This is a genomic window from Pelagibacterium flavum (genome assembly GCF_025854335.1).
GTDB lineage: Bacteria > Pseudomonadota > Alphaproteobacteria > Rhizobiales > Devosiaceae > Pelagibacterium > Pelagibacterium flavum.
Genome location: NZ_CP107716.1, coordinates 57,672 through 112,450 on the forward strand (window position 1 = coordinate 57,672; position 54,779 = coordinate 112,450).

Below are 54,779 nucleotides of genomic sequence, written 5' to 3' on the forward strand. Positions count from 1 at the left end.
AAAGGTGTCCGCATCTATCTCAAGACTCCCCGCTTGCGCGGAATGCTGGCCCTGGGGCTCGCGCCCGCTGCGGCAGGATCGATGGTCCTGGTCAACACCGTCGTGCTGGTTCAGTCCAGCTTCGGGCTGGGACAAAAGGAAACGGCCCTGGCGCTGGCCGCCTACGGCGGCGGCTCAATGATCGCGGCACTGACCCTGCCGCGCCTGCTTGATCGTTTGCCGGACCGAACAGTGATGATCGCGGGAACAGCCATTCTCACCATCGCCTGCGGACTTGGCAGCCTGTTGTCCACGTATCAGGCGCTGCTGGCCCTCTGGCTGCTCATCGGCATCGGCTTTGCCATGACCATCACCCCCGCGGGACGACTGATCCGCAGATCCTCCAATGCGGGCGACCGCACCGCGCTTTTTGCTGCCCAGTTCGCCCTGTCTCACGCCACCTGGCTGATCTGCTACCCGCTGGCGGGCTGGCTCGGGGCCGGGCTGGGCATTAGCACTACTTTCCTGATTGTAGGGCTAATCGCCGGCTTTGGGCTTGTGCTTGGCTCCAGGCTGTGGCGTACGCCGGACACCGACGCGGTCGAACATACCCACGCGGACCTGCCAAGGGACCACCCGCATCTGGCCAACGCCACACCGGCAGCGGGCGGCTACCGGCACAAGCACACCTTCGTGATTGACGCCGACCATCTCTCTTGGCCGACACGTTAGCCCACCACCACCGCCTCCGCCGTGCGTGGGGCGGTCTGGGTCCAGCTCGCCAACTCGGCCACGCTCATGCCCAAAGAGCGTGTTCCGTCGTGTTTGTAGGCGGCGTAATAGGCCACATGGCTTTCGATTTTTAGGTCCGAAACAGTCAGCACCCTGACCGTTTCGCTCGCGATGTCGGTCTCGGCCGCAGGGCGAAGAACAAAGCCGACCCCAAGACCTTCCTTGACGATGCTCAATATCGCCTCCGACGAATCGCTGCTGCTGAGCTGGTAGTTTCGAATCCCGTTCAGCCGCAGGGCATTTTCGATTTCGACAAAGGCAAATGACTTTTTTGAGTATGTAATGACCGGATGAGCGGACAATTCCGCGATCGTTGTCCTGGCGGTCAGGGGCGAGGCGCTGTGAGCTATCCACACCTGCTCATACCGGCACAATGGCAGGCAGCGCACTCCTGGATCCACCACCGGTCCGATCAGCAGCGCCATGTCGATGGCTCCGTCATTGAGCATATCCCGCAGGATGGGGGATCTGTCGATTCTGAATTCGATAGCCATTTCCGGCCACTCGGCTCGCAGAAGGCTCACCATTTTGGGCGCCCAATCCCGCGCTATGGCGCTCGGAAGGCCAATGCTGACCCGCCGCACGGCCGATTTTCCCTGATCCCCGGCGATTGCTGCCATCTCACTGGCCATATCTACCATCCTTTCGGCGTAGTCGAGCACCCTGTAGCCATGACCGGTGAGCCGGACTGGACGGACAGCCCGATCAAACAGCGCAACGCCAAGCTCGGTCTCGAGGTAACGGATGCGCGCCGAAATCGCTGGCTGCGTGATACGCAGCCGGTTCGCCGCCGCATTGAAACTTCCCAACGAGGCCACCGCGAGAAAAGCTTCCAGCTGCTTGATTTCCATTCTCAATAACTATCCTTTATAGTATTCGATCCACATTATAAATTTGACAGAATACAAGGCCGCTCGCTAGCCTGTTTTCAACCTTAGGAAGCGATCCGCGTGCCCAGAATATTTCGTATACACTCCATATCAGAATATCTTCCCGAGCCGCGAGGCGGTTGGGTGGCCCGGTTGCCATGAGTGCGGCCATTTCTGTACCGGTATGGCGCGGGGTCAGCTACTCCGCTGGCATGGTCGCACTCTCGACATTGGGGGCAGCCTACTTTGTGGGCCTGTTCAACCCGTTTGTTTCCGAGGCATTTGGCATCAACCAGGCTACACTTGGACTGATTTTTTCGGTCTCCACCATCGCCGCCGTTATTCCCATGTTCCTGATTGGGCGGCTGATCGATGCTGTAAGCCTTCGCCGATATACGATAGGGCTGCTGCTTGCTTTTGCCGCCGCGTGTCTGGCCATCGCATGGTCGCCCAATCTCGCCGTTTTCGTCGTCGGCGTCTTTTTCATCCGGCTGGTGGGAGACTGGTTGTTCGCCCATGCCGGGCTGACGGCGTCCGCCCGCTTCTTTGGCACCACCCGAATGCGTCTATCGGGCCTTACCGCCATCGGCTATGCCGTCGGGCCCATGGTGTTCCCCGGCGCCGCCCTCGCGCTGACCGCGACCTATGGCTGGCGCACTGCCTGGTTCGCCATTGCCGCGTTCATTGTCATCTTTGCCGTGCCCGCCTGCGCGCGGCTTCTGCCCTCGGCCATCTTCGCCCCTTCCACAGCGCATTTACCCCCCAAAGCCTCCATCCGGGTACTTGACCGCCGGATTCTCGTATTCCTTCCCGCACTGATGAGCGCACCTCTGGTGTTTTCCGGTCTGCTTTTTCATCAGTCGGTCTGGAGCCAGCCACGCGGTGGAGCCGAATGGCTGTCACTCGGTCTTATGGCCTATGCGGCAGCGCAAATGAGCGCAATGTTCCTGGCGGGCTACCTGGCTGAGCGGTTTTCGGTCTATCGCATTGTGGCGTTCCACGCCCTGCCTGCGGCGATCGGCCTCGCGATCTGCACTGTCTGGAGCGCCCCCTGGACGCTGGTTGTCTATCTGGCGGGGGCCGGTGTCGCGACCGGTTTCACCCTGACGCTAACACCACTCCTCTTGATCGGACTTTATGGCGACACCAATCTGGGCGCCGGACGTGCGATGATCCAAAGCGTTACACTCGTTTGCGCCGCGGTCTCCACCACCGCGATGGGTCTGTGGGTCGACGATGATCTGGGCATGAACCTGGTGTTTGGCGCCAGCATCGCCTATTTCGCGCTCGCCTCGCTTTTGGCCCGCCTCGGCACCCGCGAACAGCGCCGCGATTGTCAGACGATACGTGATCGCGTTTAGATGACGCGGGTCCGGATCACTGGGCGGCAAAAGACTTAAACGGATTGGCAAAGCACGTATTGTCATGATCAAACTCAGCCATTTCGAAGCCTTCAACGCGGTGATGCTTTCGGGCTCGATGACCGCGGCAGCCACGATGATGCACACTTCACAACCCAATATCAGCCGCTCGATTTCCAAGCTCGAAAGCGGCACGGGCCTGAAACTTTTCGAGCGTGTTCCGGGAAGGCTAATCCCCACCTCGGACGGGCTCGCGCTCTATGAGGAAGTCCAGCGCAGTTTTGTCGGCCTCAGCCGGCTCACCGAAGCGGCCCAGCGCATTCATCGCACCGGCAGTGGCATCTTGCGTATCGGCGCCATTCAGACGCTGTCGTTATCTCTTGTACCGAGAGCCATCAAGCGGTTCACCGACGTCTTCCCGCAGGTCAAACTATCGATTCAAACGGCCCATTCCGACGTTTTGTCGCGTTGGGTACGCGAGCACACATGCGATTTCGCCATCGTTTCCACGCCCGACGGCGAGGATGGTGTCGAAAGGGAATTACTCTATACCGCTGAGGGGGTCTGCATCATGCACGCTGACCATCCACTGGCCGCAAGGCCCACGATAACCCCCCGCGACTTGGCCGGAGAGCGCTTCATCACCTTTCCTCAAGGGGACCCGCCACGGCTCCTCATGGACCGGATTTTCCTTGATGCCAATGTCGAGGTCTCACGGGTTATCGAAACTTCTTACAGTTCGATTACCTGCTCGCTGGTCTCTCAAGGTGTCGGTGTTGCAATCGTCAATCCTTATGTCGCGCGCGAATATCTCAATAGCGGTTTGGTCGCCCGTCCCTTTGTTCCCGCCCCACGCCACAATGCAATAATGATCTTCCCCAGCGGCAAGCCACTTGGACGGCCGGTGGAAAATTTCATCGAAATTTTGCGCAAGCTGGTGAAGGAGGAGGAGGATTCGATAGGCCGGTGAGCTACCCCCCAATCGCTGGACAGATTTCGGCGTAAATTAAGCTACTCGTTGCACCTGCTGGTCGGGTTGGTTTTGCTCAATGCGCTGCCAATAGATCACGGCAGGCGGTTTACCGCCAAGGGCGGAATGAGGGCGTCGATGATTGTAGAATTCCATCCAGTCGCGGACGCCAGCACGAGCCTGTGATCCAGTTTCCCAAGCGTGCAGATAGACGCATTCGTATTTGAGGGTGCGCCAGAGCCGCTCGACAAAGATATTGTCGAGGAACCGCCCCTTGCCATCCATGGAGATGCGCACTCCCATTCGTCGCAACCGATCGGTCCAGGCAAAGGACGTGAACTGGCTGCCTTGATCGGTGTTCATGACCTCGGGTGGGCCGAACTTGTGGACCGCCTCGTTCAATGCTTCGATGCAGAAGTCTGCCTCCAGCGTGTTCGAGATGCGCCAGGCCAAGACTTTGCGGGTGTGCCAGTCCATGATGGCCACCAGGTAGAGAAAGCCCCGGCGCATCGGAAGATACGTGATGTCCGCAGCCCAGGCCTGGTTCGGACGTTCCACCCTCAATCCCTTTAGAAGATACGGCCAAACCTTGTGTCCCTTGGCCGGTCTCGAGGTATTGGGCTTCTGGTAGATTGGCATCAGCCCCATGAGCCGCATCAGCCGCCGCACGCGCTTCTCGTTCACCAGGTGCCCTTCATTGCGCAGGTGCCAGGTCATCTGCCGGACTCCGAAGAAGGGTGTCTCCAGGAATTGCTCATCGATCCTGCGCATTAGCGCGAGGTTGATCTCGGTCTCGCCTTTCGGCGTGTAGTAGAACGAGGAACGCGAGAGCGACAGCAGCGTGCACTGCTTGCCAATCGAGAGAACGGGGTGATCAGGTTCTATCATCCCCCGTCTCACTTCCCGCCCCAGGGCTTGAGCTTTCGTGACAAAAAATCGTTGGCGACGGCCAGCTCTCCGATCTTGGCGTGCAGATCCTTGACCTGTTCATCGTCAATCTCTGGCTTTTTGCGCCCGCCACGCTCGAACACACCCGATGCCCCTTCGAGTAACGCCCGCTTCCATTGGTGGATCATCGTGGGGTGGATACCGAACCGGCTCGCCAATTCCGATACCGTCTCTTCGCCCTTCAATGCTTCCAGGGCGACCTTCGCCTTGAACTCGGGCGAATGCTGCTTTCGTTTCGACATCTCTGATCTCCATCGTCGAAGACCAGCAGACAACAATTCGTAGCTTACGTCAGCGTCCCATTTTCGGGGAGTAGCTCATGCTGGGGGTGTCCCCGCCTCGTTGAACACCCCCAGCAAAAAAGGATCATGGAAGCGACATGGGGGCAACGTCATTTGGAGAAAGCGGAGGTGTTGATCTAGGAACTAGGGAGCCGAGAACGGACTTGGGCGCGTTGGGCTATGCAAATAACGCTCAGGCATCAGCGGGTCGCCTGTGAAGAATCCGGTTTTGTCAGGCAGGGCGTGAGCGGGCCGTGCTGTTCGGGAACAGGATGAGCGCCAGGATCAGCCACAAAAGCTTCCTGAACCATGCCAGGAGGAGCCGGAGGTTGTGACCGATGGCGCAGAGCATGACGTTGATGACGTCTCCTTCGATGCCCTTGAGGGGATTTCGTTCCAGATGGCCGTCCTGCTTCATGTGACCGATGACCGGCTCGATTCCGTTTCGCCGTCGCAGTTCTCGCCTGATGGTGGGTGAGGTGATGCCGCGCGTGTGAGAGACATGGACCTCCAGCCCGTCGCGGTTGAGCCCATGTCCGCGATAGCCGCGGTCGACATAGGCACGGGCGGGGTTCTGTCCGGTGATGCGGGCGACCTGATCGAGCTGAGCACCGAGCGTGTGGCCGTCATACGGGTTGCCGGGCAAGGACAGGGCGCCGAGCACGAACTGGCCGCCCTTGCAGCGCTCGTTGGTGGTGGCAAAGGAGGCTTTTGCGCCGAACTCATATCGGGTGCGAGCTTTGCCCTTGCCGATGCATTCGACCTCCGGCGCGTGGAAGGCGTAGAGCTTCTGTGTGTCGCCGGGCTTCTGGCCATGGATGATCCGGGCCCGTTCCAGGACGGTTGCGAGAGCCTCCATGCGAGTCGGGTCGCCATCGATCCTGCGCTCGATGTCGCGGATCAGTCGGCCCAACCGCGTGCGCATGAAGCGCAGATGCGCCTTCGCCTGCTTGTGGCCACGGCCATGCATGAGGCGGGCCGCCTCCTTGCGGGCACGGCGTGCCACGCGAAGATAGGACTGGCGCAGCCGCACGCCATTGGCCCTTGCCGCCCGGTTCAGCCATTCGATCGCCCGCAGCATCAGATGGCTGTCGGTGGGATGGGCCACTGCCTTGGTCTGGACGGTGGTGTCGACCGTGACACGTTCGAGCTGGCGCTCGCTGACGGCACCGCTTGCCATGGCAATCGAGATCGTCTCGGCCAGCAGCGCTTCGAGCTTGTCGGCGTCCATGCGCTTGCGCCAGTTGGTCATCGAGGAGCGGTCCGCCGGCAGCCTGTGCTGGAAATGGGTCTCGCCGCAAAACGCCTGGTGATAGGGATTCTCAACCCAGGCCGCGCACACGGCCTCATCCGAAAGTCCCTTGATGTGCTTCAACAGGTGCAGTCCCACCATCAGTCGGGTCGGCAGGCCGGGGCGGCCGACCTGCTCCACGAAGGTGGCGCCATAGAGCGCGTCGAGCCGGTCCCAGTCGATGCGTGCCGCAAGCCGCAGGAGCTCGTGCCGGGGATCAAGGATCGCCTCCAGGCTCTCTCGAAACATGTCGGATTGCGGCGTCGGGTCGGGCTTCCTGGGGCGCATCGGCGGGGCTCCATCTTCGGTCCTCGCACTGAATCAGGCCGCGATCGAAATGCCCAGACCCTTCATGCGCGCGCATGCGAAAACGCAAGCAAATGCCGCCAAATCCTCACAACCTTGCGAAACAGGATACTTCCAAGGCCGCCGAAAACCGCGCAATTCCAGCTCGTTGCCAATTGTTCACGGGCGACCAGCGGACCATCCCCAGCTAGGTCCTGTTGACAAAGTCTTTTAGCCACCTGCGGATGGCTGCAAGGTTGAGGAAGCTTGCGAATGACAGAGCCGTTTTCTCATACCGGGTGCCGATGCGACGCATGTGCTTGAGATACCCGAACATGCGCTCGATGCGGTTGCGGTCTCTGTAACGGGAGAAGTCGCAGGGAATATGAACCTTGCGATTGGCCTTTGGCGGGATGACTGGCAAGATGCCCTGTAGCAGCAGGGCTTCTCGAACAGCATCGCCGTCGTAGCCCTTATCGGCCAGAAGTGCCTTTGGCTTGTTGACCGGCAGGGCCATGAGTTCGCCGACCGCGCCATAGTCCGAGGCTTGCCCGCCTGTCAGGACAAAGCCAAGAGGGCGTCCCTGATTGTCACAGCGGGCGTGGATTTTGCACGTAAAGCCGCCGCGTGATCGACCAAAAGCCTCCTTGTGAGTCCCCCTTTTGCGCCGGCTGCCGATACATGGCCCCGAACTGTGGTGCTGTCGATCATATGCTGCCAGTCATCGGTCAGCCCCATCTGGACCAGCGTTTCAAGGATGGCATCCCAGACGCCCTGTTCGGCCCAGCGCCGGAACCGGACATAGACAGAGTTCCACTTGCCGTAGCGCTCATGCATGTCGCGCCAGGGGCAGCCAACCCGCAGCACATGCAGCATGCCGTTGAGAAAACGCCGATTATCATGAGCAGGGCGGGATTTCCGTCCGCGCTCTGTGGGCAAGAACCCTTCGATTACTGCCCACTCTTCATCGGTCAGATCGCCGCGTGCCATCATCGCTCCCCATAAAGAGGAGTGTTGAATCAGACTTCACCTGATTTGGGAATCCACTTTGTCAACACGACCTAGTTAGCGGGAACAACGCCCTCTTAGTCAGGCGCCGTGAACGGATGCCAATCCAGCACCCGGCGCTTTAAGGTGGAGGGCCAGTGGTAGCTGTTGACTCATTCCAGGGGCGGAGCGAGCATTTTTCGGAAATAGATTCGTTATGGTCTGGAGTACGAAGTGCAAACACCCGAAGAAGAAGATTTCAACCACGTCCTTTATTGTGACAATGAGTTCAACCTACGCAAAGATTTGCTTGTTGAGCTGTCGGATGCAGGCTGGACCGATGAGGTCATCATTCGCCATTGCGTCGATTTTGACACCTACGGAATTCCCGAAGCCCATATCCGCGTGTTCCGGTATCCTTCGCTCGACATGTCTATCCATGTTTATGGTCCGCTTCTCGTTTTCGGCAGGGATCGCGAAAATAATGAAGACCTCATGTTCAAAGGGAAGAACGCGGTCGCCGATGCCGTGGCATTCATCCAAGACGCTGCTGCGCAAACTATCGTCGATCGTGCGTCGGAAAGCTCAAGCGCGCTTAAGCGAAAGCAACGGGATCAGATGTTCGTTTGAAAAGGCAGATTTCGGCGACGGCTTACTGGCCGGCAGCTTCAGGGCCTACTCTGTCTAGACCAGAGCGGGCTCGCGCCGCTCTAAAACGACTGCAATGATGGATAGGTGTTCAACTCGTGCGGGCGGCCCGACGGACCATCACACAGCATGTTGTGTCTACAATTGTCCGATATGGTTTACGGCCGATTGGGGGTGGTTTTCAGACAGTCAGCTTCTGGACCAGCCGATCTGAAAGCTGACATGCTCTAGCTGGCGAGCGCAATGGCGGGTCAATAGGATCGCAACTGTTGGACGTAGCGCCATCTCTCATCAGGACGTGCCCCCACTGGCCTCAAGGCTCCAATGTCTTGAGGTAAGCAACGATAGCTGCAGCCTGGTCAGGGTCAAACTCGAACTGCGGCATTTCGGGATGGGCTGTAACGATCCCTTCGACAAGCGCTTCGCTCAGGAACTCCACGTCGTAGCGCAGATGAAGGTCACGAAACCGTGGCGCGATATTCAGGGGGCTTTCGCCATTGGTTCCGATCGCATGACAATCGGCACAGTACATCGTCACCAACGCCCGGCCGTCTTCAACTCGATCGAATGCCTGTGCGACGACGCAACCGGCAAAGAACAGCCAAAGCGGGACAAAAACACGCAGTGCGGTGTCGGTAGTCGCACGTCCTCTATCGGTCATGCCGCGCTCCAGCCCATATCCACCGGCAGCACCGCGCCATTGAGGTGACGGGCCTCGTCGGAGGCGAGAAACAGAACGGCATTGGCGATGTCGGCCGGTTCAAGCATACCCGGATTGCTGGCCTGATAAGCACCCAATCGCCCGAGCCCAGCCTGGTCGAGCGCGTGCCCCTCGACGCTATCCATGATGTTGGTGCTGACGCCGCCCACTGCCAGCGCATTGCAGCGCAGTCCAAGCTTAGCATATTGAAACGCTGTACTCTTGGTCAGGCCGATAAGCGCGTGCTTGGAGGCGGTATAGGCCGCGCCCGCTGCGCCGCCACCTGTAGCGGCCACGGATGCGATATTGACGATTGAGCCGCCTCCCAGTTCCAGCATCAGCGGAACCGCTCGTCGCATGGCATACATAGGCCCGTCGACATTGACCGCCATGCAGCGGCGCCATGTCGCGTTGTCGACGTCGGCAACGGACTGGAACAGGTCCATCACGCCGGCATTGTTGACCAGAATGTCGACGCGCCCAAATTCGGCTGCTGCACGATCGATCATCGCAACGCAGTCTGCCTCCTTGGACACATCACCCGTCATGCCAATGATGGCGCCTCCGATGTCGCTCACTGCCGCCGCGATGGCGTCGGCATGCCAGTCTAGGGCAACAACCTTTGCCCCTTCCGCCACGAACCGGCGGGCAATGGCCAAACCGATGCCTGAGCCAGCTCCCGTGACGACCGCAACCTTGTCCTGTATACGCATGACCACCTCCGTTTAGGCCTCAGTCTACGCCTGTTCAACCGTCACGCGTTGATCGAGATCAACTGACCTCCGCGCTATCCGGCGCTAACCCCGAAGATCCGACACATGCTGTGGACTTCAGGATGCGAAAAGCGGCTCATCACTATCCTCCTAGGACGCGGTAGCAATATCTGGCGTGGGAAGCGCATGTGGTTTGATCCGCAACGCTCGCAGGGCATTGAGAATGACGGCGACGTCTATGGCCTCCTGCAGCAGCGCCCCCTGGACTGGCGTCAGGTAGCCAAGCGCGGCAGCGATCATGCCTGCGACCGACAGGCCGATGCCGACAGCAACGCTCTGCAGCGCAATCCGCCGCGCGCCTTGCGCTATTTCGATCCCGGGCAGCAGGCGATCGAGGTGATCGACCAGCAGGACGACATCGGCTGCCTCTGCAGAGGCGGCAGCGCCACGCGCGCCCATCGCCACCCCGACATCCGCCGCGGCCAGCGCCGGCGCATCATTGACGCCGTCACCCACCATCATCACAGGAGCATGGCCTTCCCTTTCGGTCAGGATCAGCTGCACTTTCTGGTCAGGCGTCATCTGGGCGTGGACTGCATCGAGGTTCAATCCAGCCGTGATGGCGTCGGCCACAGCGCGCCGATCGCCGGTCGCCAGCATGATCCGGGATATGCCCAAGCGCCGTAGGCCTGCCAGCAGCCCTTGCGTTCCCGAGCGCAATGCATCGGCCATAGTGATGTGTCCGGCGAGCTTTCCGTCAATTGCCACTGCGACAAGAGCGGCGCCAGCATCGAGAATGCGGCTTTCGGGTACGGCGCTGCCAATGCGATGCGCGACAAAGCTTGCGCCGCCAACCACAACCTTGCGGCCATCAACCGTACCCTCAAGGCCTTCTCCCGGGACCTCCACAACCTCCCCGGGAATGCGCAGGACGCTTCCGCGCTCGCGCGCCGATGTCACGATGGCTTGCGCCATCGGATGTTTGGACGCCTGTTCAAGCGAAGCGGCCAGGAACAGCAGTTCTTCCTCGCGCACGCTCTCAATCGTATCGATCGAAACGATCTGGGGGCGTCCATCCGTCAGGGTGCCGGTCTTGTCCAATACCAGCGTCCGGATGCTGGCGAGCGCTTCAAGCGGCCTGGCGCCCTTGATCAGCACGCCAAACTGCGCTGCCCGCGACAGCCCTGCCACAAGCGCCACCGGAACAGCCAAGATCAACGGGCAAGGTGTTGCGACCACAAGGACCGCCACGGCGCGTATGGGGTCGCCGGTGAACCACCACGCCAGCGTTGCAAGGATCACGGTGATGAGCAGGAACAGCAGGGAATAGCGGTCGGCGAGTCTAGCCATCGGCGCCTTTGATGCCTGGGCCGCCTCGACCAGCCGCACGATCCCGGCATAAGTGCTTTCCGAGGCGCGTCGCGTAACCCGAAGATCGAACGCCTCGCCTGCATTGGTCGAGCCGCTCATCACATTCTGGCCACGGCCAAGCCGCACCGGCATCGACTCGCCTGTCAGTGCTGACTGATCCAACATCGCCGTGCTGCTTTCAACAGCACCATCCACGGCCGCCACGTCGCCCTGTCGGATCAGGAGCAGATCGCTCGGCTCGATAGCGTCGAGCGGCACCTCTTCGAGCTTGCCGTCTCGGTGCCGGGTGGCGGTCCGTGGCACGCGGGACAGCAGCTGGCTCATTTCGCGACGGGCTCTGCCTTCCGCAAAGCTCTCGAGGAACGTGCCGCCTGAATACATCAGGGCAACGACGGCCGCCGCCAGCGTCTCACCAAAAAACAAGGCGGCCGACATTGAAAGTGCGGCCACGATATCCAAGCCCACTTCGCCCTTGGCAAGACTGCGGACGATTTCGACAAGAAGGGCTGCGAGGACAGGAACGACGCCAACGAACCACGCAATCCTGGCAAGCTCGTTGTTGCTGGCCCACATCAGACCCAAGCCTGAAACCAGCCCTGACAGGGCTACGACCAGCAGGGCAACATTCAGGCGGCTTCGCAGTGACGGGGGCATCAGGCGTGTCATTCCGGGTTCGAGTCAGGTCAGGCTTTGCAACCACTATTCCTATCACGTTCACGCAGCGCCAGCTCGGGAAAGCAGTATCGGTGATATGAGGCACTCAGCCGCGCAAGAGGCTCGCACTGCCCCCAATGACCGCCGCCAAACGACGAAGTGTGCCTCAACTGAATGTCAGCTCTCGGGCGTACATCAGTCATCGTTGATGACCGATATGGGGTCGTCAGGTGCCCGGCGACCCTGGGTGGGGTGCGGACTGGCTAGTTTCGGGCAGATAAGGCACAAAACCTGCCGTTTACGTGACCATTGAGTTTCGTCGGCAGCGCGCCCCATCTCCTTCGCACAGCGGAGGCGGTTCGCAGTGCAAAAGCGGACACTTTGGCGAACGGATGTGGCGGCAAGTTTGCCTCACAAACATTCGTTGTACATCGAGTGAACGATCGGACGTCGGGCCGACGTCAGTTTTACCGAACTGGCTGCCGCACAATTGCGCTATTGGTGCGCCATAATGCACTTAGAAAAACACAAGAGGGCGCCTACCTGGCGCCCCCTTTTGTCAATCACACCGATGGCTACGTCTAGAATTCGTTCCAGTCTTTGGCAACAGCAGCATTGCCATGGCTGATGTAGGCCTTGGCAGCGTGCTTGACCTTGTCCTGCAAGCCCTTGATGCCGATGCGCTGGGCCGGGACGGCCGCCGGCGCCGCCTTCGCCGGTCGGGCACTGTCATCGAGCACGAAGATATCAACGATCCGGTCGAGCTCGCTGGCCTGACCCTCCGTCTGCTCGATTGCCGCATTGGTTTGTTCCACCAAAGCAGCATTGTGCTGGGTCATCTCGTCCATCTGCCGCACGGCGACATTGACCTCCTCAATCGAGGAAGCCTGTTCCTTGCTGTCGCGTGCAATGCCTTCCATCACCAGGCTGTTCTCGCGGATCCCCGCCAGAATGGCTTCCAGCTTACTGGCCGCTTCGGCCACCAGCTTGGAGCCGTCGGCCACTTCGGTCGCACTCTGTTCGATCAGGACCTTGACGTCGGCCGAGGCGCTGGCTGCCGACTGGGCCAAACGCCGAACCTCGACGGCGACCACGGCAAAACCCTTGCCAGCGTCACCGGCGCGCGCCGCTTCTACCGACGCATTCAGCGCCAGTAGATTGGTCTGGAAGGCGATATCGTCAATCAGACCAATGATATTGGAAATCTTGGACGAGGAACTCGTAATCCGCTCCATCGCCCCGGTCGCCTGGGTCATCACCACACCGCCTTCTTCGGCGGCGCGCGATACTTCCTGTGACTTCACGCTGGCGTTCTGGGCCTGCTTGGCGCTCTGCAGCACCGTGGTTGCCAATTGCTCCATTGTCGCCGAGGTCTCTTCGATCGTGGCGGCCTGCTTGGTCGTGCGCTCGCTCAGGTCATTGGCCCCTGCCAGGATCTCCCCGGTCGCTGCTCGCACGCCGCGCGAGGTCTTGCGCAACTGACCCACGATATCGGTCAGCTTGTCAGCCACCGCATTGGTATCGTCTCGCAACTTGGCAAAGGCGCCACTATGCTGGCCTTTAACGCGTTGCGTCAGATTGGTTTCGGCGAGGCTGGACAGCACCCGCCCGGTTTCCCCCAGACTCTCGCCCATGGTGGTGATCAGCCCATTGATCGATGTGGCCAGATTGGCCAGTTCAGGATCGCTGTAGCTGGTTTCGATGCGGGCCGAGAAGTCGCCACTGCTGGCCGCATCCACCACGCGGTTAAAGTCGCTGGACAGCTGCTGCATCGTCGACTGGCGTTCCTGACGGCTGGTGGCCGTGGTGCGCTGTACTTCATCGGCAAGCAGTTCGGCTTCCTGGGCGCTGGACTGGGCCTGTTGTGAACGCTCGTCGGCTATCTGAAGCAGGTGGTGGGTATTGACGGTCATCCAGACGAGGCCGATCGCTTCGATGATCAGAATCACGGCGTGCAACAGCACGCGGCCAAAGCCGCCACCGCCGTAAAAGATGAGATCATCCAGCGTCATGCCCAGCACCAGATGGTGCACCGCGACCAGGGCCGCACCCAGCAAGATGGCTTTGGTATCGTAAAGCAGGGCGCAGACAGCCAGCCCGGCAAAGAACGCCATGTGAATATCGTTTTGCTCTGGCTGGCCGCGGGTGGCGATCAACATGGCCATCACCTGCGCCATCATCACGGCCACTGCCATATAGCGGAAGGCGGCTGACTGGCGGTTGGCCAGATAGGTGATCACCAGCCCCGCCAGCCCGATACCGGCGAGCATGCTGCCCAGGCCCAATGTGCCCTGAAACATCAATTCACAGATGAGCGCGATGGCGGCCATGGTCGCCGCCAAAGCGGCGACGAAGATCGAGGCACGGCTGCGGATAGTATCGAGTGTCATGTTGTTTCACGATTAGTTTGTGGAGCACAGAGCCCGGAAGCCTTGAGGAAAAACAGCGCGCCCAGGCTTCGGGCCCGCTGCTGGAAATCTGAGTCATCAGCATAGGCCACGACGATATTGGGGATTCTGGTCGGCCCCACGGCATAGCCGCCGGCAGCGCGCACTATCGACCAGGCGGTTTCTTCGCTGGTAAAGGGTGAAAAGGCCACCGCCATTTCACCCTTGCTCTGCGGCGCCAACATGAAGGCGGCAACCAGCAGGACCGAAACGGCCGAGTAAATAAGTGCTGGGGCCAGTTGGCGCATTATAGCGAGCCCCACTAGGACATTCGGACCACGTTTATGGACATGATATTAGGCTTGAAGGGTTACCAATTTGATTAAATTCCACCGCTCCACAAAGCTATCGTAGCGTTCAGACTAGCGCAGCTTGGGCCGTTTTTTGTACTCCACCTGAAGTGCGCGAAGTCCGCTTTTAGGTTGACCCAAGGGCGGCTCGAACGACCGGGATGGGGTCGGCAGCTGAACGGCGGCTTTCTTCGGTTATTTGCCAGAACCGGTCAGTCTGGAATCGGCCCCGATTCAGCCGGTAGACGAGCGCGCTGGGAACGACCGCTTTCGGGAAGCTATTCGCGATCTTGGAACGTCGGGGATGGCGTCGACACCTGCCGCAAACCGTCATGGATTGATTCTAAAATCCCTGCCACGTTCCGGACGGCCCGCGCACCAGCACGTTGTGTCTACAATTGTCCGACATGGTTTACGGCCGATTGGGGGTGGATACCGGACAAGCAGGATTGGGCGGATAAACCGCAAAAGCAGCCCTTCCGGCCGCGCCCCACCTCCGGACACAGCGCCGATCGGCAACTATCTCGAGACGGATGAGATGCTCTCCAGAACCTCAAGGAACGCAACCTCGACTGCATGGCACTCATCCGGGACACTGATGATCGCTGGCCGATCAACCAAGCCGTTTCCGTTGTTGCAAACCTCTGCATTCCACCGATGGTGCATGGCGAAGACTACGAAGGCAGCGCGATGTCAGACTTTTGAGGACTTGGGTTTCGTTCTAGGAAACGACAGCTCTACGTTCTAGACCGCCCCGAGTTCTGCGCGATGCTCCTCAAGCTTCTTGCGTTGTGCGCCTCGAGCGTCGAAGTTATCGTCCGACAACCAGCGCTCGTAAGCTGGCCGAAGCTTCGCCCAATCCTTGTTGAGCATCGCGAACCATGCAGTGTCGCGGTTTCGCCCCTTGACGATCAGGTGCTGGTGGAACACCCCTTCGTGACGGAAGCCGAAGCGAAGTGCGGCTCGTTTGGACGGTAAATTCTCGTTGTTGCACTTCCATTCGAACCGGCGGTAGCCCAAGTCATCAAAGATATGGCGAGCGAACAGGAATAATGCTTCTGTCGCTGCAGGCCTGCGCGAGACCAGTGGTCCCCAATATATATTGCCGATTTCTGCCACTCCGTGAGCCGTATCCATCCGCATAAAGGACTGGCGACCCGCAACCTTCCCCGAGGCTTTGTCGATCACGGCAAAGAAGAGCGGGTCCTCGCTCGCTGCGGATTTTTCCATCCATGTTCGAAAGCTAGCGCGATCGGTGGGCGGCGCATCGGGCAACCAGCGGAAACGTTCCTCGCCGTCTGACTGGGCCGAAGCGTCGAACAGGTCATCAGCGTGTTTGGCTGGGTTGAGCTTCTCCAGCCGGACGAAGCGGCCGTCCATCGGCTGAGTAGAGGGTTTTGGGCGCGGAGTCCAATGTGATAGGTCTTCGGTCACTTCAGGGTACTTTCTGATCATATTCGGTCTTACTGAACACCTTCGTTTGTATTCCCCATCCTGCTCAGTCGGCCACACTGGTCAACGTCATCAGATCGGCGTTCGCGTTCTGTCTCTATGCACGTTTTTGCCACTACTACCATTAGTCGCATCACACAGAACGCTGCGCTAACGCCCTCGCTCAGGATGTACCCGCCTAAGCGCAGTTCCACGCCTGCGGGTATCCCTCCAGCCTGATCACCAATCACTCGGCCCTCACTTGCGGGTCTGACATCGACCACTTGAGGCCGACATCGCGTGGTGAACAACGCAGAGTAGCAGGTAGTCTCGACATTGAACCCGGACCGAAAAGTTTCTTGTCTATGCCCGGGACAATTCCCATTGGCCGGACCAGCGAGCAAAATTTAGTCCAAGCTCAGGGCTGCGGTGACGATGATTTCGACAAGGATATCGGGCGCTGCCATTTCGCATTGAGCCGTCGCCCGGGTTGGGGCAGCGCCGGGAGCGGTCCAGGCATTCCACACGGCGTTCATTCCAGAAAAATCGCGCTTGATATCCTTGAGCCATATTTGTGCAGTCAAAAGGTGCGTCTTATCGATGCCTGCTTGCTCAAGATAGTGGTCGATCTTGGCTAGGACTTGGGCGGTTTGACCTGAGATGTCCTGGGTGCGGTCACCAGCCGTCATGCCGCCTGTTCCCCGTCAGCGCCTATGGCACAGATTTGAGGTTGTGATTTAAGGAGGATTTGGGTCTCATCGTAGTGACGAAGGAACGAAGATGAGACCCAAATCCTCCAATGCAAAATCGCGGACCAAGGCCCCTGCGGAAGCCGTGGTAAAGGACATCCGCCGGGCCACCCGGCGGCATTTTTCGGCGGAAGACAAGATCAGGATCGTCCTGGAAGGCTTGCGCGGCGATGACAGCATCGCCGAGTTGTGCCGCAAGGAAGGCATCGCCCAGAGCCTGTATTACACCTGGTCGAAGGAATTCATGGAAGCGGGAAAGCGTCGGCTTTCTGGCGATACAGCCCGGGCCGCCACCAGCGACGAGGTCAAGGATCTGCGCCGTGAGGCCGGAGCGCTCAAGGAATGTGTTGCCGATCTGACGCTGGAAAACCGTCTGCTTAAAAAAAGCATGATCGCGGATGGGGACGACGACGCATGAGGTATCCATCATCCGAGAAGCTCGAGATCATCAGGCTGGTCGAGCAATCCCATCTGCCAGCAACACGAACGCTCGATAAACTGGGAATCCCACGCCGGACCTTCTACCGCTGGTATGACCGCTACCTCGAAGGCGGCCCAGAGGCGCTGAAAGATCGGCCATCGGCACCAAGCCGGGTGTGGAACCGTATCCCGCCTGACATCCGCGACCAGATCATCGAGCTGGCGCTGGAACAGTCCGAGCTGAGCCCGAGAGAACTGGCCGTGCGCTTCACCGATGAGAAGCGCTACTTCGTGTCGGAGGCCACGGTTTACCGCCTGCTGAAGGCCCAGGACCTGATCACCAGCCCGGCCTATGTGGTGATCAAGGCCGCCGATCGCTTCCATACCCAGACCACGCGGCCCAACGAGATGTGGCAGACCGATTTTACCTACTTCAAGATCATCGGCTGGGGTTGGATGTATCTGTCGACTGTGCTCGACGATTACTCGCGCTACATCATCAGCTGGAAGCTGTGCAGCACGATGCGCGCCGAGGACGTCACCGACACGCTGGATCTGGCGCTCGCGGCCTCGGGCTGCGATCAGGCCCATGTGTGCCACAAACCCCGGCTGCTCAGCGACAACGTCCTATGTCGGGAATTTTTTGCAGCGTAGGTCAACAGGTCATGGGGCACCCGGCGTTCCGGGTGCCCTTATAAAGTTGCCCAGACGGGCTCTGCCGTCAAGAAATGATCTCTTCCATAGCAAACACAGGGTACGCGCTGTGGCGGCCCTCACCGTCCTTAATACGAGATCCCAAATCCCAAGCAGAAGGCCCGAACATTATCTACGAGGTCAGCGAACTGCCTCACTGCCTCCACGGCTCCGACAGATGGAGGTCCTTCCGCCTGGGCTCGCCCCCTCAAAAAAGGGGCGATAGGGTTCGCCACGCTTAAGCACGGCGTGAACGGTGCGCGCCATCTTGGCTGCAATGGCAGTATAGGCCTTGCGGCGCAGATGGGCGTTGTGCCGATCCTTGGAGATGTATCGCTCGAATTTATCCCGGAAGCTATTGGTCCGTTTGAGAACTGCGGTTTGGCCAGCCATCCAGAGCGTTCGCCGCAATCGGGCATTACCGTATTTTGAGATGCGGCTGCTTCCACGAAACATGCCCGACTGAACTGTGGCGAGGTCCATGCCGCAGAACTTAAGAAACTGACGGTGGTGACGAAAACGACGCAGATCGCCGGCTTCGGCGAGGATGGTCATTGCGTTGATTGGCCCGATCCCGGGAATGGTCGTCAGCAACTGATAGTCAGGGTTATCCGATAGTAGCGCGACAGCACGGGCTTCAATCTCATCGCGTTGCCGGATCAGGCTACGACCTTCTGCAAGCACGAGCCGGAACATGCGGACAGCATCAGATTCTGGATGGACAGGCAGACCCACCGATCCGGTCGCCGTGGCGTAAATATCGGAAAGCAGGCGTTCTTTGGAGACCTTGCGGCCAACGACCTCCCAGGCATCCGCGATGAATGCATCGCGGTCCATGGCCGTGATCATGGATGGTGAGGGATACTTCTCCAGAAATGCAAGGAACCAATCTGTCCGTGAGCTTCGGTGGAATCGTTCGGCTTCGGGGAAATACAGCGGCAGGTAGTGGGTCAGAATACGGTGCCAGAGCTCAGTCTTGGAGCGGGAAACGATCTCGTGGGTCTTCGACAGTTCCTGGATATCGGCGGTCCCGGACACCAGCGGATCATGGAAGAACTGAACGGCCCCGATCTCGAGCATGTGCAGGATGACCTGGGCATCCTTCGGATCGTTCTTGTCCCAGCTATTGTGCAGCGCCTCACGTGTTCGCGCCAATCCGACAGATGACACAAGCTTGAGCTCGAAACCGGCCCGTCCAAGATGATGGGCCAGGGTCCGATGATAATTACCAGTCGCCTCGAACCCGATTCGCACCGGGAGATCATAAGCCGCAAGAACACCAGTCAGGCGTTCAAAATCTTCGAGCGTATTGGTGACTGTCAAACGACGACGGCGCTTTTTGCAAGGTATCCCGATCAGGACCTCATGGCGATGCTTGGAAATATCGATAGCGACCAACAAGGTGGACGCAATAGGATAGGTAGCGGTCATAGCCGTCTCCTCAGCGGTGTGGTTCAGCAAAACCACTGTTGAGACCTGAGACCGGTTATGGCCACCCGCTGCGCTATGTGGAGGCTACGCGCGTGGCCATAACCTAGCTGCAGCGCTTATTCCTGACGTGCTACGGCCCCAGCTACATCGCCGGCGACCTGGCCGAATATATTGAGGCCCAAGCCATGAGCCATGTGCGCGGCGCTCCAATGCATCCCCAGACCCAGGGCAAGATCGAGCGTTGGCATCAGACGCTGAAGAACCGCATCCTGCTGGAAAACTACTTCCTGCCGGGCGATCTCGAGGCCCAGATCGAGGCGTTCGTCGAGCACTATAACCACCGGCGCTATCACGAGAGCCTGCGCAATGTGACCCCCGCCGACGCCTACTTCGGCAGAGCCGCCGCCATCATCGAACAGCGAGAAAGGATCAAACGCAAGACAATCGAACATCGGCGCTTGCAGCACCGCAAGCTCGCCGCTTAATATTAACCCCCAGATGAGGCCAATGCTCCGCTAATCTACACCGCGAGTTGCGCCAAATGTTCTGACGACGGACACCCGGCCGCCAAAAGCCTCGACAGCTTCGAGTTTGCCGCCATCCCCAAGCTCAACAAGATGCTGGTGCTGGAACTGGCGCGCTGCGAATGGATCGAAAGGCGCGAGAATGTTATCGCGCTCGGACCCAGTGGCACGGGCAAGACCCATGTTGCGATCGGTCTTGGCCTGGCAGCCTGCCAGAGGGGATTGTCCGTCGGCTTTACCACCGCAGCCGCCCTGGTCAGCGAGATGATGGAGGCGCGCGACGAACGTCGCCTTCTGCGCTTCCAGAAGCAGATGGCTGGCTACAAGCTGCTCATCATCGACGAACTGGGCTTCGTGCCGCTGTCCAAGACCGGGGCCGAGTTGCTGTTCGAGTTGATCTCGCAGCGTTACGAGCGCGGCTCCACCCTGATCACCAGCAATCTGCCTTTCGACGAATGGACCGAGACCTTCGGGTCCGAGCGCCTCACCGGCGCGCTCCTCGACCGCCTGACCCATCACGTCAGCATCCTCGAGATGAATGGTGACAGCTATCGCCTCGCCCAAAGCCGGGCACGCAAAGCCAGCCGCACGTCCTGAAAAACGCAATGTTGGGGGTATCGAACACCGCTCGGGCTACGCCCTCCCGGCGCTCGATACCCCCAACATCAAGTGGCCTGGTTTTGCGCCGCCCAATGGCCGACTTTTACCCCGCCGTTGACACGTCATGCGTATATGACTGCATGACCTCACGCTGTTGTAAACATCCAATCAGGAAATTGTGCCCACCGGCGGCGGCCACTTCGAGTGCGCGGCGCGCGACCTCCTGGCCACGAATATCGGCAAGGTCGGGGCCGGTGGAATTGGGCAGGGCGCGAACCGGCTGGGGACGGGCCGCCATCTGCCGACCGGCCAGATGATTGACCAGCGCAAAAAGCGTATCGATGGCGACGATGTCGATATTTTCGCCGGCCCAGGCCGCTTCCGCGCCGCAGGCGGCCGGGCAGATGATGCCAAGATCGCGCGCATTGGCGGCAATGGCGGCGGGCAGGATGCCGGTGACGGGCGAGACGCGCCCATCGAGCGCCAATTCGCCCAGTACCATGAAGCGCTCGAGCATATCGCCGGGGATGGCGCCCATGGCGGCCATCAGCCCCAGAGCAATGGGCAGATCGTAATGGCTGCCCTCCTTGGGCAGATCGGCAGGGGCGAGATTGACCGAAATGTGCTTGGCGGGCAGCGCCAGGCCCGAAGCGATCAGCGCGGCGCGGACCCGTTCGCGACTTTCCCCTACTGCCTTATCGGGCAGGCCAACGATGTTGAAGCGCGGCAGGCCGGGCGAAATCTGCACCTGCACATCGACCGGAACGGCCTCGATGCCCAGAAAGGCGACTGTGGTGATCCGCGTTGCCATGCCGTCCCCCGCACGGATGAATGAGAGGGCGACGCTAGCAAGAAACAAATCCGAGAACAAGAACGTTTAGCGAACATGCGTTGGCGGCAAGGCCGATCACCAAGCCGTGCATCGGGTACGGCGGAACGGATGGGGTGCAGCAGCATTGATATGACGAACTGACCGGGATCGCAGCCGTGCCTATGGCTTAAATCCCGGCCCATTATGCACCAGTGGATCGACGCGAGCGGGGGCGCGGCCGATTGGCCGCCGCCCTGTTTTCGTTCCGGCGGCGGCTGGAAATTTTGGAGGCAAAAAATGTTGCAGAGAAAGGATGCTCCCCTGATCCTCGTGGTCGAGGACGAACCGCTGGTTCGGCTCGATATCACCCTGGCCATGGTCGATGCCGGATTTTCGGTGATCGAGGTCCCCGACGCCGAACAGGCAATCGAGCTGCTTGAAACCCGCGGGTCGATCGGACTGGTGTTTACAGATGTCGAACTGGCCGGGACGCTAACCGGGTTCGATCTGGCACGGGAAATCAAGTCACGCTGGCCGCACATTCCGGTGCTTGTCACCTCGGGCCGGGCGGCGCCCAGGACGGAGGTTGCCGACAGTTTCATTGCCAAGCCCTACGACACCGATGCCGTGGTTTCGCAAGCGCGGGCGCTGGCGGCCTGATCGGCGTTTTCATTGTGAAAAATCTGTGCCCCGGGAGCCACGCTTTCGGGGCTTTACTTCCCGTTAACCAGCCTTGTGAGCGGGGTGTTAAGGAGAATTGGGCCAAGACAATTTGAGATAGATTTTTCCCAAATTGTCGAGTTTTCCGCTCCATGCCCCTGCCGCGTATTTTCCGCTCGCCCAAGCTGACCAAGACGATCCTGCCGCTTGCGGCCGGTCTCGCCCTGATCGGGGTGCTGGCCGCCTGCGGGGCCAATTATTATCCGGCCAAGGGCGACAACAAGCCCCATCCGGGTGTGGCGCGCGCCCATTCGCTGCCCATCCACGGCATCGACGTATCGCGCCATCAGGGCAATATCGACTGGCGCGCCGTGGCGCGGGCGGGCACCCGCTTTGCCTATATCAAAGCCACCGATGGTGGGGATTATCTCGACCCCAATTTCCGCACCAATTGGGACGAGGCGCGGGCTGCCGGCATTCCGCGCGGGGCGTACCATTTCATATACTGGTGCCGGCCAGCCTCCGAACAGGTGGCGTGGTTTGCCGCCAATGTTCCGGCCGAAGCCGACGCGCTGCCGCCCGTGCTCGATCTGGAATGGAACAATGGCTCGTCGTGCAAGCACGATCTGACGCGCGAGGAAGTGCTCGACAAGGTGCGTGTGCTCCTGGCGGGAATGGAGGCCCATACAGGCAAGGTTCCGGTGATCTATACCGACATCAATTTCCATCGCGACGTTCTGGAGGGCGTCCAGATCGACAATCCGATGTGGCTGCGGTCGGTGGCCGCCGAGCCCCATGAGCGCTATTCCAACCGGCCCTTCACCTTCTGGCAGTACACCCAGACCGGGACCGTGCCGGGCATCCGCACCGAAGTCGACCGCAATGCGTGGTATGGGTCGGAAAGCGACTGGATCCAGTTCTTTTTGACCGGGTGCGACCCACGCACCTATATGCGTCTTGCGGGTCAGGGACGGTGTGCGCCGCTGAAATGATCCTTGCTGGTCGCGTTCCCGAACCGCAAAAGTGCAAAGCACTTTTGCTGGGAACACTCCGGGTGCGACCCCCGCACCCATATGCGCCTTACGGGTCAGGGACGGTGTGCGCCGCTGAAATGATCCTTGCTGGTCGCGTTCAGCTCGATCCGCCGAGAATGCCGCTGGCGCTGATGCCGTCGAAGACGAACTGGACGGCCAGCGCGGTGAGCAAGATACCCACCACGCGGGAAACCACCGACATGCCGGTCAATCCCAGAACGCGCTGAATGGGAATGGCGACCAGAAGCGCCAGCCAGGCCAGCGCCAGGGTGGCGACAAGCGCTGCAATGACGATCCAGAATTCGAGATCGGTGGTGGCGCCGGTGGTCAAAAGGATGACCGCGGAAATCGAGCCGGCCCCGGCCAGGAGCGGCATGGCGAGCGGAAAGACCGAAATGTCGGTGCGCGACATGCCTTCGGCTTCTTCCTCGGAGGTGGTGCCGGTGGCGCCCGAATGGCGGGCAAACACCATGTCGATAGCGATCAACAGCAGCAGGATGCCGCCGGCCACCCGCAGGGCCGGCAGGGTGATGCCGAAGATCTCAAGGATGGCATTGCCGGCAAAGGCGAAGAACAGCAAAATTCCGCTGGCGATCAGAACGCCGCGCGAGGCGAAGACGAAGCGCTGTTTGGCCGTATTGCTGCGCGTCAGGCCCGCGAAGATGAAGGCGATATCGGCAACACCGATCGTCGCAAAGAATGTGGCGAAGGCCACGAGAAAATTGCCCGACATCGTCCCGGCCCCCAATGTGCCGCTGTTCCACGTGAATCAGCGGCGACCATACCGGGGGCCGAAGCGCTTGACTACCGGCGGCTTTCGATGGCGTCCCAGACCATGACCGCGATATCGGGGCCGCCGAAGCGTTTGACCTCGCGAATGCCGGTGGGAGAGGTGACGTTGATTTCGGTCAGATAACCGCCGATCACGTCGATGCCGACAAAGATCAGGTCGCGCTTTTTGAGCTCGGGGCCGATGATCTCGCAGATCTCGTGCTCGCGCGGCGTCAATTCGGACAGTTCGGGCCGCCCGCCCACATGCATGTTGGAGCGCGATTCGCCTTCGGCAGGAATACGGTTGAGCCCGGCCACGGGCTTGCCATCGACAAGGATGATGCGCTTGTCGCCCTTACGCACCTCGGGGAGATAGCGCTGGATCATGAAGGGTTCGCGGAAACTGGCGTTGAACATTTCGAGAAGCGCGCCGAGATTTTCGTCGCCCTCGCGAATGCGGAACACGCCTGCGCCGCCATTGCCGAAAAGCGGCTTTAAGATGATGTCGCCAAATTCGGCCCGGAAATCGCGGATTTCGGTTTCATCGCGGGTGATCAGCGTATCGGGCATCAGCTCGGGGAAGCTGGTGACGAGGATCTTTTCGGGCGCGTTGCGCACCTCCCTGGGGTGATTGACCACCAGGGTTTGGGGATGCACCAGCTCGAGCATGTGCGTGGTGGTGATATAATTCATATCGAAGGGCGGATCCTGACGCAGCAGGATGACGTCGAACGCTGTCAGATCGGTTTTCTGCCAGTCCTCGAGCGTGAAATGGAGGCCCTTTTCCCTGTCGTCCACTTTGACCCCATGCACGCGTGCCGTCACCCTGTTGCCGCGTTGGGCGAGGGTGGAAGGGGTGTAATAGGAGAGCGTATGACCGCGCGCCTGGGCTTCGAGCATCAGGGCGAAACTGGAATCGCCCAGAGGGTTGATGGCGTCGATGGGGTCCATCTGCACGGCGACGGAAAGGGACATGGAAAGATCCTCAGAGAAAAGCGTCAGGCGGTAAAGGCATTGACCAGATGGTGCGGCCAGCGTCCCGGTGCAAGCGTTATCACGTCGAAACGGAAATCACAGCCTTGATAGGCGGGGTGGGCGGACTGAAACCATTGGGCGCAGCGCACGATGCGGGCGGTGTTGACCGACGCCAAAGCCTGATCGCGGGCCATCTGGCTGCCGGAGCGCTGCTTGACCTCGACAAAGACGATGCGGCGGCCCTTTTTCGCGACGATATCGATTTCGCCGACCGGGGTTTTGTAGCGAGTGGCAATGATCGAATAGAGTTTGAAGCGCAGCAGCCAGCAGGCCAGTGTTTCGGCGGACCGGCCGGCGCGCTCGGCCCGGCGGCGCGGATCAGGTGCTGGCCTTGAGCGCGAGGGCGGCATCGTAAACCTGTTTGCGTTTGAGACCGAACTGGACCGAGACCTGATCGACGGCGGCGCGCAACGGCATTTGTGCCATTGCTTCGCTCAGCGCCGCCTCCCAATCACCGCCCGCCCTTGGTGCCGTACCGTCCGAGCCGGCGACGAGGATCACAGCCTCACCTTTCGTATCCTCGGCAAAAGTTATGGCGAGATCGGAGAGTGGGCCGGTTTCGAAGCGCTCGAAGCGCTTGGTCAATTCGAGCGCCACCACCGCCTGACGGTCGGGGCCAAAGGTCTGGGCCATGTCGGACAGGGTCGCGCCGAGGCGGCGGGGGGATTCGTAAAAGACCAGCGTTTCGGGGCGCCCGATAAGGGACGCAAGCGCGTTGGTGCGCTGGCCGGTCTTGGGGGGCAAAAAGCCGAAGAAGGCAAAGGAATCGGTGGGCAGGCCGGCGCCGGTGAGCGCGGCAAGAAGGGCCGAGGGGCCGGGGACGGGAAAGATATCGATCCCCGCTTCGCGTGCGGCGCGAACGAGCGGAAACCCCGGATCTGACAGGAGCGGGGTTCCGGCGTCCGAGATCAGCGCAATGGCCTTGCCGTCCCTGATCTGGTCGAGGATCGGTTCGATGCGGGCGCGTTCATTGTGTTCGTGCAGGGCCGTGCGGGGGGTTTTGATGCCATAGGCGTCAAACAGGCGGGCGGAATGGCGGGTGTCCTCGCACAAAACGAGATCGGCGCCGGCCAAGATATCGAGGGCACGCAGGGTGATGTCGCGCAGATTGCCGATGGGGGTGGCCACCGGATAGAGGCCGGGGGCCGGGCTTTGCACGGAGACGCGATGGCCCGATATCTGGTAGGATTTGTCCTGGCTCACAATGGTCCCTTGGCTTAGTGCCCTTCTTTTAACATTGGAAGGGGGTTTGTCGAGGCGGACGGCGGTTCCGATTTCGGCGCGAATCAGTGGAAGATTTGCCGGCCGGGCATGATGAAGGGAGTGGGGTTTGCAGCAGATCTGGGCAAGGGCGCTATTGAGCGCGGTGCTTTTGCTGGCACTTGCGGCCTGCTCGGCAGGCCAGCCGCGCATTCAGGGCACCGGACTTGCCCAGCCGCTCCAATCGGCAGGGGCCGTGCTGGCGCCCGCGCATGGCGAAATCATTGGCAGCGGGCCGGTGCGGGTGGCGCTGATCCTGCCGCTCTCGGGCAATTCGGGACCGGTGGGGCGGGCCATGGTCAATGGCGCGCGGCTCGCTATGGACGAAATCGCCCGGACCGGCGGCCAAAACATCCATCTGGTGATCAAGGATGCCGGCACCGGTCCGGAAACGGCGCGCGCGGCAACCCAGCAGGCGCTGGCCGAGGGGGCCGAGCTGATCCTGGGGCCGCTGACCGCTGACGCTGTCGGGCTGGCCGGGGCGATCGCCAAATCCTACGACACGCCGCTGATCGGGTTTTCCTCCACCGCCAGCGTTGCCACCGACGGGGTCTATCTGCTCAGCGTGTTGCCGGAAGCCGAGATCACGCGCGCGCTCACCCATGCGCGGGCGCAGGGACGCAACACGATTGCAGCGATCATTCCCGATACCCCGCTGGGCAATGCGCAGGCCGACGCGCTGCGACTTGCGGCGGGGGAAACCGGCATGCAGATCGTTGCCATCGAAAGGTTCGACAGCGAGGCGCGCGCCCGCACCGCGGTGGAACGACTGGCCCCGGCCATGCGGTCCAATCTGGTCGATACGCTCTATATCCCCGATCGGGCCACGGCGCCCAGTTTCGGCATATTGCTCGATGCGGCGCGGCTGCCGCGCGACCGGGTGCTGATCATGGGATCGGCCGATTGGGAGGGCGATAGAGCCGTTCTCAATCAGCCCTATCTGGCGGGGGCGGTCTATCCGGCGATCGATCCGGGTGGACTTGCAGCGCTGGCGCCCGTTTATCACACGCGATTTGGCAGCGAGCCGCATCAGCTCACGACCCTGGCCTATTCGGCGGTGTTGCTGGCCAACACGCCCAGCCTGAGCCTTGCCACACCGCCTTACGGGACCGGGCTGGTTTCGCCGACCGGATTTGCGGGGCGCGACGGGCCGTTCCGGCTCCATTTCGACGGGCGGGGGGAATACGGACTGGTCATGCGTGAGGTCGCCGCGGGGTCCGCCGTCACCATCGACGCTGCGCGGCTGGGCGGCCTGCCGCTCGCTTCGAGCGGCGGCGCGGGCATTGATGCGGGCATTCCGCCGGCGGCGGAATTTCGTTAAGAGCATTCAGCGTTTCTCCGAATCGCTTCAATTGCTCTAAGTTTTTGTTTTGTCACGCTTCCGAACCGAATAAGTGGTTCCCACTTATCCTGGAAACGCTTTAGGCGGCCAGATCGGCGACCACGGCGTCGAGGACGGGCCAGCCCTTGTCGGTCACCCGCAACCTTCCGTTGGGGAGGGTTTCGATGAAGCCGATTCCCTTTAGGAAATCGATCTGGGTGGCGGTCAGCGCGCGGCGGGCGAGGGCCTGGTAGCGGGCCGGGTCGATCCCTTCACGCAATCTCAGGCCCATGACGAGATATTCGTCGCCTTCTTCGTCCCAGGTCAGGGTGTCGTCGGTGACGAGCCCATCGCCGGTCTCGATGACCTTTTCCCACCATTTGAACGGCATTTTCTCAGCCGCCGTGGCGTGGCGGGCGCCGCCCATGATCAGCCGACCATGGGCGCCCGGCCCGATGCCGGCATATTCGCCATAGCGCCAATAGATCATGTTGTGGCGGCTTTCCTGGCCGGGGCGGGCGTGGTTGGAAATCTCATAGGCCGGCAGGCCGTAGGAAGCGGTCAATTCCTGGGTCATTTCGAACATGTCGGCAGAAAGATCTTCAGATGGCATTTTCAGTTTGCCGGCGTTGAACAGGTCGAAATAGCGCGTGCCCGATTCGATGGTGAGCTGGTAGAGCGAGAGATGGCCCTCCGATAGCGCCAGCGCCTCGGTCAGCTCGTCCTCCCACTGGCCCAATGTCTGGTCGGGACGGGCATAGATGATGTCAAAGCTCGAGCGATCGAAGATCGATTGCGCCAGCCGCACGGCGGCCACCGCATCCTCGACCGAATGCAGGCGCCCCAGGCGGGCCAGGGGCTCGGGACGCAGCGATTGCACGCCCAGGGAGACGCGGTTGACCCCGGCAGCGCGATAGCCGCGAAAGCGCTCGGCCTCGACCGAGGTGGGGTTGGCTTCGAGGGTTATTTCGACCTTGTCGGCGATCTGCCAGTTCTTTGCGACGGCATCAAGGATGGTGCCGACAGAAGCCGGCTTCATGAGCGAGGGCGTACCGCCGCCGAAAAAGATCGATTCGACCAGCCGCTCGGGCGCGCGGCGGGCGGTGGTCTCGATTTCCTTGACATAGGCGCTAACGAAGCTGTCTTCGTCGAACTTGCCGTGATGGACGTGGGAATTGAAGTCGCAATAGGGGCATTTGGCCGCGCAGAACGGCCAGTGGACATAGACCCCGAATGCAGTGTTAGCGCTCAAAGCACGTCCTTTACGAATTTGGCAAAGGCGCGGGCACGGTGGGACAGGCCCTCCTTGCCAGGGGCCCAGGAATGTTTTTCTTCAGCGCTCATCTGGCCGAAGGTTTTCTCATATCCATCGGGCTTGAACATGGGGTCATAGCCGTGGCCCGAATCTCCGACGGGCGGCCAGACCAGCGTGCCGGGAGCGACACCTTCGAAAACCATGTCGGTGCCGTCGGGCAGGGCGAGGCAGAGCACAGCATTGAACTGGGCCCTGCGTTGGCCCGGTTCGGTCGCGCCTTTTTCGACGAGCAGATCCTGCACCTTTTGCATGGCGTTGGTGAAATTGCGCGGCACGCCCGCCCAATCGGCGGTGTAAACGCCGGGCTGGCCATCAAGCGCATCAACCGAAATGCCCGAATCGTCGCTGAGCGCGATTTCGCCCGTCGCCTTGGCGGCCGCGTGCGCCTTGAGCCGCGCGTTCTCGACAAATGTCGTGCCGGTCTCTTCCGGCTCGGGCAGGCCCAGATCACCGGCCGAGACGATCTCGAGGCCGAAGTCTTTCAGCATGTCCTGAAATTCGGCGAGCTTGCCTTTGTTGTGAGTGGCCAGAACCAGCCGGTCGCCGCGCTTGAGCCTGATCGTCATGACGCCCCCAATACGGCGCGCTGCAGGTCAACCAGTTCGGCAATGCCCTTTTCGGCAAGTCCGATCAGTTCGGCCAGCTCCTGGGCGGAAAAGGGTTCGGCTTCGGCCGTGCCCTGGATTTCAACGAACTTACCCGAACCGGTCAGAACGAAATTGGCGTCGGTATCGGCTTCGCTGTCTTCGAGGTAATCAAGATCGAGCACCGGGGTGCCGCGATAGACGCCGCACGATACGGCAGCCACATGGTCGCGGATTGGATCGCCCTTCAAAAGCGAACGTTCCTTCATCCAGAAAATCGCTTCCGACAGCGCAACGAAGGCGCCGGTGATCGAGGCGGTTCGGGTGCCGCCATCGGCTTCGAGCACGTCGCAATCCAAAATGACCTGATTTTCGCCCAGAGCCTGCATGTCGATGACGGCGCGCAGGGAGCGCCCGATCAGGCGCTGGATTTCCTGGGTACGGCCCGATTGCTTGCCAGCGGTCGCCTCGCGGCGGGTGCGTGAGCCGGTGGCGCGGGGCAGCATGCCGTATTCGGCGGTTACCCAGCCCAAGCCCTGACCGCGCCGCCAGGGCGGAAGGGAGGTTTCAACGCTTGCGGTGCACAGAACGCGGGTCCGCCCGAACGAGACGAGGCACGAGCCCTCCGCCTGCGGCGCGACGCCCCGTTCAATTGTCACATCGCGTATCTGATCGCTTGCCCGTCCGCTTGGCCGCATAAAAACTGTCTTCCCGGTGTCTGTTGGCTGATATGGTTACCAGCCTCTTAACGGTTCAAGACGGCTGGAACAAGCGGCGCGCCCTTGGCGGTCCCCGTGATTTCTCCTACTTAGTTAACCTGGGGCATTTGATTGTGTTTGGATTCAATTTCTTGCCAGCGCCGGCCCTGGAAGCGAAAAAGACGAAATGGAAAAAACACCACTGAATTCGCCCGAATTCCTGACGACCCTTTCGGCGCGCAGCCAGGACATCTTCCGGCGGCTGGTCGAGCGCTATCTGGAAACCGGCGAACCCATAGGGTCGCGGGCCATTTCCAAGATGCTCGACATGCAACTCTCGCCCGCATCCGTGCGCAATGTGATGGCCGATCTGGAAGAGCTGGGCCTGATTGCCGCACCGCATACATCGGCGGGGCGGGCACCAACGCAGGAAGGCTTGCGGTTTTTCGTCGATGCCATGCTCGAAGTGGGCGCCATGGACGAGACCGAGCGCGACCAGATCGCCCGCACCGTTTCGGGCGGGGGCAGGTCGGGACGTGTCGAAGACCTTCTCAACGAAGCGAGTGCCTTGCTCTCGGGCCTGTCGCATGGCGCGGGCATGGTGATTGCCGCAAAATCGGACATGGTGCTCAAGCATGTAGAATTTGTCCGGCTCGACCCCGAGCGGGCCATGGCGATTCTTGTGGGGGAAGACGGGCAGGTTGAAAACCGCATTATTGCGCTGCCACCGGGGCTGACGGCGAGCGCCTTGACCCAGGCATCGAACTTTCTGGCCCATCACATCGTGGGCAAGACGCTGCAGCAGGCGCGCGATTCGATCCGCCGGCAATCGGAAAGCCAGCGGGCCGAACTCGATGCCATTGCGCAGCGGCTGGTGGATTCCGGGCTGGCCTCGATGATCGAGGCCGATACCTCTGCTCCGACGCTGATCGTTCGGGGCAGGGCCAATCTGATCGATGACACGATGGCATCGGAAGATCTGGCCCGTGTGCGGCAATTGTTCGACGAGATCGAAACCAAGCAGGGGCTGATCGATCTTTTGAACGATGCGGAAACCGCCCAAGGGGTGCGCATCTTCATTGGTTCGGAAAACAAGCTGTTTTCGCTTTCCGGCTCCTCGGTCGTTTTGTCGCCCTACAAGGATGCCAATGACAAGGTGGTGGGCGTCCTGGGCGTGATCGGGCCGACGCGGCTCAATTATGCGCGCATTGTGCCGGTGGTCGATTATACCGCGCATGTTGTGTCCAAGCTGATCTCGCGCAAAACCGAGCTTTAGCGGTTTTGTTAAGTGGGGCTTTTCGCCACGAGGCTTGAAATATTTCCGCCCTTGGCCGATATGGCAGCCAACCTTAACTTCCCCAATCGTTGAAAGAGCAATGATGAGCGACGACAACACGACGCCAGAGCCGAACGACGACATCGATCCGCGCCTTGAGGCCGAGGACGCAGAAGCGGTTTCCACCGAGCCGACGGCCGAGGAGCGCATCGCCCAGCTTGAAGCCGAAAAGGAACAGCTGCGCGACCAGGTGCTGCGCACGGCGGCCGAAATGGAAAACCTGCGCAAGCGCACCGAGCGCGAAGTTTCCGACACGCGCTCTTATGCCATTGCCGGGTTTGCCCGCGACATGCTGGTGGCCACCGACAATCTCTCGCGCGCCCTGATGGTCATTCCCGCCGAATTGCGGGAAAACGCCGACGGCACGCTCAAATCCCTGATCGAGGGGATCGAGATGACCGAGCGCGAAATGCAGCGGCTTTTGCAAAAGAACGGGGTGATCCCGATCGTGGCCGAGGGCGAAAAGTTCGACCCCCACCGCCATCAGGCCATGTTTGAAGTGCCTGACCCCTCCGTGCCCGAAGGCACGGTGGTTCAGGTGGTCCAGACCGGATATGCCATTGGCGAGCGCGTTCTGCGCCCCGCCATGGTGGGCGTGGCCAAGGGTGGCAACAAGCCCGCACCCAAAACGGACGCCGAGCCCGGCGATGGACTCGACAAATCGGCCTGACAAAAATTCACGCAAAGCGGGGGGCGCGCTTGAAGGGCCCTCCCCCCCTCCTTATATAGCCAACAAGCCCGGGAAACCGGGCCAAATCCATCCCCCAGAGGGGTCCGGCACGACCGATCAATGCGATGCCGCAACGTGAATGGGCGCGTTGAGGGGTCAGAGCCAAATTTTAGGACTCGCTCGAGAAATGAGGTTTCGGAATGGGAAAAGTAATCGGTATTGACCTGGGCACGACCAATTCGTGCGTTGCCGTCATGGACGGCAAAAACCCCAAAGTGATCGAGAATGCCGAGGGCGCGCGCACCACGCCGTCCATGGTGGCCTTCTCAAGCGATGGCGAGCGTCTCGTGGGCCAGCCGGCCAAGCGCCAGGCCGTGACCAACCCCGAGGGCACGCTGTTTGCCGTCAAGCGCCTGATCGGGCGCCGGTTCGAAGACCCGATGGTCACCAAGGACAAGGGCCTTGTGCCCTACAAGATCGTCAAGGCTGACAATGGCGACGCCTGGGTGGAAGCGGATGGGAAGAAATCTTCTCCGTCCGAAGTCTCCGCCATGATCCTTGGCAAGATGAAGGAGACCGCCGAGAGCTATCTCGGTGAACCGGTGACTCAGGCCGTCATCACGGTTCCGGCCTATTTCAACGACAGCCAGCGCCAGGCCACCAAGGACGCCGGCAAGATCGCCGGGCTCGAAGTGCTCCGCATCATCAACGAGCCGACCGCTGCCGCGCTGGCCTACGGGCTGGACAAGAAAGAATCCGGCACGATCGCTGTCTATGACCTTGGCGGCGGCACGTTCGATATTTCGATCCTCGAGATCGGCGACGGCGTTTTCGAAGTCAAATCCACCAATGGCGATACCTTCCTTGGCGGTGAAGATTTCGACATGCGTCTTGTCGATTACCTCGCCGACGAGTTCAAGAAAGAGCAGGGCATTGACCTGCGCGGCGACAAGCTGGCGCTGCAGCGGCTCAAGGAAGCTGCCGAAAAGGCCAAGATCGAGCTTTCGTCCGCCAGCCAGACCGAAGTGAACCTGCCGTTCATCACCGCGGACGCTTCGGGCCCCAAGCATCTGCAGCTCAAGCTGACCCGCGCCAAGTTCGAATCGATCGTTGAAGATCTGATCAAGCGCACCATCGATCCGTGCCGCGCAGCGCTCAAGGATGCCGGGATTTCGGCTGGCGAGATCGACGAAGTCGTTCTGGTCGGCGGCATGACCCGCATGCCCAAGGTGCAGGAAGAGGTGAAGAACTTCTTTGGCAAGGAACCCCACAAGGGCGTGAACCCTGACGAAGTGGTTGCCATGGGCGCCGCCATTCAGGCCGGCGTTCTGCAGGGCGATGTGAAAGACGTGCTGCTGCTCGACGTGACCCCGCTTTCGCTGGGCATCGAGACGCTCGGTGGCGTGTTCACCCGCCTGATCGACCGCAACACGACGATCCCGACCAAAAAGAGCCAGGTGTTCTCCACCGCTGAAGACAATCAGTCGGCGGTGACCATCCGGGTCTTCCAGGGCGAGCGCGAAATGGCGGCCGACAACAAGATGCTCGGCCAGTTCGATCTGGTCGGTATCCCCTCGGCGCCACGCGGAGTGCCGCAGGTCGAGGTGACCTTCGACATCGACGCCAACGGCATCGTCAATGTTTCGGCGAAAGACAAGGGCACGGGCAAGGAGCAGCAGATCCGCATCCAGGCCTCGGGCGGTCTTTCGGACGCCGATATCGAGCAGATGGTCAAGGACGCCGAAGCGAACGCGGAGGCCGACAAGAAGCGCCGCGAAGTCGTGGAAGCCAAGAACCAGGCCGAAAGCCTCGTGCATTCCACCGAATCCTCGCTCAAGGAGCATGGTGACAAGGTAACGGCCGAGATCAGGACCGAGATCGAGACCGCCATTGCCGATACCAGGACCGCACTCGAGGGCGACGACCCCGAGGCGATCAAGGAAAAGGCCGCGGCGCTTGCCCAGGCTTCGATGAAGCTTGGCGAAGCCATGTACAAGGCCAGCCAGGAAGAAGCCGAAGCCGCTGCCGCGGGTGACGCCCAGGCCGATGACGACGTGGTCGATGCCGACTTCGAAGAGGTCAAGGACGACGACGACAAGAAGTCGGCGTAAACCTTCTGCCTTGAAAATGATCGCAGTGCCGCCTTCGGGCGGCACTGTTTTTTCCAGGGCGCCAGTTTCACGTGAATCACCGGTGAGTGCTGGTCTTTTCGCCGCTGCCTATGGTAACAGGCAGCAACGATGATTACCTAGGCGCACAAGGGCTTCGGCCAATGCTGGCCCCAAGAGAGATGCGTCATGACAAGAACGGTTGGTTTGGCACAAGAGATGATCTTGCACCCGTCCATTTTCTGCCCCTGCCGCGATATGGGGGTACATTGAGCTCATGAGCAAAGCCGATTTTTATTCCGTGCTCGGAGTCGAAAAATCCTGCGATGCCGCGGCGCTGAAATCCGCCTATCGCAAGCTGGCCATGCAGTATCATCCGGACCGCAATCCGGGAGACACCGAGGCCGAGCACAAGTTCAAGGAAGTTTCCGAGGCCTACGACACGCTCAAGGACCCGCAAAAGCGCGCGGCCTATGACCGGTTCGGCCATGCGGCGTTCAACGGCGGCGGCGGTGGTGGAGCCCACGGGTTCGGGAATGACTTTTCCTCCTCGATGTCCGATATTTTCGAAGACATTTTCGGGGAATTCATGGGCGGGGCCTCACGCCAGCGCCAGCGCGACGGCCGCCAGCGCGGTTCGGATCTGCGCTACAATCTCGAAATTACCCTCGAAGATGCTTTTGCGGGCACGACAGTCGATATCGACGTGCCATCCCTGATCGGGTGCGAAACCTGCGATGGAACGGGCGCCAAGCCGGGCACCGGGTTTTCCACGTGCCGCATGTGCAGCGGGCATGGCAAGGTGCGCGCGGCGCAAGGGTTCTTCACCATCCAGCAGACCTGTCCCCAGTGCCACGGGCGCGGGGAAACCATGGACCAGCCCTGCACGGACTGCCACGGGCAGGGTCGCAGGCAGACCTCGCGCACGCTTTCGGTCGATGTTCCAAAGGGAATCGAGGACGGTACGCGCATTCGCCTGGGCGGCGAAGGCGAGGCGGGATTGCGCGGCGGACCAGCCGGCGATCTTTACATTTTCGTTTCGGTAAAACCGCACCAGTTGTTCCAGCGTGACGGGGCCGATCTTTACGCCAAGGTGCCCATTTCTATGATCACCGCAGCTCTGGGCGGCGAGTTCGAAGTGCCGACGCTCGAAGGCAGCCGCGCCAAGGTCAAGGTCAATGAAGGCACCCAGCCCGGCCAGCGCGTGCGTTTGAAAGGCAAGGGCATGCCGGTGCTGCGCAGCCAGCAGGTCGGCGACCTCTACGTTCAGCTCGATGTGGAAACGCCGCAAAAGCTTTCAAAGCGCCAGCGCGAACTGCTCGAGGAGTTCGAAAACCTCTCCAACCGCGAAACCTCGCCGGGATCGGAAGGGTTTTTCGACAAGCTCAAGACCATGTTCCACTGAGCCGGTCAGTGGGCATTCTGGAAAAGCCCTCCCACCGCGGAGGGCTTTTTTTGTCTGTGAGCGCTTGCCGCGGCCAAAGTGAGGCGGCTTAACTGGCGCAAAACCCAATCAGGAGATGCCAATGGCTAGAGCCCTTACCCTTTGCGGCTCGATCCGCACCGGATCGGTCAACAAGATGCTTCAGGATGCGGTGGATGCCAAGCTCGCTGCGGCGGGGGTTACGGTCAATTCGATCACGCTCAAAGATTTCGAGATGCCGATTTTCAACCAGGATCTCGAGCCCGACAATGTGCCCGAGGCCGCGGGGCGACTGGCCGATCTGTTCCGATCCCATGATATCGTGTTTATCGCCACGCCCGAATACAATGGCGGGCTGCCGCCATTGATGGTCAACACGATCGCCTGGCTGTCGCGGCAAAAGCCTTCGCCCTTCCGGCATGCGGTGTTCGGGATCGGCGGGGTATCCTCGGGGCGCTACGGGACCATATGGGCGCAGAGCCATCTGCGCGATTCGCTTTCCAAGATCGGGGCGGTGGTGGTGCCGACGCTGCTTGGCACGGGGCCGGATTCAAGCGTCTTTGCCGATGACGGCACCGTGGCTGAGGCCGGCGTGATCGCCAAGATCGACCAGATGGTGAAAGAGCTCACCCATTTTTCGCGTGGCGGGATTTGAGGCCGGGCGCTTGCGCTCACGCGCAACTCGTGGCATCGAGCCCTCACACACCAAAGCACGCGGAGACATGGAATGGCCGGTGACCTGATTGTCGGGCTCGATGTCGGGACACGCAGAGAAGCCGAGGACATGATTTCGCGGCTCGACGGCATCGTCGATTTCTACAAGATCGGCTATCAGCTCTTTTACGGCGGCGACGGGCTGATCGTGGGCAAGGAATTACTCAAGGCCGGAAAGCGCGTGTTTTTCGACCTCAAGCTTCTCGATATCGACAACACGGTTGCCAAAGGCGTCGCGGCGATTGCCGATACCGGGGCGACCATGCTGACGCTTCATGCCTATCCCAAGGCGATGGCGGCGGCGGTCAAGGCGGCCGAAGGGAGCTCCCTGTGCCTGCTTGGCGTAACGGTCCTCACCTCAATGGATCAGGCCGATCTCGATGAAGCCGGTTATGGCATTTCCGTTGACGAGCTTGTGGCGCGCCGGGCGCGGCAGGCGCGCGAAGCGGGCATGGGCGGTGTCGTCGCCTCGGCCTTCGAGGCGCGGGCCATACGCGAAATCGTCGGGCCCGACATGGCTGTCGTGACGCCGGGCATCCGCCCCTCGGGTTCTGACAAGGGCGACCAGAAGCGGGTGATGACACCGGCCGATGCGCTGACGGCGGGAGCGTCCCACCTTGTGGTGGCGCGCCCCATCATTGCCGCACCCAGCCCGCGCCAGAGCGCGCAGGCGGTGCTGGCCGAAATGCAGGCGGCGTAAGGGGAACACCATGGCATTGAAAATCGGGGTTGTGGGCGCGGGCGGGCGCATGGGACAGACGGTTATCCGCGCGGTGGCCGCCCATGGCGGCATGACACTTGCGGCGGCTGCCGATCGGGACAATTCGAGCGTTCTGGGCAAGGATGCAGGTAGCCTGGTTGGGCTCGAACCTCTGGGAGTTGTCATCGGTGATACGCCGCTCGATATCGTCGACCAGGTGGATGCGGTGCTCGATTTCACGGCGCCGCAACTGAGCGTGGCGCTGGCCCGCCGGGCGGCCGAGCGCAAGCTGATCCACATTATCGGCACGACCGGCTGCTCGCCCGAAGACGACGCCGCGATCGCAAGGGCCGGTGCCGAGGGCGCGCGAATCGTCAAATCGGGCAATATGAGCCTTGGGGTGAACCTTCTTGCCGCGCTGGTCAAAAAGACAGCGGCCAGCCTCGATATCGGGTTCGATATCGAAATTCTCGAAATGCATCACCGCCACAAGGTGGACGCGCCTTCGGGTACGGCGCTGCTTCTGGGCGAAGCGGCAGCCGAGGGCCGCGGCATCGATCTTGCCGACAATTGGGTCAAGGTGCGTGACGGGCACACGGGGGCACGCGAGCCCGGCTCGATCGGCTTTGCCACACTGCGCGGCGGCGGAATTGTGGGCGAGCATTCGGTGCTGTTTTCGTCCATGGCCGAAACCATCACCCTGTCTCACTCTGCACGCGACCGGACGCTGTTTGCCGACGGCGCGCTCCGGGCGGCACTGTGGGCCGCCGAGCAGCCGGCGGGTCTTTATTCCATGGCCGATGTTCTCGGCCTTTGATTCTTTATGACCGCGCTATCGAACACGCTCAATGACAAGGACTGATCTATGACCGGCACGCTGATCCTCGTTCGCCACGGCCAGAGCGAATGGAACTTGAAAAATCTGTTCACCGGCTGGAAGAATCCCGGGCTGACCGATCTGGGGATCGAGGAAGCGAAAAAGGCCGGGCAGGCGCTCAAGGCGCGCGGCACGGTTCCCGATGCCTATTTCACTTCGGCGCTGACCCGCGCGCAGCGCACGCTCGATCTGATGCTCGAGGAAATGGGCATCACCGACCTCACGATCGTTCGCAGTCACAAGCTCAACGAGCGCGATTACGGTGACCTGTCGGGGCTCAACAAGGACGACGCGCGGGAGAAATGGGGCGACGAACAGGTCCATATCTGGCGCCGCTCCTATGACGTGCCCCCGCCGGGTGGCGAGAGTCTGAAAGACACCGCGGCGCGGGTTCTGCCGTACTACGAAGCCGAGATCGAGCCGTTGCTCAAGGCTGGAAAGACCGTCCTGGTCACGGCGCACGGCAATTCGCTGCGGGCTTTGGTCATGAAGCTCGAGGGGCTTGACGAAGAAGCGATCCTCAAACGCGAAATCGCCACTGGAGCGCCAATCATTTACGGCATCGATGCCGAGGGCAAGCGGGTTTCGACCGAAGAGCTTTAGTCAACGTTTTCGGGCGTATCGCCCAGGACGTCGCGCACATAAAGCTCGAGCACCAGGACGCGCAGAGCGGCAAGCAGGGGTGTGCCCAGCGCCACCCCGAGCGGGCCCAGTGCCACGCCCATGAACAAAAGGAAGATGACGGTCAGGGCCGGGGCGAGATTGACCACCCGATCCTGGATCAGCGGGGTCGTGACATTGGCGTCGAACTGCTGGATCAGGGTATAGCCACCCAGAACGATGAGCGCGGTCGTCCAGTCCTGGCCGATCATCGACAGACCGATGGGGATGAAGGCCAGGATCGGCCCCACAAAGGGAATGAAGTTGAGCAGGCCCGCGATCAGGCCGAGCGTCAGCCCGTAGGACAGGCCCATTACAAGGAGGAGGGCTGTCGTCAATCCGCCCACAATCGCCATCAGCGCCAGCTGCCCCACCAGCCAGTGCTGAAGCGTCACGCCGGCCTTGCCGAGCACCTCGCGGGCCCGCGGGCGGGCCTTTATGGGCAAGAGAATGGTCAGCCCGTCGCGATATCGCCTGGGATCGATGGCGAGAAATATGCCGGTGAGAAAGACGATCACCATGTTCGAAATCAGGCCGAACCCTGTGCCCAGGACGGCACCGGCGCCGCCAAAAATGGTCTGGGGTTCGGGGATGGCTTCGACGATATCGGTCACATCGAAGGTACGCGCCACCGGCAGGCCCCAATCATTGAGCTGGCTCGCCACCATGTCCCAGGCCTCGCCCAGTGCACTTGAAAGGGCATCGAACTGCGTGACAATCGTCACCCCGCCGCCGATGGCGGCAATGATGATGACCGCCACGACAAAGATCAGGGTCAGGACCACGGCAAACGCACGCGGGAGGACGGGCACGAGCCGCATCGACAGCCGGATGAGCGCGTCGAGCACGGCGGCCACGAGAATGGCGGCAAACACCAGCATGAAGATGTGCGCGTAAAGCGCGACCAGCACCAGTGCCAGAAGTCCGATAAGTGCCAGAACTATTATGCGCGCCAAATCAGCCCTCCGCCTCTTACGAGAGGCTAAGGCCTGAAACGCCCAGGAGTTCCATGCGCTATTGTGAAGCGAGGAGCCCCGCTTCCCAGCCCAGAATGGCGCGTTTGCGCACGATGCCCCAATGATAGCCGGTGAGCGCACCGCTCGAGCCCACGATCCGATGACAAGGGACGACAAAGGAAATGGGGTTGCGCCCGACCGCCCGGCCGATGGCGCGGGCTGCGTTGGGCTTTCCTACCGCCCTTGCGACCTCGCCATAGGTGGCGGCGCGACCGGCGGGCACCTTGAGCAGGGTTTCCCAGACCTTGATCTCGAACTGGGAGCCGATCATCACCAGCCGGACCGGCTGTTGGGGATCCCACCGGTCAGGATCGAAAATGCGGACGGCAATCGGGGCAACCGCGTTGTCGTCGCGCCTGTACCCGGCATTCGGCCAGCGGCTGGCCAGATCTTCAAAGGCGTACTGCTCCTTGCCGTCATCGGCAAAGGAAATGCCGGCCACGCCATATTGGGTGACCATCAGGCACACCTTTCCGAAGGGCGATGGCGCATAGCCCCAGGTGACTTCGAGCCCGGCCCCCTTTGCGCGGTAGATGCCCGGAGGCACCGCGTCATAGGTCACGAACAGGTCATGGAGACGGGAGGGGCCCGAAAGGCCCAACTCATAGGTCGTATCGAGCACGCTCATATTGTCGCGCAAAAGCTTTCGCGCGTGGTCGAGCGCCACGGCCTGGGCAAAGCTCTTGGGCGTCAACCCGCACCAGCGGCGGAACATATCGACCAGCTGGCGTTCGCTGATCGAGAGCGCATGGGCCAGCCCGGCGATATCGGACGCTTCGGGGCCAGGCATCGAGAGGTATTCGATGGCCCGCGCGATGGTGCGATAGGTCTCGGCGCTGGTCATATCGGGAAGCTGTGAAATTGGTGTCATCTCGTTCATGGGCTCACACTATCGACCGATCTGGTACCGTACGACCCGATTTTTACGTCGATCAGCGCTTTGCCCGGCTCAAAGCATGCCCGAAGGCATCGGCAAAACTCGCCTTGTCGTCGGGGGTGAGGAACCGCCCGATCTCGATCTCGCCTTCGCGCGTCACGATCTTGAGCGCCGTAACCCGGTTCTCATTGTCTCTGATGACCGAGAGCCGGATGAAGAAGGGATTGAACGAGACAGCGGTTTCCCGGCCCTTCTTGGTGACATGGCGGATATCGAGGGCATCGGGCCAGAGGGTGATTTCCTCGAACATGTCCTTGTCGCGCAGCGAAGCGGTGAGCGCCCAATAGAGCAGGAGCACATCGAGCCCCAGAAGCCCCACGACCGGCCAGGCGCCCATGGCGTAAAACGCGATGCCGGGGATCGACGCCATGACGCTGGTGAATGCTATCACCCAGCGGATTGCCTGGGGCGAAAGCGAGCGGTGAGGGCTCAGCAATGCGGCAAAGAGCGGGCTCTGGGTCATCTCGGCTTGCCTTTTGGGCTCATGACCATTCTAAGGGGATTGTCCGGACAAAAATCAAATCAAATATCGCCGCGCCCCATGCCCAAGCCACTGACCAGGGCCGAGATCGAAAAGATCTTCGAAGCCTTCTCGCTTCACGATCCCGAGCCCAAGGGTGAACTCGACTACGTCAATGTCTTTACGCTTCTGGTCGCCGTGGTGTTGTCCGCCCAGGCCACCGATGTGGGAGTCAACAAGGCAACCAGGGCGCTGTTTGCCATTGCCGATACGCCCGAAAAGATGGTGGCGCTGGGCGAAGACGCTATCCGCGAGCATATCAAGACCATCGGGCTGTACCGCAACAAGGCCAAAAACGTCTTCCTTTTGAGCCAGATGCTGATCGAAAAATACGACGGCCAGGTCCCCGATACCCGCGAGGCGCTCGAGGCCCTGCCCGGGGTGGGCCGCAAGACAGCAAACGTGGTGCTCAATATCGGGTTCGGCCAGCCCACCATTGCCGTGGACACCCATCTGTTTCGCGTGGGCAACCGCACGGGGATCGCGCCGGGCAAAACGCCGCTGGCTGTGGAGCTGGCGCTTCTCAAGCGGGTACCCAAGCACTATCTGCTGCACGCCCATCACTGGCTGATCCTGCATGGGCGCTATGTGTGCAAGGCGCGCAAGCCCGAATGCTATCGCTGCATCATCGCCGAGTGGTGCCGCTATCCGGCCAAGACCGCCGGCTAGACCGGTTGCGCCCCCGGCCGCTATGGCTTAAGCGAGGGGCAGTATCCATGACAGTTTATGCGGAGCGCCGATGACCACGCGGTTCGACGTCCTGACCATCGGCAACGCCATCGTCGATGTGATCGCCCCGATCGATGACACTTTCCTTGTCGATGAAGGCTTGCGCAAATCGATCATGCATCTTGTCGATGCGGATCGCTCGGCGGATCTTTTCTCCAAGATGCCCCAGAACAAGACCATCATTCCGGGCGGCAGTTCGGCCAATACGGCGGCGGGCGTTGCGGCGCTGGGCGGCCGGGCCGCGTTTGTGGGCAAGGTTGCCGAGGACGAGCTGGGCCTGATCTTCCGGGACGATTTCGATACCAAGGGGATCGGGTATGAAACCGGCTATCTTTATGACGGCCCGGCCACCGCGCGCTCGATGATCCTTGTGACGCCCGATGGCGAGCGCACCATGAACACCTATCTGGGCGCCTGCCAGCACCTGACCGAAGACGATATCGTCGAGGAGACCATAGGGGCTTCGGCCATTACCTATATGGAAGGCTATCTGTGGGACCCCCCGCAAGCCAAGAAGGCCTTCGTCAAGGCCGCCCACTACGCCCACAAGAATGAGCGTGCCGCAGCGATCACGCTGTCGGACCCGTTCTGCGTCAACCGGTTCCGCAACGAGTTTCTCGATCTCATCAAGTCAAAGACCATGGATTACGTCTTTGCCAATATCGAGGAGGTCAAGGCGCTCTATGATACCGACGATCTCAACGTCGCCGTGCGCCAGTTGGCCGAAGACGCCGAAATCGCAGCGGTCACCATGGGCGCGCGCGGCGCCATGGCGATCAAGAACGGGGAAATCGTTTCAGTCCCGGCCTTTCCAGTCAGCGATGTCGTCGATGTGACCGGCGCGGGCGATCTTTTCGCATCGGGCTTCCTGCTCGCCACGGCGCGCGGACAATCGATGGAAGAGGCGCTCAAGCTGGGGTGCCTGGCCGCATCGGAAGTGATTTCGCACTATGGCGCGCGCCCGGTGGCCGATCTCAAGGAACTCGCACGCGGCGAAGGTATAGCCGTCTAGACCTTGCGCAACGCCACTTCGTGGATGGAGTGGTCGGCGCCTTTCTTGAGAATCAGATCGGCCCGCCCGCGGGTGGGCAGGATGTTTTCGCGCAGATTCGGCAAATTGATAGACTGCCAGATGGACTTGGCCGTCGAAACTGCCGTCAGCTCGGAAAGCTCGGAAAAGCGCTTGAAAAAGCTCTGGGGGTCGCGGAAAGCCGTTTCGCGCAGCTTCATGAAGCGCTCCACATACCAGGCCTCGAGCACGTCCTCGTCGGCGTCGATATAGACCGAGAAATCGATGAAGTCGGACGCGAAGACGATCGGGTTGCCGGTTTTAGGCAATTCGCCGGGCTGAAGAATGTTGAGCCCCTCGACGATGAGAATGTCGGGGCTCTCCACGGTGTTGGTCTTGTCGGGTACGATATCGTAGACCAGATGAGAATAGGTCGGGGCGCTGACCCTGGGCTGGCCCGATTTGATCGCGGCGAGAAACTGAACGAAGGCCGACCGGTCATAGCTTTCGGGAAAACCCTTGCGCTGCATCAACCCGCGCTCCTCGAGCACCCTGTTGGGATAGAGGAACCCGTCGGTGGTGATGAGATCGACCTTGGGCGAGCTCGGCCAGCGGCGCAGCAAGGCGCGCAGGATGCGGGCGGTGGTCGATTTGCCCACCGCCACCGAACCGGCAACACCGATGATGAAGGGCACCTTTGCCCCGTTATGGCCCAGAAAGCGCGTCGAGGCGTAGTGGATGCCCTGAATGGCTTCGACGTAGAACGAGAGCAGTCGGGTTAGCGGCAGATAGACGATTTCGGCTTCAGCCAGCGAGATCGGATCGTTGAGGGCCCGGAGGTGTTCGATATCTTCGGCATTGAGCGTCATGGGCTCGTCAGCGCGCAGCCGTGCCCATTCGTCGATAGAAAAACTCAGATAAGGCGTGTAGGAACTCTTGGGCATTCTCAGTCCCTGGGCCTTGCGGCCTTTTCGGCCAGACCCGATTGCGCCGTGCGCCGGTCAAGTTCATCGGACACTTCAGAGAGCGCCACGCCCTCCGAGCGCAACAGAACCAGAAGGTGATAGACAAGGTCGGCGCCTTCCTTGACCAGTTCCTCGCGATCGCCGCTCATCGCCGCAATCACTGTCTCAACGGCCTCTTCGCCCAGTTTCTGGGCGCATTTGGCGGTTCCCCTGGCGATCAGCTTTGCCGTATAGGACTCCTCGGGCGAGGCGTTCGCCCGCTCGGCCAGGCGCGCGTCAAGCGCTTCGATGCTCAATGTCATGAATTGGGCCTCCGTCTCCCCGCCATCCGTCTAATCATCGCCGGGGGCAGGGTGCAAGCAGTCAAAAAGGTTAGTCGAGCCGCATGGGAATACCGGCGGCAGCCATATGCGCCTTGGCCTCGCCGATGGTGAACGTGCCAAAGTGAAAGATCGAAGCGGCCAGAACAGCAGTCGCGTGGCCCTTTTTGATGCCATCGACAAGGTGATCGAGAGTGCCAACCCCGCCCGAGGCGATAACCGGGACTTCCACCGCATCGGCGATGGTACGGGTCAGCTCGAGATCGAAACCGGACTTTGTCCCGTCGCGGTCCATGGAGGTGACCAGCAACTCGCCGGCTCCGCGCTCGACGGCGCCAATGGCGAATTCCACGGCGTTGAGCCCGGTCGGCTTGCGCCCGCCATGGGTGAAAATTTCCCAGGTGCCCGAGTCGCCGCGTTTGGCGTCGACCGAAACCACAATGCACTGATTGCCGAACTTGTCGGCGGCCCGCGCCACGAAATCGGGGTCGTTGACCGCAGCGGAATTGATCGAAACCTTATCGGCGCCGGACAACAGCAGTTTGCGGATATCGTCATTGGAACGCACGCCCCCGCCCACGGTGACCGGCATGAAACAATGCTCGGCCGTGCGCGCCACGACGTCAAAAATCGTATCGCGGCCTTCGTGGCTGGCGGCGATATCAAGAAAGCACAGCTCGTCGGCTCCCGCCGCATCATAGGCAATGGCCGCTTCGACCGGATCGCCGGCATCGACAAGATCGACGAAATTGACGCCCTTGACGACGCGGCCGTCCTTGACGTCGAGGCAGGGAATAATACGGGCCTTGAGGGTCATCGGACGCCCGCTCCTCTTTTGAAATTTGCTGTCCTCGCGGCTGCGCCGCTGCGGGCAAGCCGGGCGTCCCTGACGTCGAGGCAAGGGATGATACGGGCCTTGAGGGTCATGCCGCCTCGCCCTTCAAAAGTGCCAGTGCTTCACGTGAATCAATGCGGCCGTCATAGAGCGCCCGGCCCGAGATCGCGCCTTCGAGAATCTGGGCGTCGGGCTCGGTCATGCGGCGGATGTCCCCGATGTCGGCCAGACCACCCGAAGCGATGACCGGAATGGATGTGGCCTTGGCCAGTTCCAGCGTCGAGGGCCAGTTGATGCCCTTCAAAACCCCGTCACGGTCGATATCGGTATAGATGATCGCCGCAACCCCCGCGCCCTCGAAGCGTTGCGCAAGGTCGATGGCCGAGAGTTCGGAAGTTTCCGCCCAGCCTTCCACGGCCACCTTGCCGCCGCGCGCGTCGATGCCCACGGCAACCCGACCGGGGAACGCCTTGCAAGCGGCCTTGACCAGTTCGGGATCGCGCACGGCGACGGTGCCGAGAATGACGCGGGCCAGGCCCTTTTCGAGCCAGCTTTCGATATGGGCGAGCTTGCGAATGCCGCCACCGAGCTGGACCGGGAAATCGACGGCCCTAAGGATTGCCTCCACTGCCGCGCCATTGACGCTTTCACCGGCAAAGGCGCCGTTGAGATCGACGACGTGGAGATATTCAAACCCCTGATCCTCGAACGCCCTGGCCTGGGCTGCCGGATCATCGTTGAAGACAGTCGCCTGTTCCATGTCGCCAAGCTTGAGGCGCACGCACTGGCCGTTCTTGAGGTCGATGGCGGGAAACAAAATCATGGTGAAACGACCGGGTCCTCAGCGACATGGGGTGGTTCTTCGACGCGGCGGTAGGAATAGACCTTGGCGTCTCGTATCTCGATTTGAGCGGCGTTGTCTGCCTCGTACTCGACATCGCCGTTGGCGTCGAGCCAGTCGATGTGATGATCGAGCCGCACTGTCAGACCATCGGTCCGCATGTCCTTGATCGTAATGCGCATCGGCTCGGCATCAAACCAGTCTGAAACGACCTCATGGCCAACACCGGCACCTTCGGGGCCATAAAAGGCCACGGCCTCGTGGCACAGGCCGAGAAAGGCATCCTTGTCGCGCCGGGTTATGGCGTCGCACCAGGAGGTGACGATCCGTTCCGGCTCGTCCATCAAGGCGTCCATCCGAGAAAGTTCTCAATGAGCGCCAGGCCAAGTGATTGGCTTTTTTCGGGGTGGAACTGGGTGCCGAAAATGTTGTCGCGACCGACGATGGCCGTGATCGGACCGCCATAATCGGCGGTGGCGATCACCTCCTCGGGCTTTTCAGCCTTCATGTGATAGGAGTGCACGAAGTAAGCGTGCAGGCCATTTTCGCCCGTCTCGATGCCTTCAAGAAGGACGTGGGCGCGTGAAACGCTGAGCGTGTTCCAGCCCATATGCGGCACCTTGAGCGCGGGGTCGGACGGCTCGATCTTTTCAATCGCGCCGGCGATCCAGCCCAGCCCCTTTGTTTCGGTCTTTTCCCGCCCGACGCTGGCCAGAAGCTGCATGCCGACGCAGACGCCAAGGAATGGTGCACCGCCGGCGATCACCTTTTCGGTCAGCACCTCATGCATGCCGGGCACGGCATCAAGCCCTGCCATGCAATCGGCAAAGGCACCGACGCCGGGCAGGACTATCCTGTCGGCGTTGCGGACCAGATCGGCATCGGAGGTGACGATGATTTCGGTTTCGGTTCCTTCGGCGGCGCGGGCAAAAGCCTTTTGCGCCGATTTGAGATTGCCTGCTCCATAGTCGATGATGGCAACGATCTGGCTCATTGGCGGGGTCCGTAGGTTTTTTCGAGCCATATCTGCTCGGCGGAGATTGTGCTGTCGGCGGCCAATTCCCCGCTCGCGATCCAGTTGCGGTTTTCCAGCGCCTGGCCGGCGATGGGCGCGGCCGCAAAGCCGGTCCACAACGCAAAGATCAGATAGAGCAACACTGAAAGATCATCACCGATATGGGGCGCGAGCACAAAAAGTCCAATCACCACGACGACCCAGAGCACAAGATAGGCAATCGCGCCGCGCGCAAGGGCCCAGAACGGGGCGAACAGAAAGGCGCCCCAACTGAATTTTTCGGGCAGAACATGAATGGCGTCGGGGCCGTTTTCCGGCTTGGCATAAATAGCATAGAGGGTCATGAGACCGGTCCGTAACGGGGCATTGCCCCAGCCTAGATCCTACAACACGCCCTTGGTCGAGGGCACCTGATCGGCCGCGCGGGGGTCGATTTCAACCGCCTGACGCAGCGCGCGCGCCAAAGCCTTGAACAGGCTTTCGGCGATATGGTGGTTGTTGTCGCCATAATGGTTTTCGGCGTGCAGCGTGATGCCGGCATTGATCGCAATGGCCTGGAAAAATTCGCGCACCAGTTCGGTATCGAAAGTGCCGATCTTGGGCGAAGTGAACTCCACCCGCCAGACAAGGAACGCGCGGCCGGACACATCGAGCGCCACTGTCGATTTGGTGCCGTCCATGACCAGATCGCACGCGCCATAGCGCATGATGCCCTTCTTGTCGCCCAGTGCTTCTTTAAACGCCTGGCCGATGGCAATGCCGACGTCTTCAACGGTGTGATGATCGTCGATGTGCAGATCGCCCCTGGCGTGGATCGCCATGTCGATCAGAGAATGGCGCGAAAGCTGGTCGAGCATGTGATCGAAAAAGCCGATCCCGGTTTCGATCTGCCGCACGCCATTGCCATCGAGGTCGACGGCCACGGCGATCTCGGTCTCGTTGGTCTTGCGATCGAGCTTTGCCTTGCGCATTGGGTTCATCCCCTTGGAAACTCGGGCCTTGCATTAACAGCTTGAAGGGCGCCGGGAAAGCCCGGCATGGTGCCTTCGCATTGCATTTAGCCCAGCCAATCCTAAATAAAGGCCAACACGCGTTTTTTTGTAAGAGGCATTTCGAGTTTCACATGACGACAATCGTTTCAATACGCAAGGGCAATCAGGTCGTGGTGGCGGGTGACGGACAGGTCTCGCTCGGCCAGACCGTCATGAAGCACTCGGCCAAGAAAGTGCGCCGGTTGGCAGGCGGTTCGGTGATTGCCGGATTTGCCGGGGCCACAGCCGACGCCTTCACCCTTTCCGAGCGGCTCGAGGCCAAGCTCGAGCAATATCCCGGGCAATTGATGCGCGCCTGCGTGGAGCTGGCCAAGGACTGGCGCACCGACCGATATCTGCGCCGGCTCGAAGCCATGATGATCGTTGTCGATAAATCCGATTCGCTGATCCTGACCGGAACGGGGGATGTCTTGTCTCCCGAGGACGGGATCGCCGCCATTGGCTCGGGCGGCAATTATGCCCTTGCCGCAGCCCGCGCCCTGGTTGACAGCGACAAGAGCGCCGAGGAGATTGCCCGCAAATCCATGGCCATCGCTGCCGACATCTGCGTTTATACCAATGCTGATGTGACCGTCGAAACGCTCGAGCTTGACTCTTGAGCTTTTCGATCCGCCAGATTGGACCTGATGAGGCCGAGGCCTATCGGACCATAAGGCTGATCGCGCTGGACGGTGATCCGGGATCGTTTGCCTCCGATGCCGAAACCGAAAGGGCGCGGCCCATCGAATGGTACGCCCAAGGCACAAGGGATGCCGCCATTTTCGTGGCGTTCGCGGACGACCAACCGGTGGGAATGGCGGGCCTGTTCGTATCCGATCGGCCCAAGACCGGCCATATCGGCACGATTTTCGGGCTCTATGTTCGCCCCGAATACCGACGCAGCGGGACAGCAGCGGCGCTGATGGACGCCATCATCGCTTACGCCAGGACGGTGGTTCGGCAGGTCCATCTGGGCGTGGCCGTGGACAATTGCGCAGCCCTGAAACTCTATCATCGGTTCGGGTTCCAGACCTATGGCACCGAGCCGCGCGCCCTTCATGTCGATGGGCGCTTCATCGACGAGCACCTGATGGTGCGGTTTCTGGATAAAGAAGACAGATAATGACCGACAGAAGTTTTTCCCCCCGCGAGATCGTTTCCGAGCTTGACCGCTATATCGTCGGGCAATCGGACGCCAAGCGTGCCGTGGCCATTGCTCTGCGCAACCGCTGGCGCCGCCAGCAATTGCCCGAGGATATCCGCCGCGAGGTAAGCCCCAAGAACATCCTGATGATCGGGCCAACCGGCGTGGGCAAGACCGAAATTTCACGTCGCCTTGCGCGACTGGCCCAAGCGCCGTTCGTCAAGGTCGAAGCCACCAAATTCACCGAGGTGGGTTATGTCGGCCGTGACGTCGAACAGATGATCCGCGACCTGGTCGAAGCCGGTATCGTGATTCTGAAAGACCGGAAGCGCGCCGAGGTGAAGGCCAAGGCTCATCTCAATGCCGAGGAGCGGGTGATCGACGCACTGGTGGGGCAATCGGCGACCCCCTCGACGCGCGAGGCGTTCCGCAAAAAGCTGCGCGACAACGAACTCGACGACAAGGAAATCGAGATCGAGGTGCCAGCCACTTCGGGCATGCCGATGTTCGATATTCCCGGAATGCCGGGCGCCGGGGCGGGGATGATCAACCTCTCGGACATGTTCGGCAAGGCGTTTGGCGGCAAGACGCAGAAGCGCAGCGTCAAGGTCAAGGACAGCTATGAAATTCTCATCAATCAGGAGGCCGACAAGCTGCTCGATCAGGACAAGATCAATGTCGAGGCGATCGAGCTGGTGGAAAATCACGGCATCGTCTTTATCGACGAGATCGACAAGGTTGCCGCCAAGGAAGGCGGGGTAACCGGTGGCCCGAGCCGCGAAGGCGTGCAGCGCGATCTGTTGCCACTGATCGAGGGCACCACGGTTTCCACCAAATACGGACCGGTCAACACCGACCATATCCTGTTTATCGCCTCGGGTGCCTTCCACGTCTCAAAGCCGTCCGATCTTCTGCCCGAACTTCAGGGCCGGTTGCCCATCCGGGTGGAATTGCGGGCTTTGACGCGCGAGGATTTCATCAAGATCCTTTCGGACACTGAATATTCCCTGATCCGGCAATACGTGGCGCTGATGGGCACCGAAGGGGTGACGCTCGAATTTACGCCCGATGCCATCGAGGAAGTCGCCACTGTCGCGGTGTCGGTCAATTCGAGCGTCGAGAATATCGGCGCGCGACGCCTGCAAACGGTGCTCGAAAAGCTGGTCGAGGACATTTCGTTCGAAGCGCCAGACAAGGCTGGAACGACGCTGACCATCGATGGCAATCGTGTGCGGGAAACCGTGGGCAAGATGGCCGGCGATACCGATCTGTCACGCTACATTCTTTAGCTGCCACCGAAAAACGCAATGGCGCGACCGGCGAACACAGCCAGGATCCAGAACAGGATCGAGGCTGCCGCCAAAAGCCGCGTCGTCGCGCTCTCGGGCGCCAGAAGCTTCCGGCCCAGAACGAAAACACCGGCATTGGCGAGCGCCAGCCCGATCAGGCCCAGCTTGGTGAGAAATACCGGATTGCCCGCATATTGGGATGGCCGGACGGAAAACAGCAGGGCGCCGGTTGTCACCGCGACGCCGAGCGCTCCAATAGCCACAGGACGCAACACGGCGATGGCCGCTCCGAGCGGGACCCGGCGTCCGGCGCCCAGCACGCGGGGATCCATGAGCAGCGCGCTGGTCACCAGCATGCCGAGCGAAAGGATATGGAGCCCATTGACGATCGGATAGGCGAAAATATCGCGCCGCAGATAGTTGGCCAGCGCGAGATTTTCGATTGCCTCGAGCATATCGTGCTTACTGGTCGAGCTCGGCGGCGAATTGGGGATAAACGTCGTAAGTCGCATCGCCGATCACAAGCCGGACGGCTTTCATGCGGTATTCGGCCTCATCGGTGGACCGGTGGCCATGGGCGACAACTGTGTCGCCAATCGCCACCACCGTCTCGTCGAAGCCCGACGCCAGGGTCCGCCCGACAGGGGCCAGTTCGACTGTCCAGTCAGTCTCGCCATCGTTGAGAGTGAGGGTAGGGTGCGGTTGGCCGATATAGAGATCGGTCAATGTCCCTTCGAGCTCGAAAAACTCTTCGCTTGTCCAGCCCCAGCCATGATGGGCGAAAGCGGGAAGGGCAACACAGACCGACAGGGCCGTACCAAGGGCAAAAAGCGTGCGGCGTGAAACAATCGACATGGCGGAACACCCCTTGAACGCGAGCAGGCCTGAAACTGTGCAGCGACAATGTGGCACAGGCAAGGACGCCGGACTCCGACACATCCTCAGGGTCAGGGCTTGCTGCGGACTGCGCGGCGCATCACTTCGTCGCGCACTGCCTTCATGTCCTCAGGGGTCAGACGGGCGATCTCCCGGCCCAGCACATTGGTCAATTCGGTTGCCTCGGGTGCCATGCCGGACGTGTCGATGGTCATTTTGGGGTCTGAAATCTCGGCCAGGCGCTGGATTTCCTCGGCTTCGTCCCAGATGACGTTGAAATAGGCGATGATGCGCTGCACCATGAACCATGTGGGCTTGCCGCGCTTGCCGTGCTCAAGCGCCGAGAGATAGGCGCTCGACACGTTGAGGGCCTTGGCCATGTCTTTGAGCGCAATGGAACGTTCGGCACGCAGCTTGCGCAATTTGGCGCCAAGCGGGGTCACATCTGCCTCCTGCGTTTGAGCCGGACATAGAGCGCGCCACCACCGCCATGGCTTTGATGGGCAGGATCGATGCCCGCCACCATAGGGGCCAGATTTGTCGCATTGAGCCAGAGCGGCACCATTTCGCGCAGCACGCCCTTTTGCTCGAGCTGCAGGTAGCCGGTCTTTTTGATCCCCTTGCCGGTTATGACCAGAACCGTCCGGTCTCCACGCGCCGCACGGGCGGGGATGAACCTTTCAAGCGCCAGGCGCGCCTGGTCCTGGGTCATGCCATGCAGATCAAGAGTTGCATCGATCGGTTCATGCCCGCGCGCCAGCCGGCGCTTGAGATTGGGCTCGATCGATTTTTCCGATGCGGGAATCTTCGAAGCAGCGATCATCGGCTGGACCGAGGGCAGGGGCGGACGCGCAAAGCGGGGCGATGTATCGCGCGGTTTACCAGAATCGGGTTCCTCGCCGGCCCTCTCGAGCGCTTCGAGCAGGGCCTTGGGGTCGGAACTCTTGCGGCGCAAGAGAGGATCGACGGTGTTGCCCACCGCATTCCAGAGATGCCAGTCACGCACCGGCCCGGGCTTTTTGGAGCGAGGACCGGGCGGTTTGCGCGCCATGGCGGACCGGCCTTTCGGCTCTATTCGAGATCGTTGGTCGCGACCAGCTTCCAGTTGGGGTCGCGCGAGCGCGTGTTGCGCATGAAGGTCCATTCGTCGGCGATTGCCACGACCTGGCCCGGCGTGCCCTCGACAATTTCGCCCTCGCGATCCTTGGTGATCGAGACCACTTCGGCATCGATTCTGAGGGTCACGACCGCGTTGCGCTTGTCGAGTTCGGCTTCGACAAATTCGATATTGGAGAGGCCCACAAAGGTGAAATCGACGGTATGACCGGCCGCTTCGCGCTCGGTTATCGCGGTGTCGAAGCTGTCGTAAACATCCTTGTCGAGCAGCATTTTGAGGGTCTTGCGGTCGCCAGAGGCGTAGGCCGAGACGATCATCTCGTAGGCTGATTTGGCGCCTTCGAGGAACTGCTTGGGCGAGAAAGCCGGATCAGCCGCCACGATGGCGCGCAGGCCGTTTTCGATTTCGGGCTTGCCGCCCCCCAGTTTTTCGATCTCGGCTTCAAGCTTGCGCTGCTGGCGTTCGGCTTCCTCTGCGTCCTGAGGATTGCGGCGCGGCATCGGAACCACCGTGTCGTCATTGTCCGATTTGGTGCGCGAGATCGAGTCGTAACGCGCCGAGGGTGGCCGCTCGTTGCCCGTACGGGTGCCCAGAACCGAGCGCAGACGCAGGAGCACCACGATGGCCACCACGATGACGATAAGGGTGGGAAAGTCGAGAAATTCGCCCATGAGTGAAATTCTGGCTCCAAAATGAATGGTTCTGTCCACCACCCGATCCGTGACACGTATGGTCAAGCGCGGATTCCTGGCGGTTCGCAATCTGGTTGTCGTGACCTATATATATGCAAACGCGCCCTGCAAACCAGTTTGCAGTGGCATTATTGTGATCGAGAGGTTTGGCCGACATGGTGTTGCGTGCCGGCGGGCCTTCTCAAACGAGCAGGAGATCGCTCCGCGTGGGACGTTTCATTCTTCTTGGATTTTTGCTGTTGCCGTTTCTCGAGATCGCCGGATTCATCTGGGTGGGGGGACAGATCGGTATCCTTTCGACCCTCGGCGCCATTGTCCTGACGGCGGTGGCCGGTATCTTCATTGTGCGCTGGCAGGGGCTGGGCATGGTGATGGACAGCAGGGCCATGATGGCGCGGGGTGAAATGCCCCAACGCCAGTTCGCCGAAATGATGATGATCGCCGCGGCCGGCCTGTTTCTGCTGATTCCGGGTTTCATCACCGACGCCGTCGGATTCGCGCTGCTCATTCCGCCTGTCCGGCACTGGCTTTACGGGCTGATGAGCCGGAACATGGTGGTGGTGACCACCTATAGGCCCTCCCAACCTGGCCCGGCATACAAATCGATCGAGCTTGACGACGACGACTACCGCTAAGCCGTTTTGCGCTCCTTTGCGCCAAACCTTGTGAGCAGCACGCAAAAGTGCTAGCCAGACCGCGAAATTTGCGGTCCTTGCCGGGCCGCTCTGGCTAACCAGAGATAGGGACATATTGGCCAATGGCTGAAGACAACACAAACAACGACGCGGCCGCCTCCAGCCCGGAAGGAACTGCACCCGCTTTCGGCATCGTGGGACAGTATGTGCGCGACCTGAGCTTTGAAAACCCCAACGCACCGGCCTCTCTGGTGCCTGGTCAGGTCAATCCCGGCTCCAACGTCAACATTAACGTTCAGGTCAAAAAGCAGGGCGACGATGTCTATGCGGTGGAAATCGGCCTTAACGTCAAGACCGAACGCGAAGGTACAGTGCTCTATGCGGTCGAGTTGGTCTATGGCGGTCTTTTCCGCACCCGCAACATTCCGGAAAACCAGCTCGGCGCCCTCTTGATGGTGGAAGCGCCGCGGCTGATTTTCCCCTTCGCGCGCCAGGTGCTCGCCTCGACCATTCAGTCAGGCGGTTTTCCGCCGCTGCTGCTTGAGCCGGTCGACTTTCTGGCCCTTTATCGCCGCAACCTTGCGGCCGCGGCCGAAAAGAACAAGACCGAAGGCACAGCCAACGCCACCGAAGTCAAGCCGACGGTCAATTGACCATCCCGGCAGCCCAAACGGAAAAGCCCCGGTTCTCCGGGGCTTTTTTATTTCTCGGCAGTCGGCAGGGGCTTATTCCGCTTCGATTTCCAGCGTCTCGTATTTCAGCCAAAGCGCTGTTTCGCCCATCTGGGCGATAAAGCCGGCATGGGCCCGTTTTTCCTGCGCCGTCAGGCGAGGCGGCAGGGGCGTTGGGCGCGAGCGAGCGGGGGGCCGGGTTCCGGTACCCCGGATGGAAATTTCGGCCTCGGCGGATAGCGCCAGCGCCACCTGACGGCCGCCGATCAACTCAAGATAGACTTCGGCCAGAATTTCACTGTCAAGCAGCGCGCCGTGCAGCGCCCGACGGGAATTGTCTATGCCGTAATGCTTGCAGAGCGCGTCGAGGCTGACGCGGGCGCCGGGGTGAATCTTGCGGGCCAGCATGACGGTGTCAATGACACCGTTTGTGAGGCGCGGGCGCCCTGTCCATTCGAGCTCGGCGTTCAAGAACCCCATGTCGAAGGGCGCGTTGTGAATGATCAGGGTGTCATCGCCGATAAATTCGGCAAAGTCGTTGGCCACTTCGGCGAATTTGGGCTTGTCGCGCAAGAATTCTTCCGACAGCCCGTGCACGCGAAACGCCTCTTCGGGCATGTCGCGTTCGGGATTGATATAAACGTGATAGTGGCGCCCGGTCGGGATGTGATTGATCAGCTCGACGCAGCCGATTTCCACCAGCCTGTCGCCATTTGCCGCTGAAAG

The 54,779-nt window shown here is 60.9% G+C and carries 57 protein-coding genes and 5 pseudogenes (2 of these 62 cut by a window edge); 25 read left to right on the top strand and 37 right to left on the bottom strand.

Annotation, left to right across the window (positions count from 1 at the left end):
* Positions 1 to 711 carry the 3' portion of an MFS transporter gene (locus OF122_RS00255; protein ID WP_264225903.1) on the top strand. The gene continues 609 nt to the left of window position 1, outside the view, so the window shows 711 of its 1,320 coding nt (coding positions 610-1,320); its start codon lies off the left edge, out of view; its stop codon occupies positions 709 to 711.
* On the opposite strand, the gene OF122_RS00260 is transcribed toward OF122_RS00255, so the two are convergent.
* Positions 708 to 1,622, bottom strand: coding sequence for a LysR family transcriptional regulator (locus OF122_RS00260; RefSeq protein WP_264225904.1), 915 nt, complete (start codon positions 1,620 to 1,622; stop codon positions 708 to 710). The two genes, OF122_RS00255 and OF122_RS00260, sit on opposite strands and share 4 nt — an antisense overlap.
* Before the next feature lie 176 nt (positions 1,623 to 1,798).
* On the opposite strand from OF122_RS00260, the gene OF122_RS00265 reads away from it, so the two are divergent.
* Together OF122_RS00265 and OF122_RS00270 are read left to right on the top strand one after the other, a co-directional pair.
* Positions 1,799 to 3,001, top strand: coding sequence for an MFS transporter (locus OF122_RS00265; RefSeq protein ID WP_264225905.1), 1,203 nt, complete (start codon positions 1,799 to 1,801; stop codon positions 2,999 to 3,001).
* Positions 3,002 to 3,065: 64 nt separating this feature from the next.
* Positions 3,066 to 3,971: a LysR substrate-binding domain-containing protein gene (locus OF122_RS00270; protein ID WP_264225906.1), complete on the top strand. Its 906-nt coding sequence runs from the start codon at positions 3,066 to 3,068 to the stop codon at positions 3,969 to 3,971.
* Between the two features lie 36 nt (positions 3,972 to 4,007).
* On the opposite strand, the gene OF122_RS00275 is transcribed toward OF122_RS00270, so the two are convergent.
* From OF122_RS00275 to OF122_RS00285, 3 genes and pseudogenes are all read right to left on the bottom strand, one after another.
* A protein-coding gene (locus tag OF122_RS00275) for an IS3 family transposase (RefSeq protein ID WP_408636244.1) occupies positions 4,008 to 5,161 on the bottom strand; the annotation gives its coding sequence in 2 pieces (ribosomal slippage) (positions 4,008 to 4,885 and positions 4,885 to 5,161; 1,155 coding nt in all).
* Between the two features lie 271 nt (positions 5,162 to 5,432).
* Positions 5,433 to 6,779 (bottom strand): IS5 family transposase, encoded by a 1,347-nt coding sequence (locus tag OF122_RS00280; protein ID WP_264225444.1) that lies wholly within the window; start codon positions 6,777 to 6,779, stop codon positions 5,433 to 5,435.
* A 205-nt stretch (positions 6,780 to 6,984) separates the two neighbouring features.
* Positions 6,985 to 7,766 (bottom strand): annotated as a pseudogene (locus OF122_RS00285) (IS5 family transposase).
* A gap of 231 nt (positions 7,767 to 7,997) precedes the next feature.
* Between OF122_RS00285 and OF122_RS00295 the strand changes: the two are divergent.
* On the top strand, positions 7,998 to 8,393 hold the full coding sequence (locus OF122_RS00295; RefSeq protein ID WP_264225907.1) for a hypothetical protein: 396 nt from the start codon (positions 7,998 to 8,000) through the stop codon (positions 8,391 to 8,393).
* A 331-nt stretch (positions 8,394 to 8,724) separates the two neighbouring features.
* Here the strand turns inward: OF122_RS00295 and OF122_RS00300 are convergent, their stop codons facing one another.
* The 7 genes from OF122_RS00300 to OF122_RS00330 all read right to left on the bottom strand — a co-directional run bounded on the left by OF122_RS00300 (position 8,725) and on the right by OF122_RS00330 (position 16,706).
* Positions 8,725 to 9,072 carry a c-type cytochrome gene (locus tag OF122_RS00300; RefSeq protein ID WP_193731056.1) on the bottom strand — a complete coding sequence of 116 codons (348 nt, stop codon included), beginning with the start codon at positions 9,070 to 9,072 and terminating at the stop codon, positions 8,725 to 8,727.
* Complete coding sequence (locus tag OF122_RS00305; protein WP_146291693.1) at positions 9,069 to 9,824, bottom strand: SDR family NAD(P)-dependent oxidoreductase; 756 nt, start codon at positions 9,822 to 9,824, stop codon at positions 9,069 to 9,071. Before OF122_RS00305 ends, OF122_RS00300 begins: the two co-directional genes overlap by 4 nt.
* Before the next feature lie 150 nt (positions 9,825 to 9,974).
* A complete protein-coding gene (locus OF122_RS00310) occupies positions 9,975 to 11,849 on the bottom strand; it encodes a heavy metal translocating P-type ATPase (protein ID WP_264225908.1) in 1,875 nt (624 codons plus the stop codon).
* 581 nt (positions 11,850 to 12,430) lie between these two features.
* On the bottom strand, positions 12,431 to 14,239 hold the full coding sequence (locus OF122_RS00315; protein WP_264225909.1) for a methyl-accepting chemotaxis protein: 1,809 nt from the start codon (positions 14,237 to 14,239) through the stop codon (positions 12,431 to 12,433).
* Positions 14,236 to 14,544 carry a hypothetical protein gene (locus OF122_RS00320; RefSeq protein WP_264225910.1) on the bottom strand — a complete coding sequence of 103 codons (309 nt, stop codon included), beginning with the start codon at positions 14,542 to 14,544 and terminating at the stop codon, positions 14,236 to 14,238. Before OF122_RS00320 ends, OF122_RS00315 begins: the two co-directional genes overlap by 4 nt.
* 786 nt (positions 14,545 to 15,330) lie before the next feature.
* Positions 15,331 to 16,041 carry a GNAT family N-acetyltransferase gene (locus OF122_RS00325; RefSeq protein ID WP_264225911.1) on the bottom strand — a complete coding sequence of 237 codons (711 nt, stop codon included), beginning with the start codon at positions 16,039 to 16,041 and terminating at the stop codon, positions 15,331 to 15,333.
* Between the two features lie 383 nt (positions 16,042 to 16,424).
* The gene (locus tag OF122_RS00330) at positions 16,425 to 16,706 is read right to left on the bottom strand and encodes a RidA family protein (protein ID WP_264225912.1); all 282 of its coding nucleotides are present in this window, start codon (positions 16,704 to 16,706) and stop codon (positions 16,425 to 16,427) included.
* A 91-nt stretch (positions 16,707 to 16,797) separates the two neighbouring features.
* On the opposite strand from OF122_RS00330, the pseudogene OF122_RS00335 reads away from it, so the two are divergent.
* Positions 16,798 to 17,810: pseudogene (locus tag OF122_RS00335) on the top strand (helix-turn-helix domain-containing protein); the annotation flags it as partial.
* A 210-nt stretch (positions 17,811 to 18,020) separates the two neighbouring features.
* Here the strand turns inward: OF122_RS00335 and OF122_RS00340 are convergent.
* Complete coding sequence (locus OF122_RS00340; RefSeq protein WP_264225600.1) at positions 18,021 to 19,310, bottom strand: IS110 family RNA-guided transposase; 1,290 nt, start codon at positions 19,308 to 19,310, stop codon at positions 18,021 to 18,023.
* Positions 19,311 to 19,444: 134 nt separating this feature from the next.
* Here OF122_RS00340 and OF122_RS00345 point away from each other — a divergent pair.
* Together OF122_RS00345 and istB are read left to right on the top strand one after the other, a co-directional pair.
* A pseudogene (locus OF122_RS00345) lies at positions 19,445 to 19,795 on the top strand (integrase core domain-containing protein); the annotation flags it as partial.
* 75 nt (positions 19,796 to 19,870) lie between these two features.
* Positions 19,871 to 20,431: pseudogene (gene istB / locus OF122_RS00350) on the top strand (IS21-like element helper ATPase IstB); the annotation flags it as partial.
* 169 nt (positions 20,432 to 20,600) lie between these two features.
* Here istB and OF122_RS00355 read toward each other — a convergent pair.
* Positions 20,601 to 21,245 (bottom strand): annotated as a pseudogene (locus OF122_RS00355) (magnesium chelatase domain-containing protein); the annotation flags it as partial.
* A 297-nt stretch (positions 21,246 to 21,542) separates the two neighbouring features.
* Between OF122_RS00355 and OF122_RS00360 the strand changes: the two are divergent.
* Both OF122_RS00360 and OF122_RS00365 read left to right on the top strand, forming a co-directional pair.
* A complete protein-coding gene (locus OF122_RS00360) occupies positions 21,543 to 21,905 on the top strand; it encodes a response regulator (RefSeq protein WP_264225913.1) in 363 nt (120 codons plus the stop codon).
* Positions 21,906 to 22,057: 152 nt separating this feature from the next.
* Positions 22,058 to 22,897 (top strand): glycoside hydrolase family 25 protein, encoded by an 840-nt coding sequence (locus tag OF122_RS00365; protein WP_264225914.1) that lies wholly within the window; start codon positions 22,058 to 22,060, stop codon positions 22,895 to 22,897.
* 139 nt (positions 22,898 to 23,036) lie between these two features.
* Here the strand turns inward: OF122_RS00365 and OF122_RS00370 are convergent, their stop codons facing one another.
* The 4 genes from OF122_RS00370 to rsmI all read right to left on the bottom strand — a co-directional run bounded on the left by OF122_RS00370 (position 23,037) and on the right by rsmI (position 25,948).
* Positions 23,037 to 23,672 (bottom strand): MarC family protein, encoded by a 636-nt coding sequence (locus OF122_RS00370; RefSeq protein ID WP_264225915.1) that lies wholly within the window; start codon positions 23,670 to 23,672, stop codon positions 23,037 to 23,039.
* Between the two features lie 71 nt (positions 23,673 to 23,743).
* The gene (gshB, locus tag OF122_RS00375) at positions 23,744 to 24,685 is read right to left on the bottom strand and encodes a glutathione synthase (protein WP_264225916.1); all 942 of its coding nucleotides are present in this window, start codon (positions 24,683 to 24,685) and stop codon (positions 23,744 to 23,746) included.
* 23 nt (positions 24,686 to 24,708) lie between these two features.
* Positions 24,709 to 25,095 carry a YraN family protein gene (locus OF122_RS00380; RefSeq protein ID WP_264225917.1) on the bottom strand — a complete coding sequence of 129 codons (387 nt, stop codon included), beginning with the start codon at positions 25,093 to 25,095 and terminating at the stop codon, positions 24,709 to 24,711.
* Entirely contained in the window at positions 25,064 to 25,948 is an 885-nt protein-coding gene (gene rsmI / locus OF122_RS00385) for a 16S rRNA (cytidine(1402)-2'-O)-methyltransferase (RefSeq protein ID WP_264225918.1), read from the bottom strand. The genes OF122_RS00380 and rsmI overlap by 32 nt, the downstream gene beginning before the upstream one ends.
* 127 nt (positions 25,949 to 26,075) lie before the next feature.
* On the opposite strand from rsmI, the gene OF122_RS00390 reads away from it, so the two are divergent.
* Complete coding sequence (locus OF122_RS00390; RefSeq protein WP_264225919.1) at positions 26,076 to 27,326, top strand: penicillin-binding protein activator; 1,251 nt, start codon at positions 26,076 to 26,078, stop codon at positions 27,324 to 27,326.
* Between the two features lie 100 nt (positions 27,327 to 27,426).
* Here the strand turns inward: OF122_RS00390 and hemW are convergent, their stop codons facing one another.
* The 3 genes from hemW to rph are packed head-to-tail and all read right to left on the bottom strand — an operon-like array spanning position 27,427 to position 29,923.
* Complete coding sequence (gene hemW, locus OF122_RS00395; RefSeq protein WP_264225920.1) at positions 27,427 to 28,578, bottom strand: radical SAM family heme chaperone HemW; 1,152 nt, start codon at positions 28,576 to 28,578, stop codon at positions 27,427 to 27,429.
* On the bottom strand, positions 28,575 to 29,207 hold the full coding sequence (rdgB, locus tag OF122_RS00400; protein ID WP_264225921.1) for an RdgB/HAM1 family non-canonical purine NTP pyrophosphatase: 633 nt from the start codon (positions 29,205 to 29,207) through the stop codon (positions 28,575 to 28,577). The genes hemW and rdgB overlap by 4 nt, the downstream gene beginning before the upstream one ends.
* On the bottom strand, positions 29,204 to 29,923 hold the full coding sequence (gene rph / locus OF122_RS00405) for a ribonuclease PH (protein WP_264225922.1): 720 nt from the start codon (positions 29,921 to 29,923) through the stop codon (positions 29,204 to 29,206). The genes rdgB and rph overlap by 4 nt, the downstream gene beginning before the upstream one ends.
* Before the next feature lie 187 nt (positions 29,924 to 30,110).
* On the opposite strand from rph, the gene hrcA reads away from it, so the two are divergent.
* The 8 genes from hrcA (at position 30,111) to OF122_RS00445 (ending at position 38,354) form a co-directional block, all read left to right on the top strand.
* Positions 30,111 to 31,199, top strand: a complete 1,089-nt coding sequence (hrcA, locus tag OF122_RS00410) for a heat-inducible transcriptional repressor HrcA (RefSeq protein ID WP_264225923.1) — start codon at positions 30,111 to 30,113, stop codon at positions 31,197 to 31,199.
* Between the two features lie 100 nt (positions 31,200 to 31,299).
* Positions 31,300 to 31,929 (top strand): nucleotide exchange factor GrpE, encoded by a 630-nt coding sequence (gene grpE, locus OF122_RS00415; protein WP_264225924.1) that lies wholly within the window; start codon positions 31,300 to 31,302, stop codon positions 31,927 to 31,929.
* Between the two features lie 200 nt (positions 31,930 to 32,129).
* A complete protein-coding gene (gene dnaK, locus OF122_RS00420; RefSeq protein WP_264225925.1) occupies positions 32,130 to 34,040 on the top strand; it encodes a molecular chaperone DnaK in 1,911 nt (636 codons plus the stop codon).
* A 274-nt stretch (positions 34,041 to 34,314) separates the two neighbouring features.
* Positions 34,315 to 35,442, top strand: coding sequence for a molecular chaperone DnaJ (dnaJ, locus tag OF122_RS00425; RefSeq protein WP_264225926.1), 1,128 nt, complete (start codon positions 34,315 to 34,317; stop codon positions 35,440 to 35,442).
* Between the two features lie 121 nt (positions 35,443 to 35,563).
* Positions 35,564 to 36,115 (top strand): NADPH-dependent FMN reductase, encoded by a 552-nt coding sequence (locus tag OF122_RS00430; protein WP_264225927.1) that lies wholly within the window; start codon positions 35,564 to 35,566, stop codon positions 36,113 to 36,115.
* A 72-nt stretch (positions 36,116 to 36,187) separates the two neighbouring features.
* Positions 36,188 to 36,874, top strand: a complete 687-nt coding sequence (gene pyrF / locus OF122_RS00435; RefSeq protein ID WP_264225928.1) for an orotidine-5'-phosphate decarboxylase — start codon at positions 36,188 to 36,190, stop codon at positions 36,872 to 36,874.
* A 10-nt stretch (positions 36,875 to 36,884) separates the two neighbouring features.
* Complete coding sequence (dapB, locus tag OF122_RS00440; protein ID WP_264225929.1) at positions 36,885 to 37,691, top strand: 4-hydroxy-tetrahydrodipicolinate reductase; 807 nt, start codon at positions 36,885 to 36,887, stop codon at positions 37,689 to 37,691.
* A gap of 48 nt (positions 37,692 to 37,739) precedes the next feature.
* Positions 37,740 to 38,354 carry a 2,3-bisphosphoglycerate-dependent phosphoglycerate mutase gene (locus OF122_RS00445; protein WP_264225930.1) on the top strand — a complete coding sequence of 205 codons (615 nt, stop codon included), beginning with the start codon at positions 37,740 to 37,742 and terminating at the stop codon, positions 38,352 to 38,354.
* On the opposite strand, the gene OF122_RS00450 is transcribed toward OF122_RS00445, so the two are convergent.
* The 3 genes from OF122_RS00450 to OF122_RS00460 form a co-directional block, all read right to left on the bottom strand.
* Positions 38,351 to 39,367, bottom strand: a complete 1,017-nt coding sequence (locus tag OF122_RS00450; RefSeq protein ID WP_264225931.1) for an AI-2E family transporter — start codon at positions 39,365 to 39,367, stop codon at positions 38,351 to 38,353. The two genes, OF122_RS00445 and OF122_RS00450, sit on opposite strands and share 4 nt — an antisense overlap.
* Before the next feature lie 58 nt (positions 39,368 to 39,425).
* The gene (locus OF122_RS00455; RefSeq protein WP_264227719.1) at positions 39,426 to 40,298 is read right to left on the bottom strand and encodes a methylated-DNA--[protein]-cysteine S-methyltransferase; all 873 of its coding nucleotides are present in this window, start codon (positions 40,296 to 40,298) and stop codon (positions 39,426 to 39,428) included.
* 61 nt (positions 40,299 to 40,359) lie between these two features.
* Positions 40,360 to 40,827: a DUF2244 domain-containing protein gene (locus OF122_RS00460; protein ID WP_264225932.1), complete on the bottom strand. Its 468-nt coding sequence runs from the start codon at positions 40,825 to 40,827 to the stop codon at positions 40,360 to 40,362.
* Positions 40,828 to 40,905: 78 nt separating this feature from the next.
* Here OF122_RS00460 and nth point away from each other — a divergent pair, with 78 nt between their 5' ends.
* Entirely contained in the window at positions 40,906 to 41,553 is a 648-nt protein-coding gene (gene nth / locus OF122_RS00465) for an endonuclease III (protein WP_264225933.1), read from the top strand.
* A gap of 70 nt (positions 41,554 to 41,623) precedes the next feature.
* Positions 41,624 to 42,625, top strand: coding sequence for an adenosine kinase (locus OF122_RS00470; RefSeq protein ID WP_264225934.1), 1,002 nt, complete (start codon positions 41,624 to 41,626; stop codon positions 42,623 to 42,625).
* Here the strand turns inward: OF122_RS00470 and coaA are convergent.
* The 8 genes from coaA to hisB form a co-directional block, all read right to left on the bottom strand.
* Positions 42,622 to 43,566 carry a type I pantothenate kinase gene (gene coaA, locus OF122_RS00475; protein ID WP_264225935.1) on the bottom strand — a complete coding sequence of 315 codons (945 nt, stop codon included), beginning with the start codon at positions 43,564 to 43,566 and terminating at the stop codon, positions 42,622 to 42,624. The genes OF122_RS00470 and coaA overlap by 4 nt on opposite strands.
* A 2-nt stretch (positions 43,567 to 43,568) precedes the next feature.
* The gene (locus OF122_RS00480) at positions 43,569 to 43,889 is read right to left on the bottom strand and encodes a phosphoribosyl-ATP diphosphatase (protein ID WP_264225936.1); all 321 of its coding nucleotides are present in this window, start codon (positions 43,887 to 43,889) and stop codon (positions 43,569 to 43,571) included.
* Positions 43,890 to 43,959: 70 nt separating this feature from the next.
* Positions 43,960 to 44,724: an imidazole glycerol phosphate synthase subunit HisF gene (hisF, locus tag OF122_RS00485; RefSeq protein WP_264225937.1), complete on the bottom strand. Its 765-nt coding sequence runs from the start codon at positions 44,722 to 44,724 to the stop codon at positions 43,960 to 43,962.
* Between the two features lie 106 nt (positions 44,725 to 44,830).
* Positions 44,831 to 45,565 carry a 1-(5-phosphoribosyl)-5-[(5-phosphoribosylamino)methylideneamino]imidazole-4-carboxamide isomerase gene (hisA, locus tag OF122_RS00490; RefSeq protein ID WP_264225938.1) on the bottom strand — a complete coding sequence of 245 codons (735 nt, stop codon included), beginning with the start codon at positions 45,563 to 45,565 and terminating at the stop codon, positions 44,831 to 44,833.
* A complete protein-coding gene (locus OF122_RS00495; RefSeq protein WP_264225939.1) occupies positions 45,562 to 45,927 on the bottom strand; it encodes a nuclear transport factor 2 family protein in 366 nt (121 codons plus the stop codon). The genes hisA and OF122_RS00495 overlap by 4 nt, the downstream gene beginning before the upstream one ends.
* On the bottom strand, positions 45,927 to 46,577 hold the full coding sequence (gene hisH / locus OF122_RS00500) for an imidazole glycerol phosphate synthase subunit HisH (RefSeq protein WP_264225940.1): 651 nt from the start codon (positions 46,575 to 46,577) through the stop codon (positions 45,927 to 45,929). Before hisH ends, OF122_RS00495 begins: the two co-directional genes overlap by 1 nt.
* The gene (locus tag OF122_RS00505) at positions 46,574 to 46,942 is read right to left on the bottom strand and encodes a DUF2628 domain-containing protein (protein ID WP_264225941.1); all 369 of its coding nucleotides are present in this window, start codon (positions 46,940 to 46,942) and stop codon (positions 46,574 to 46,576) included. The genes hisH and OF122_RS00505 overlap by 4 nt, the downstream gene beginning before the upstream one ends.
* 39 nt (positions 46,943 to 46,981) lie before the next feature.
* Positions 46,982 to 47,578 carry an imidazoleglycerol-phosphate dehydratase HisB gene (gene hisB / locus OF122_RS00510; RefSeq protein WP_264225942.1) on the bottom strand — a complete coding sequence of 199 codons (597 nt, stop codon included), beginning with the start codon at positions 47,576 to 47,578 and terminating at the stop codon, positions 46,982 to 46,984.
* Between the two features lie 143 nt (positions 47,579 to 47,721).
* Here hisB and hslV point away from each other — a divergent pair, with 143 nt between their 5' ends.
* The 3 genes from hslV to hslU are packed head-to-tail and all read left to right on the top strand — an operon-like array spanning position 47,722 to position 50,062.
* Positions 47,722 to 48,249 (top strand): ATP-dependent protease subunit HslV, encoded by a 528-nt coding sequence (gene hslV, locus OF122_RS00515; protein ID WP_264225943.1) that lies wholly within the window; start codon positions 47,722 to 47,724, stop codon positions 48,247 to 48,249.
* Positions 48,246 to 48,752 carry a GNAT family N-acetyltransferase gene (locus OF122_RS00520; protein ID WP_264225944.1) on the top strand — a complete coding sequence of 169 codons (507 nt, stop codon included), beginning with the start codon at positions 48,246 to 48,248 and terminating at the stop codon, positions 48,750 to 48,752. Before hslV ends, OF122_RS00520 begins: the two co-directional genes overlap by 4 nt.
* Positions 48,752 to 50,062, top strand: coding sequence for an ATP-dependent protease ATPase subunit HslU (hslU, locus tag OF122_RS00525; RefSeq protein ID WP_264225945.1), 1,311 nt, complete (start codon positions 48,752 to 48,754; stop codon positions 50,060 to 50,062). Before OF122_RS00520 ends, hslU begins: the two co-directional genes overlap by 1 nt.
* Here the strand turns inward: hslU and OF122_RS00530 are convergent.
* The 5 genes from OF122_RS00530 to OF122_RS00550 all read right to left on the bottom strand — a co-directional run bounded on the left by OF122_RS00530 (position 50,059) and on the right by OF122_RS00550 (position 52,792).
* Positions 50,059 to 50,517, bottom strand: coding sequence for a hypothetical protein (locus OF122_RS00530; protein ID WP_264225946.1), 459 nt, complete (start codon positions 50,515 to 50,517; stop codon positions 50,059 to 50,061). The genes hslU and OF122_RS00530 overlap by 4 nt on opposite strands.
* Before the next feature lie 7 nt (positions 50,518 to 50,524).
* Positions 50,525 to 50,917 carry a DUF6152 family protein gene (locus OF122_RS00535; protein WP_264225947.1) on the bottom strand — a complete coding sequence of 131 codons (393 nt, stop codon included), beginning with the start codon at positions 50,915 to 50,917 and terminating at the stop codon, positions 50,525 to 50,527.
* Between the two features lie 92 nt (positions 50,918 to 51,009).
* Entirely contained in the window at positions 51,010 to 51,381 is a 372-nt protein-coding gene (locus OF122_RS00540) for a helix-turn-helix domain-containing protein (protein WP_264225948.1), read from the bottom strand.
* Entirely contained in the window at positions 51,378 to 51,989 is a 612-nt protein-coding gene (locus OF122_RS00545) for a Smr/MutS family protein (RefSeq protein ID WP_264225949.1), read from the bottom strand. The genes OF122_RS00540 and OF122_RS00545 overlap by 4 nt, the downstream gene beginning before the upstream one ends.
* Positions 51,990 to 52,009: 20 nt before the next feature.
* Positions 52,010 to 52,792: a Tim44/TimA family putative adaptor protein gene (locus tag OF122_RS00550; protein WP_264225950.1), complete on the bottom strand. Its 783-nt coding sequence runs from the start codon at positions 52,790 to 52,792 to the stop codon at positions 52,010 to 52,012.
* 161 nt (positions 52,793 to 52,953) lie between these two features.
* Here OF122_RS00550 and OF122_RS00555 point away from each other — a divergent pair, with 161 nt between their 5' ends.
* Entirely contained in the window at positions 52,954 to 53,382 is a 429-nt protein-coding gene (locus OF122_RS00555) for an FxsA family protein (RefSeq protein WP_264225951.1), read from the top strand.
* Between the two features lie 122 nt (positions 53,383 to 53,504).
* Positions 53,505 to 54,035: a protein-export chaperone SecB gene (gene secB / locus OF122_RS00560; protein ID WP_264225952.1), complete on the top strand. Its 531-nt coding sequence runs from the start codon at positions 53,505 to 53,507 to the stop codon at positions 54,033 to 54,035.
* A gap of 72 nt (positions 54,036 to 54,107) precedes the next feature.
* Here secB and dnaQ read toward each other — a convergent pair whose 3' ends face one another.
* Positions 54,108 to 54,779, bottom strand: partial view of a DNA polymerase III subunit epsilon gene (gene dnaQ, locus OF122_RS00565; protein WP_264227720.1) — the 3' portion only. The gene runs 36 nt beyond the window's last position; only the last 672 of its 708 coding nucleotides appear in the window; the start codon falls outside the window, past its right edge; the stop codon is at positions 54,108 to 54,110.

Bases quoted from the DNA above. Each gene is read 5' to 3' on its own strand.
- coaA (WP_264225935.1), bottom strand. From the start codon at position 43,566: ATGCCCAAGAGTTCCTACACGCCTTATCTGAGTTTTTCTATCGACGAA.
- hisA (WP_264225938.1), bottom strand. From the start codon at position 45,565: ATGATTTTGTTTCCCGCCATCGACCTCAAGAACGGCCAGTGCGTGCGC.
- OF122_RS00260 (WP_264225904.1), bottom strand. From the start codon at position 1,622: ATGGAAATCAAGCAGCTGGAAGCTTTTCTCGCGGTGGCCTCGTTGGGA.
- secB (WP_264225952.1), top strand. From the start codon at position 53,505: ATGGCTGAAGACAACACAAACAACGACGCGGCCGCCTCCAGCCCGGAA.
- OF122_RS00480 (WP_264225936.1), bottom strand. From the start codon at position 43,889: ATGACATTGAGCATCGAAGCGCTTGACGCGCGCCTGGCCGAGCGGGCG.
- OF122_RS00340 (WP_264225600.1), bottom strand. From the start codon at position 19,310: ATGACCGCTACCTATCCTATTGCGTCCACCTTGTTGGTCGCTATCGAT.
- OF122_RS00365 (WP_264225914.1), top strand. From the start codon at position 22,058: ATGCCCCTGCCGCGTATTTTCCGCTCGCCCAAGCTGACCAAGACGATC.
- OF122_RS00325 (WP_264225911.1), bottom strand. From the start codon at position 16,041: ATGATCAGAAAGTACCCTGAAGTGACCGAAGACCTATCACATTGGACT.
- OF122_RS00460 (WP_264225932.1), bottom strand. From the start codon at position 40,827: ATGACCCAGAGCCCGCTCTTTGCCGCATTGCTGAGCCCTCACCGCTCG.
- OF122_RS00305 (WP_146291693.1), bottom strand. From the start codon at position 9,824: ATGCGTATACAGGACAAGGTTGCGGTCGTCACGGGAGCTGGCTCAGGC.
- OF122_RS00330 (WP_264225912.1), bottom strand. From the start codon at position 16,706: ATGACGGCTGGTGACCGCACCCAGGACATCTCAGGTCAAACCGCCCAA.
- pyrF (WP_264225928.1), top strand. From the start codon at position 36,188: ATGGCCGGTGACCTGATTGTCGGGCTCGATGTCGGGACACGCAGAGAA.
- hslU (WP_264225945.1), top strand. From the start codon at position 48,752: ATGACCGACAGAAGTTTTTCCCCCCGCGAGATCGTTTCCGAGCTTGAC.
- OF122_RS00265 (WP_264225905.1), top strand. From the start codon at position 1,799: ATGAGTGCGGCCATTTCTGTACCGGTATGGCGCGGGGTCAGCTACTCC.
- OF122_RS00320 (WP_264225910.1), bottom strand. From the start codon at position 14,544: ATGCGCCAACTGGCCCCAGCACTTATTTACTCGGCCGTTTCGGTCCTG.
- OF122_RS00315 (WP_264225909.1), bottom strand. From the start codon at position 14,239: ATGACACTCGATACTATCCGCAGCCGTGCCTCGATCTTCGTCGCCGCT.
- OF122_RS00535 (WP_264225947.1), bottom strand. From the start codon at position 50,917: ATGTCGATTGTTTCACGCCGCACGCTTTTTGCCCTTGGTACGGCCCTG.
- OF122_RS00530 (WP_264225946.1), bottom strand. From the start codon at position 50,517: ATGCTCGAGGCAATCGAAAATCTCGCGCTGGCCAACTATCTGCGGCGC.
- OF122_RS00360 (WP_264225913.1), top strand. From the start codon at position 21,543: ATGTTGCAGAGAAAGGATGCTCCCCTGATCCTCGTGGTCGAGGACGAA.
- grpE (WP_264225924.1), top strand. From the start codon at position 31,300: ATGATGAGCGACGACAACACGACGCCAGAGCCGAACGACGACATCGAT.
- OF122_RS00300 (WP_193731056.1), bottom strand. From the start codon at position 9,072: ATGACCGATAGAGGACGTGCGACTACCGACACCGCACTGCGTGTTTTT.
- OF122_RS00505 (WP_264225941.1), bottom strand. From the start codon at position 46,942: ATGACCCTCTATGCTATTTATGCCAAGCCGGAAAACGGCCCCGACGCC.
- rph (WP_264225922.1), bottom strand. From the start codon at position 29,923: ATGCGGCCAAGCGGACGGGCAAGCGATCAGATACGCGATGTGACAATT.
- hisH (WP_264225940.1), bottom strand. From the start codon at position 46,577: ATGAGCCAGATCGTTGCCATCATCGACTATGGAGCAGGCAATCTCAAA.
- OF122_RS00370 (WP_264225915.1), bottom strand. From the start codon at position 23,672: ATGTCGGGCAATTTTCTCGTGGCCTTCGCCACATTCTTTGCGACGATC.
- OF122_RS00380 (WP_264225917.1), bottom strand. From the start codon at position 25,095: ATGCCGCCCTCGCGCTCAAGGCCAGCACCTGATCCGCGCCGCCGGGCC.
- hslV (WP_264225943.1), top strand. From the start codon at position 47,722: ATGACGACAATCGTTTCAATACGCAAGGGCAATCAGGTCGTGGTGGCG.
- OF122_RS00495 (WP_264225939.1), bottom strand. From the start codon at position 45,927: ATGGACGAGCCGGAACGGATCGTCACCTCCTGGTGCGACGCCATAACC.
- OF122_RS00470 (WP_264225934.1), top strand. From the start codon at position 41,624: ATGACCACGCGGTTCGACGTCCTGACCATCGGCAACGCCATCGTCGAT.
- OF122_RS00430 (WP_264225927.1), top strand. From the start codon at position 35,564: ATGGCTAGAGCCCTTACCCTTTGCGGCTCGATCCGCACCGGATCGGTC.
- dnaK (WP_264225925.1), top strand. From the start codon at position 32,130: ATGGGAAAAGTAATCGGTATTGACCTGGGCACGACCAATTCGTGCGTT.
- gshB (WP_264225916.1), bottom strand. From the start codon at position 24,685: ATGTCCCTTTCCGTCGCCGTGCAGATGGACCCCATCGACGCCATCAAC.
- OF122_RS00280 (WP_264225444.1), bottom strand. From the start codon at position 6,779: ATGCGCCCCAGGAAGCCCGACCCGACGCCGCAATCCGACATGTTTCGA.
- hisF (WP_264225937.1), bottom strand. From the start codon at position 44,724: ATGACCCTCAAGGCCCGTATTATTCCCTGCCTCGACGTCAAGGACGGC.
- OF122_RS00445 (WP_264225930.1), top strand. From the start codon at position 37,740: ATGACCGGCACGCTGATCCTCGTTCGCCACGGCCAGAGCGAATGGAAC.
- dnaJ (WP_264225926.1), top strand. From the start codon at position 34,315: ATGAGCAAAGCCGATTTTTATTCCGTGCTCGGAGTCGAAAAATCCTGC.
- OF122_RS00310 (WP_264225908.1), bottom strand. From the start codon at position 11,849: ATGCCCCCGTCACTGCGAAGCCGCCTGAATGTTGCCCTGCTGGTCGTA.
- OF122_RS00545 (WP_264225949.1), bottom strand. From the start codon at position 51,989: ATGGCGCGCAAACCGCCCGGTCCTCGCTCCAAAAAGCCCGGGCCGGTG.
- OF122_RS00455 (WP_264227719.1), bottom strand. From the start codon at position 40,298: ATGACACCAATTTCACAGCTTCCCGATATGACCAGCGCCGAGACCTAT.
- hisB (WP_264225942.1), bottom strand. From the start codon at position 47,578: ATGAACCCAATGCGCAAGGCAAAGCTCGATCGCAAGACCAACGAGACC.
- dapB (WP_264225929.1), top strand. From the start codon at position 36,885: ATGGCATTGAAAATCGGGGTTGTGGGCGCGGGCGGGCGCATGGGACAG.
- nth (WP_264225933.1), top strand. From the start codon at position 40,906: ATGCCCAAGCCACTGACCAGGGCCGAGATCGAAAAGATCTTCGAAGCC.
- rdgB (WP_264225921.1), bottom strand. From the start codon at position 29,207: ATGACGATCAGGCTCAAGCGCGGCGACCGGCTGGTTCTGGCCACTCAC.
- hrcA (WP_264225923.1), top strand. From the start codon at position 30,111: ATGGAAAAAACACCACTGAATTCGCCCGAATTCCTGACGACCCTTTCG.
- OF122_RS00270 (WP_264225906.1), top strand. From the start codon at position 3,066: ATGATCAAACTCAGCCATTTCGAAGCCTTCAACGCGGTGATGCTTTCG.